At 65.5% G+C, this 57,671-nt stretch carries 46 protein-coding genes (2 of these 46 only partly in view); 11 read left to right on the top strand and 35 right to left on the bottom strand.

What is annotated here, in order from left to right; all coding sequences use genetic code 11:
* From ACXZ1M_RS25105 to ACXZ1M_RS25085, 5 genes are all read right to left on the bottom strand, one after another.
* Positions 1-602, bottom strand: the beginning of a protein-coding gene (locus ACXZ1M_RS25105) for a putative bifunctional diguanylate cyclase/phosphodiesterase (protein WP_459050317.1). Its footprint begins 958 nt before the window's first position; the window shows 602 of its 1,560 coding nt (coding positions 1-602); its start codon is at positions 600-602; its stop codon lies beyond the left edge, outside the window.
* Between the two features lie 4 nt (positions 603-606).
* Positions 607-1,005, bottom strand: a complete 399-nt coding sequence (locus tag ACXZ1M_RS25100; protein WP_459050316.1) for a response regulator transcription factor — start codon at positions 1,003-1,005, stop codon at positions 607-609.
* A gap of 109 nt (positions 1,006-1,114) precedes the next feature.
* Positions 1,115-1,738, bottom strand: a complete 624-nt coding sequence (locus ACXZ1M_RS25095) for a response regulator transcription factor (RefSeq protein WP_459050315.1) — start codon at positions 1,736-1,738, stop codon at positions 1,115-1,117.
* A complete protein-coding gene (locus ACXZ1M_RS25090; protein WP_459050314.1) occupies positions 1,725-3,158 on the bottom strand; it encodes a sensor histidine kinase in 1,434 nt (477 codons plus the stop codon). The genes ACXZ1M_RS25095 and ACXZ1M_RS25090 overlap by 14 nt, the downstream gene beginning before the upstream one ends.
* Before the next feature lie 64 nt (positions 3,159-3,222).
* Complete coding sequence (locus tag ACXZ1M_RS25085) at positions 3,223-7,008, bottom strand: ATP-binding protein (RefSeq protein ID WP_459050313.1); 3,786 nt, start codon at positions 7,006-7,008, stop codon at positions 3,223-3,225.
* 76 nt (positions 7,009-7,084) lie between these two features.
* Here ACXZ1M_RS25085 and ACXZ1M_RS25080 point away from each other — a divergent pair, with 76 nt between their 5' ends.
* Positions 7,085-11,623, top strand: a complete 4,539-nt coding sequence (locus ACXZ1M_RS25080) for an Lhr family helicase (RefSeq protein ID WP_459050312.1) — start codon at positions 7,085-7,087, stop codon at positions 11,621-11,623.
* A gap of 40 nt (positions 11,624-11,663) precedes the next feature.
* Positions 11,664-13,685 (top strand): AsmA family protein, encoded by a 2,022-nt coding sequence (locus ACXZ1M_RS25075; protein ID WP_459050311.1) that lies wholly within the window; start codon positions 11,664-11,666, stop codon positions 13,683-13,685.
* Here the strand turns inward: ACXZ1M_RS25075 and ACXZ1M_RS25070 are convergent.
* From ACXZ1M_RS25070 to ACXZ1M_RS25055, 4 genes are all read right to left on the bottom strand, one after another.
* A complete protein-coding gene (locus ACXZ1M_RS25070; RefSeq protein WP_459050310.1) occupies positions 13,672-16,080 on the bottom strand; it encodes a beta-L-arabinofuranosidase domain-containing protein in 2,409 nt (802 codons plus the stop codon). The two genes, ACXZ1M_RS25075 and ACXZ1M_RS25070, sit on opposite strands and share 14 nt — an antisense overlap.
* 101 nt (positions 16,081-16,181) lie before the next feature.
* Positions 16,182-17,105 (bottom strand): sulfurtransferase, encoded by a 924-nt coding sequence (locus ACXZ1M_RS25065; protein ID WP_459050309.1) that lies wholly within the window; start codon positions 17,103-17,105, stop codon positions 16,182-16,184.
* A gap of 1 nt (position 17,106) precedes the next feature.
* Positions 17,107-18,177 (bottom strand): SGNH/GDSL hydrolase family protein, encoded by a 1,071-nt coding sequence (locus ACXZ1M_RS25060; RefSeq protein WP_459050308.1) that lies wholly within the window; start codon positions 18,175-18,177, stop codon positions 17,107-17,109.
* A 13-nt stretch (positions 18,178-18,190) separates the two neighbouring features.
* Positions 18,191-19,120, bottom strand: a complete 930-nt coding sequence (locus ACXZ1M_RS25055) for a LysR family transcriptional regulator (protein ID WP_459050307.1) — start codon at positions 19,118-19,120, stop codon at positions 18,191-18,193.
* Between the two features lie 110 nt (positions 19,121-19,230).
* Here ACXZ1M_RS25055 and ACXZ1M_RS25050 point away from each other — a divergent pair, with 110 nt between their 5' ends.
* Entirely contained in the window at positions 19,231-19,974 is a 744-nt protein-coding gene (locus ACXZ1M_RS25050) for an SDR family oxidoreductase (RefSeq protein WP_459050306.1), read from the top strand.
* 87 nt (positions 19,975-20,061) lie between these two features.
* On the opposite strand, the gene ACXZ1M_RS25045 is transcribed toward ACXZ1M_RS25050, so the two are convergent.
* Positions 20,062-21,039 (bottom strand): ribonuclease T2 family protein, encoded by a 978-nt coding sequence (locus ACXZ1M_RS25045; RefSeq protein ID WP_459050305.1) that lies wholly within the window; start codon positions 21,037-21,039, stop codon positions 20,062-20,064.
* A 155-nt stretch (positions 21,040-21,194) separates the two neighbouring features.
* On the opposite strand from ACXZ1M_RS25045, the gene ACXZ1M_RS25040 reads away from it, so the two are divergent.
* On the top strand, positions 21,195-21,443 hold the full coding sequence (locus tag ACXZ1M_RS25040) for a hypothetical protein (RefSeq protein WP_459050304.1): 249 nt from the start codon (positions 21,195-21,197) through the stop codon (positions 21,441-21,443).
* Positions 21,444-21,498: 55 nt separating this feature from the next.
* On the opposite strand, the gene ACXZ1M_RS25035 is transcribed toward ACXZ1M_RS25040, so the two are convergent.
* Positions 21,499-22,371 carry a LysR family transcriptional regulator gene (locus ACXZ1M_RS25035; RefSeq protein ID WP_459050303.1) on the bottom strand — a complete coding sequence of 291 codons (873 nt, stop codon included), beginning with the start codon at positions 22,369-22,371 and terminating at the stop codon, positions 21,499-21,501.
* Between the two features lie 97 nt (positions 22,372-22,468).
* Here ACXZ1M_RS25035 and ACXZ1M_RS25030 point away from each other — a divergent pair, with 97 nt between their 5' ends.
* Entirely contained in the window at positions 22,469-23,863 is a 1,395-nt protein-coding gene (locus ACXZ1M_RS25030; protein WP_459050302.1) for an MFS transporter, read from the top strand.
* A gap of 23 nt (positions 23,864-23,886) precedes the next feature.
* A complete protein-coding gene (locus tag ACXZ1M_RS25025) occupies positions 23,887-24,108 on the top strand; it encodes a 2-hydroxymuconate tautomerase family protein (protein WP_373991755.1) in 222 nt (73 codons plus the stop codon).
* A 153-nt stretch (positions 24,109-24,261) separates the two neighbouring features.
* On the opposite strand, the gene ACXZ1M_RS25020 is transcribed toward ACXZ1M_RS25025, so the two are convergent.
* From ACXZ1M_RS25020 to ACXZ1M_RS25010, 3 genes are all read right to left on the bottom strand, one after another.
* Positions 24,262-25,356 carry a serine hydrolase domain-containing protein gene (locus ACXZ1M_RS25020; RefSeq protein ID WP_459050301.1) on the bottom strand — a complete coding sequence of 365 codons (1,095 nt, stop codon included), beginning with the start codon at positions 25,354-25,356 and terminating at the stop codon, positions 24,262-24,264.
* Between the two features lie 147 nt (positions 25,357-25,503).
* Complete coding sequence (locus ACXZ1M_RS25015; protein ID WP_459050300.1) at positions 25,504-26,124, bottom strand: DsbA family protein; 621 nt, start codon at positions 26,122-26,124, stop codon at positions 25,504-25,506.
* Positions 26,125-26,156: 32 nt separating this feature from the next.
* Complete coding sequence (locus ACXZ1M_RS25010) at positions 26,157-26,891, bottom strand: SDR family NAD(P)-dependent oxidoreductase (protein WP_459050299.1); 735 nt, start codon at positions 26,889-26,891, stop codon at positions 26,157-26,159.
* A 112-nt stretch (positions 26,892-27,003) separates the two neighbouring features.
* Between ACXZ1M_RS25010 and ACXZ1M_RS25005 the strand changes: the two genes are divergently transcribed.
* Together ACXZ1M_RS25005 and ACXZ1M_RS25000 are read left to right on the top strand one after the other, a co-directional pair.
* The gene (locus tag ACXZ1M_RS25005) at positions 27,004-27,906 is read left to right on the top strand and encodes a substrate binding domain-containing protein (protein ID WP_459050298.1); all 903 of its coding nucleotides are present in this window, start codon (positions 27,004-27,006) and stop codon (positions 27,904-27,906) included.
* Between the two features lie 121 nt (positions 27,907-28,027).
* Complete coding sequence (locus ACXZ1M_RS25000) at positions 28,028-29,329, top strand: sugar MFS transporter (protein ID WP_459050297.1); 1,302 nt, start codon at positions 28,028-28,030, stop codon at positions 29,327-29,329.
* Here the strand turns inward: ACXZ1M_RS25000 and ACXZ1M_RS24995 are convergent, their stop codons facing one another.
* Positions 29,330-31,846, bottom strand: a complete 2,517-nt coding sequence (locus ACXZ1M_RS24995; RefSeq protein ID WP_459050296.1) for an excinuclease ABC subunit UvrA — start codon at positions 31,844-31,846, stop codon at positions 29,330-29,332.
* A gap of 3 nt (positions 31,847-31,849) precedes the next feature.
* The gene (locus ACXZ1M_RS24990) at positions 31,850-32,119 is read right to left on the bottom strand and encodes a GlsB/YeaQ/YmgE family stress response membrane protein (RefSeq protein WP_459050295.1); all 270 of its coding nucleotides are present in this window, start codon (positions 32,117-32,119) and stop codon (positions 31,850-31,852) included.
* Positions 32,120-32,369: 250 nt separating this feature from the next.
* On the opposite strand from ACXZ1M_RS24990, the gene ACXZ1M_RS24985 reads away from it, so the two are divergent.
* The gene (locus ACXZ1M_RS24985) at positions 32,370-33,419 is read left to right on the top strand and encodes a glycoside hydrolase family 43 protein (RefSeq protein WP_459050294.1); all 1,050 of its coding nucleotides are present in this window, start codon (positions 32,370-32,372) and stop codon (positions 33,417-33,419) included.
* A gap of 68 nt (positions 33,420-33,487) precedes the next feature.
* Here ACXZ1M_RS24985 and ACXZ1M_RS24980 read toward each other — a convergent pair whose 3' ends face one another.
* The 7 genes from ACXZ1M_RS24980 to ACXZ1M_RS24950 form a co-directional block, all read right to left on the bottom strand.
* Complete coding sequence (locus ACXZ1M_RS24980) at positions 33,488-34,528, bottom strand: bifunctional UDP-4-keto-pentose/UDP-xylose synthase (RefSeq protein ID WP_459050293.1); 1,041 nt, start codon at positions 34,526-34,528, stop codon at positions 33,488-33,490.
* A gap of 73 nt (positions 34,529-34,601) precedes the next feature.
* A complete protein-coding gene (locus ACXZ1M_RS24975; protein ID WP_459050292.1) occupies positions 34,602-36,260 on the bottom strand; it encodes a glycosyltransferase family 39 protein in 1,659 nt (552 codons plus the stop codon).
* Between the two features lie 95 nt (positions 36,261-36,355).
* Entirely contained in the window at positions 36,356-37,657 is a 1,302-nt protein-coding gene (locus tag ACXZ1M_RS24970; protein WP_459050291.1) for an ATP-binding protein, read from the bottom strand.
* Between the two features lie 151 nt (positions 37,658-37,808).
* Positions 37,809-39,200 (bottom strand): UDP-glucose dehydrogenase family protein, encoded by a 1,392-nt coding sequence (locus tag ACXZ1M_RS24965; RefSeq protein ID WP_459050290.1) that lies wholly within the window; start codon positions 39,198-39,200, stop codon positions 37,809-37,811.
* A 110-nt stretch (positions 39,201-39,310) separates the two neighbouring features.
* Positions 39,311-39,952, bottom strand: a complete 642-nt coding sequence (locus ACXZ1M_RS24960; protein ID WP_459050289.1) for a VTT domain-containing protein — start codon at positions 39,950-39,952, stop codon at positions 39,311-39,313.
* Positions 39,953-39,999: 47 nt separating this feature from the next.
* A complete protein-coding gene (locus tag ACXZ1M_RS24955; RefSeq protein WP_459050288.1) occupies positions 40,000-41,592 on the bottom strand; it encodes a hybrid sensor histidine kinase/response regulator in 1,593 nt (530 codons plus the stop codon).
* Positions 41,593-41,595: 3 nt separating this feature from the next.
* Positions 41,596-42,396 (bottom strand): alpha/beta fold hydrolase, encoded by an 801-nt coding sequence (locus tag ACXZ1M_RS24950; RefSeq protein WP_459050287.1) that lies wholly within the window; start codon positions 42,394-42,396, stop codon positions 41,596-41,598.
* Between the two features lie 97 nt (positions 42,397-42,493).
* On the opposite strand from ACXZ1M_RS24950, the gene ACXZ1M_RS24945 reads away from it, so the two are divergent.
* Positions 42,494-42,739: a hypothetical protein gene (locus ACXZ1M_RS24945; protein ID WP_459050286.1), complete on the top strand. Its 246-nt coding sequence runs from the start codon at positions 42,494-42,496 to the stop codon at positions 42,737-42,739.
* Positions 42,740-42,818: 79 nt separating this feature from the next.
* The gene (locus tag ACXZ1M_RS24940; RefSeq protein ID WP_459050285.1) at positions 42,819-43,496 is read left to right on the top strand and encodes a Fe2+-dependent dioxygenase; all 678 of its coding nucleotides are present in this window, start codon (positions 42,819-42,821) and stop codon (positions 43,494-43,496) included.
* Positions 43,497-43,555: 59 nt separating this feature from the next.
* Here the strand turns inward: ACXZ1M_RS24940 and ACXZ1M_RS24935 are convergent, their stop codons facing one another.
* The 12 genes from ACXZ1M_RS24935 to ACXZ1M_RS24880 all read right to left on the bottom strand — a co-directional run.
* Entirely contained in the window at positions 43,556-45,874 is a 2,319-nt protein-coding gene (locus ACXZ1M_RS24935; protein ID WP_459050284.1) for a TonB-dependent receptor, read from the bottom strand.
* Positions 45,875-45,998: 124 nt separating this feature from the next.
* Positions 45,999-48,350 (bottom strand): TonB-dependent siderophore receptor, encoded by a 2,352-nt coding sequence (locus tag ACXZ1M_RS24930; protein WP_459050283.1) that lies wholly within the window; start codon positions 48,348-48,350, stop codon positions 45,999-46,001.
* A gap of 2 nt (positions 48,351-48,352) precedes the next feature.
* Positions 48,353-49,300 (bottom strand): FecR domain-containing protein, encoded by a 948-nt coding sequence (locus ACXZ1M_RS24925; RefSeq protein ID WP_459050282.1) that lies wholly within the window; start codon positions 49,298-49,300, stop codon positions 48,353-48,355.
* Positions 49,293-49,805, bottom strand: coding sequence for a sigma-70 family RNA polymerase sigma factor (locus ACXZ1M_RS24920; RefSeq protein WP_459050281.1), 513 nt, complete (start codon positions 49,803-49,805; stop codon positions 49,293-49,295). The genes ACXZ1M_RS24925 and ACXZ1M_RS24920 overlap by 8 nt, the downstream gene beginning before the upstream one ends.
* 85 nt (positions 49,806-49,890) lie before the next feature.
* Positions 49,891-50,379, bottom strand: a complete 489-nt coding sequence (locus tag ACXZ1M_RS24915; RefSeq protein ID WP_459050280.1) for a Fur family transcriptional regulator — start codon at positions 50,377-50,379, stop codon at positions 49,891-49,893.
* Positions 50,380-50,447: 68 nt separating this feature from the next.
* The gene (locus ACXZ1M_RS24910; RefSeq protein WP_459050279.1) at positions 50,448-50,828 is read right to left on the bottom strand and encodes a histidine kinase; all 381 of its coding nucleotides are present in this window, start codon (positions 50,826-50,828) and stop codon (positions 50,448-50,450) included.
* 12 nt (positions 50,829-50,840) lie between these two features.
* Positions 50,841-51,590 (bottom strand): COG4705 family protein, encoded by a 750-nt coding sequence (locus tag ACXZ1M_RS24905; RefSeq protein ID WP_459050278.1) that lies wholly within the window; start codon positions 51,588-51,590, stop codon positions 50,841-50,843.
* 96 nt (positions 51,591-51,686) lie between these two features.
* Positions 51,687-53,720: a TonB-dependent receptor domain-containing protein gene (locus ACXZ1M_RS24900; RefSeq protein ID WP_459050277.1), complete on the bottom strand. Its 2,034-nt coding sequence runs from the start codon at positions 53,718-53,720 to the stop codon at positions 51,687-51,689.
* Positions 53,721-53,858: 138 nt separating this feature from the next.
* On the bottom strand, positions 53,859-54,290 hold the full coding sequence (locus ACXZ1M_RS24895; RefSeq protein ID WP_459050276.1) for an EamA family transporter: 432 nt from the start codon (positions 54,288-54,290) through the stop codon (positions 53,859-53,861).
* A 9-nt stretch (positions 54,291-54,299) separates the two neighbouring features.
* Positions 54,300-55,310, bottom strand: coding sequence for a glycosyltransferase (locus tag ACXZ1M_RS24890; protein ID WP_459050275.1), 1,011 nt, complete (start codon positions 55,308-55,310; stop codon positions 54,300-54,302).
* A gap of 2 nt (positions 55,311-55,312) precedes the next feature.
* Positions 55,313-56,353 carry a bifunctional UDP-4-keto-pentose/UDP-xylose synthase gene (locus tag ACXZ1M_RS24885; RefSeq protein WP_459050274.1) on the bottom strand — a complete coding sequence of 347 codons (1,041 nt, stop codon included), beginning with the start codon at positions 56,351-56,353 and terminating at the stop codon, positions 55,313-55,315.
* A gap of 70 nt (positions 56,354-56,423) precedes the next feature.
* Positions 56,424-57,671, bottom strand: the 3' portion of a protein-coding gene (locus ACXZ1M_RS24880) for a glycosyltransferase family 39 protein (protein WP_459050273.1). The gene runs 417 nt beyond the window's last position; 1,248 of the gene's 1,665 nt are visible here — the last part of the coding sequence; its start codon lies beyond the right edge, outside the window; the stop codon is at positions 56,424-56,426.

Here is a 57,671-nt window from a genome sequence, read left to right as displayed (position 1 = left end):
TCGTAGGGGTTGCGCACCTCGTCGCGCAGGCCGGAGAGCGCCTCGGCGAAGGCCTCGTCGTCGCAACTGAGGCGGTACAGGATGGCGAAGTTGGCGCCGTCGAGGCGGAACACCTCGCCGCCGCTGCGTTCCGCCGCACCGCGCAAGCGCGCCGCCAGGCCGATCATGACGCGGTCGCCGAAGGCGTGGCCGAAACCGCCGATGATGCGCGAGAAGCGGTCGATGGTGCCCAGCACCACCACGTGCGGCACGTCCGGCAGCGCGGCCAGGCGCGCTTCGAAACTGCGGCGGTGCGCCAGGCCGGTCAGCGGATCGTGACGCGCCTGGTGGCTCAGTTCATTCTCCACCAGCACCCGCGCCCGCACGTGATACAGCATGAACAGGCCCGTCACCAGCGCCAGCACGTCGAACAGGTGCACCAGCCGCGTGATCAATGCGATGGCCGGGTAGGCCATCGCGTCCATTTCAAGACCGTCGACTAGACTGGAGCGCAACTGCCCGGCGGTGGTCTCCATCACAACGGACAGCGCGACGCTGGCGGCGATCACCAGCAGCAGCAAAAAATAGATCAATCGGCGCGAACTGCTGGTGGCGTGGTTCATGGCTTTATTCCTCGACGTGGATGGATGCGCCGCCGGCCTGCTTCAGGCAAAACAGCAGCTCGTTCGCTTCAAAGGGTTTGCTTAGAAAGCAGGAGGCGCCGCTGTTGAAGGCGCGCTTGCGCAACGCGGCTTCGGGAAATGCGGTCATCAGGATCACCGGCAACTGGTTGCCGTCGCGGCGCAGGCGCTCCAGCAGCTCGATGCCGCTCATGCCCGGCATTTGCAGGTCGGTGATCACGCAGTGGTAGTCGCCCAACACGCCCGCATCCAGCAGGGCCAGCGCGGAGTCGTAGGCGTTGGCGGCGTAGCCGTAGGAGCGTAACAGGCTGCGCAAACCGTCACGAACGGCCGCGTCGTCGTCGACGATGGCGATACTGGAAAATTGTGGATCCGGATAAGACACTGGCTACTCCCATGTTCGGACGGCGGCTCGCGGCCATCCAGCGCATGGGAGAACAATAGCGTTTACCGGCGTCCCGGAAAATCATACAAGCGTATAGGTGGCGCCAAATTCAGGCCAGGCCCAGCGCCTCGGCCATGCGCACCAGGTCCGCGAAGGTCTTCGCTTCCATCTTGCGCATGGCGTTCCCACGGTGGATCTTCACCGTGATTTCGCTGGTGCCGACTTCGCCGGCGATCTGCTTGTTCATCAGACCACGCGCGGCCAGCGCCATGATCTCACGCTCGCGCGGCGTCAGCGTGGCGTAGCGCGCGGTGATGCCGCTGCGGGCCTGGTCGCGCACACGCCGCTCGCCGTCGGCCGTCAGGGCGGCATGGATGGCGTCCAGCAGATCCTGGTCGCGGAACGGCTTGGCCAGGAAATCGACCGCGCCGGCCTTCATGGCGCGCACCGACATGGGGATGTCGCCATGGCCGGACATGAAGATGATGGGCAGCGCCACGCCATCGCGATTGAGCTCGGCCTGGAAATCGAGCCCGCTCACGCCGGGCATGCGCACGTCGAGCAGCAGGCAGCTGGTGGTCTCGCGCCGGGGCTGGGTCAGGAAATCCGCCACCGAGCCGAAACCGGCCACCTGCATGCCGACCGAGCGCAATAGACTGGAGATGGCGTCGCGCAGCGGCGCCTCGTCGTCGACGATGTAGACCAAGGCGTCGGCGTAATCAATCTGGTTCATGGAAAGGCAGTGTGAAAAGAATGGTGGCGCCGGCCACCGGGCTGTCCGGCGCGGCAGGTTTGGCCCAGATACGGCCGCCGTGGTTTTCGATGATGGAGCGGCAGATCGGCAGGCCCATGCCCATGCCGTCCTCCTTGGTGCTGTAGAAGGCTTCGAACAGGCGTGGCAAGGCGGCCGTCGGAATGCCGGGACCGGAATCGCTGACGCTGACCTGCAGCGTGCCTTCGGCATTGCGCTGGGTTTGCAGCGTCAGCACCGCCTGGCCGGGCTGGCAGGAGGCCATGGCTTGGATGGCGTTCATCAGCAGGTTGATGAACACCTGCTGAAGCTGCACGCGGTCGCCGCACACCGGCCGCAGGTCGGGCGTGAGGCCCAGCATCAGGGCCACGTGATGGTTGTTCAATTCGCGCCGGACCAGGTCTACGCTGTCCTCCACCACCGCTTTCAGGTCCAGCTCCGCGTACTGCGGATCGCTGCGGCGCGCCAGCGCGCGTATGCGCTTGATCACGCCGGTGGCGCGCGCGCTCGATGCCAGGATGCTGGCCACGGTGGCGCGCGCCTCGTCCAGCTCGGGCTGCGGGCGGTTCAGCCAGCGCAGGCAGGCCTCGCCGTTGGTGGAGATGGCGGCCAGCGGCTGATTGACTTCGTGGGCGATGGAGGCGGCCAGTTCGCCCAGCATGGTGACGCGGGTGGCGTGCGCCAGCTGCACCTGCGAGCGATGCAGCGCCTGTTCCGCCATCACCGCCGCCGTCACGTCGGTGAGCGCGCCAAGGTACTCGCATTCGCCATCCTTGTTTTGACGGGGATGCGACAGCACGTGCACGTATTTCAGTTCACCATCCGGCATCAGCAGCCGATGGCGCAGGTCCACCGTGCCGTCGCCGCGCAGCGACTGGTCGATGGCCGCCTGCACCACGTGGCGGTCCTCCGGCGCGGTGTGCGCCAGGATGCGCGCCATGGTCGGCTCCACGTCCAGCGGATAACCGTAGATGCGCGCCGCTTCGTCGGACCAGTACATGGCGCCGCTATGGGCCTTGAAACTGAAGCTGCCGGTCTTGCTGATGCGTTGGGTGCCGGCCAGGAAGGCTTCGCTGCGGCGCAAGGCGTCTTCACGCGCCAGCAGCTCATTGGTGGCGGCCTGGCCGCGCAGCACCAGCACCGAGGTGACGCCGATGGCCAGCAGCCCGACCAGCAAGCGGCCGACAGCGGCGGGCGAAAACACTTCGCTGTGGGTCAGCACATAGGACAACAGGGTCAGCGCCAGGCAGGCGCCGGTGGCCAGCAGCACGCCGCGCCTGGCCCAGATGCTGGCCGATAGCAGCACCACGACGACGTACATCACGGCGATGGCCATGTCCAGCGGCGAGAAGGTGTCGATCGCGAAGATCAACAGCATCAGGAAAATCAGCAGCGCAGACATGCCCGTCCTTGTGGGTGATAGTGGCAACCCTCCCGATTATAGTGGGGATTGCCTCCCTTGCAACCTATACTCGGGTATGGGTTGACACGGCGTGGGCGTCTTTTAACAACTGGTCGAGTCGTGTCAGGTCGATCGGCTTGGTCAGGTGTTGTTCGAAGCCCGCCGCCATGGCCTGCAGGCGGTCCGCCTCCTGGCCGTAGCCGGTGATGGCGATCAGGCGCATCGCCTCGCCGCAGCGCATGCCGCGCAGGCGCGTGGCCAGCTCGTAGCCGTCCATGCCGGGCAGGCCGATGTCGAGCAGCCCGACCTGCGGGCGGAACTCCGGCGCCAGCGCCAGCGCTTCCGGCGCCCCGAACACCACCTTGACCGTGTGGCCGAACAGCTCCAGCACCTCGCCCAGCGCGCGCGCGGCGTCCTCGTTGTCGTCGACCACCATGATGGTCAAGCCGCCCTGCGGCGTGCCACTCGCCGCCGCCGGACCGGCCGGCGCCGCGCCTACCTCCTGATGGACGGGCATGCGCGCCGTGAACAGGCTGCCGCAGCCAATGCCGCAGCTGTGCGCCGTCACGCTGCCGCCATGCAGTTCCATCATGCTGCGCGCGATGGCCAAGCCCAGCCCCAGGCCGCCCTGGGAACGGCTCAACGCCTGGCGCTCCTGGGTGAACCGCTCGAACACAAGCCCCAGCATATCGGCCGAGATGCCGATGCCGTTGTCCTCGACTTCGACCACCACGTCGTCGCCGTCGCGGCGGGCGCGCACCGCCAGCCGGCCGCCCGGCTCGGTGTATTTGGCGGCGTTATTGAGCAGGTTCGAAATCACCTGCGCGCAGCGCATCGGATCGGCCAGCACGGTCAAGCCGCGCGGTGGCACCGCCACCGTCAAGACATGCTGCCGCTGTTCGATCAGCGGGCTGGCGGTTTCGATGGCGCGGGTGATCACATCCGCCATCTCCACCGGCTTGCGCTGAAGTTGCACCTTGCCCTGGGCCACGCGCGAGACGTCGAGCAGGTCGTCCACCAGCGCCACCAAGTGGTTGGTCTGGCGCTCGATGACGGCGCGCTCCTTCACGGCGACGTCGCCGCCGCGCATGCGCATCAGTTGCAGCGCCGTGACGATCGGCGCCAGCGGGTTGCGCAGCTCGTGGCCCAGCATGGCGAGGAATTCATCCTTGGCGCGGTTGGCCGATTCGGCCGCGCGCTTGGCGGTGGCCAGTTCGGTGACGTCGAACGCCACCACCGCCACGCCGTAAGGCAGGCCGCCTTCATCGCTCAAGGGCTGATAGACGAAGTCGAACCAGCATTCGCTTGGCGGTTGATCCGGGATGCGCCGCATCCACAGCTGCACCGAGCGGCCGACATAGGGCTGGCCGCTGGCCAGCACGCCGTCCAGCAGTTCGTAGATGCCCTGCGTCGCCAGCTCGGGGAAGGCCTGGCGCACGGTCTGGCCCAGCAGCGCGCGTGGTCCCACCAGCTGCTGGTAATACTCGTTGGCCTGTTCGAATACATGTTCCGGCCCGTTCAGGATGGCGATGGCGACCGGCGCCTGGCTGAAGACGCTGCGCAGGCGCCGCGCGGCGACGCCCTCCACCACGCGCATGCGCTGGCGCAGGCGCAGCACTTCGATGCGCGCGGCCAGCTCGCGGCCGGAGAACGGTTTGACCAGGTAGTCGTCGGCGCCGGCATGCAGGCCTTCGAGCCGCGCTTCTTCGCCGGCGCGCGCCGACAGCAGCATGAACGGAATGTCGCGCGTGGAGGCCTGCTCGCGCAGCGCCGCCAGCAGGCCGAAGCCGTCGAGCTGCGGCATCATCACATCCGACAGGATCAGGTCCGGCGGACGGCGCGCCACGGCGGCCAAGGCTTCCAGCCCGTTGTTGCAGACCTCCACCTGCCATTGCCCCTGCAGCAGACGTTGCAGATAGTCGCGCATGTCGGCGTTGTCGTCGACCACCAGCAGGCGGCCGTGCGGCGTCGCCGGCGCAGCGGCAGCGGCCTCCGTCACGGCTTCGGCTTCGCCGGCACTATCGGCCAACGCTTGCGCGGCAGCGCCGGCGCCGGCGCGTGCAGGCGACCAGCCCTCTGCCTCCGCCACGTAGGCGGCAGCCGACGACGTCGCCCGCGCCGGCGGCGCATCCAGCTGCGCGGCCGGCAGGTGCGCGCGGCCCAGCGGGATGGCGACACTGAAGACGCTGCCGCGTCCGAGCGCGCTTTCAACGCCTATCTGGCCGCCGTGCAGCGCCACCAGATCGTGCACCAGCGCCAGGCCGATGCCCGATCCTTCATGGGTGCGCGAGCGCGCGCCCTCGACGCGGTGGAAGCGCTCGAACAAATGGGGCAGCTGGTCATGCGGGATGCCGGTGCCGGTATCGGCCACTTCCAGGCGCAGCTGGCGACCGACGACTCGCTGGCGCACGCGGATCTCGCCTTCGAAAGTGAACTTGAAAGCGTTCGACAGCAGGTTCAGGAGGATTTTTTCCCACATGGCCGGATCGACGTACACCGCTTCGTCGAGCGGCGCGCAATCGACCAGCAGCTGCATGCCCGCGCCCTCGATGGCGGAACGGAAGCTGCTGGCCAGATCGGCCGTCAGCGCCGCCAGGTCCACCGCGACGAAGCTGGCCTGCGCCCGCCCGGCCTGCACGCGCGAGAACTCCAGCAGCGAGTTGACCAGCTTTTGAAGGCGCAGCGCGTTGCGCTGCATGAGCTGAAGGCGCTCGCGCTGCACCGGCGGCAGCGGCGCGCTTTGGTCTTCCAGCGCATCGTGCACGGGTCCCAGCAACAAGGTGAGCGGCGTGCGGAATTCGTGACTGACGTTGCTGAAGAACTGCGTCTTGGCGCGATCCAGTTCCGTCAGCATGTCGGCCCGCAGGCGTTCATCCTCGGCGGCGCGCGCCTGCTGCATCGCATTGCTGGTCTGGGTGCTGATCAGTTCCAGGAAGTTGCGGTAGTCGGCGTCCAGGCGGCGCGCAGCGCTCACGCCCAGCACCATTACGCCCAGCGTCGAAGCGCCGCCATTGCCCTGCAACGGCAGCACCAGCGCCTGGCGCAAGGGCTGCTGCGCCAGGCCGTCCGGCAATCCAGACGGCGCCGGATCGGGCAATGTGATCACGCGCGCCGTGGCGTCGGCCAGCACGGCATCCACTTCGAACAGATCGCGGGCGCCGGCGATGTCGGCGTGGGTGGCCTGCAGTAGCTGCGCCGCAGCCGACGGCGTGTCGCCGGCCAGGTAGAGCTGCGCAAACGGCAGGTCGTCGGGATTGGCGCGGATCGCCGCCAGCGCCGTGGCGCAGGCGGCATGCACGGTGCGCTCCTGCAGCGTGCTGGTGCTGATGTCGAACACGGTGTGCAGACGGCGCGCGTTCAGTTGGCGGCTGGTGACATCGAGATTGGCGCAGAACAGGCCGGCCACGCTGCCCGATTCGTCGCGCACCGGGCTATACGAAAACGAGTAGAACCTCTCTTCCAGCAAATCGCCACGGCGCATGAACAGGCGCACTGTGTCGGCCATCGTGGTTTCGCCGTGCGCGAACACGCGGTCGGCCAGCGGGCCGCAGATATCCCAGATCTCCGCCCAGACTTCGTGCGCCGGCCGGCCCAGTGCCTGCGGGTGCTTGGCCATGCTGAGCACTTCGATGTAGGCGTCATTGTACAAAAACGTCACCTGCTCGCCCCAGCCCATCCACATCGGCTGCGGCGAATTGAGCATCAGGCTGATCACGGTTTTCAGGCTGTGCGGCCATGCGGCGATGGGGCCGAGCGGCGTACCGTCCCAATCGTGCGCCCAGATGCGCGCGCCCATTTCTCCGGGTGCGGTGAGAAAGCTCGGAATCAGGTGGGGCGCTAAGTTGGACATGGGGTGCGGCGGCTATTGATTTACAATATTCCAAGCTTATCATGCCCACAAACAACATCGCGCCTGATTGAGACGTATGACCGATGCCCTCCATGCCGCCGCCGTCCATCGCTTCCACCCCGCCGTGGACGCGTGGTTCGACGCGGCCTTTCCCGGCGCGACGGAGGCGCAGCGGCGCGCATGGCCGCTGATTCAAGCCAGGCGCACCACGCTGATCGCCGCGCCTACCGGCTCGGGCAAGACCTTGACCGCCTTCCTGGCCGCCATCGACGCGCTGGTGTGCGAAAGCCGCGCCGCGCCGCTGCCCGATGAAACGCGGGTGCTATACGTGTCGCCGCTGAAGGCGCTGTCCAACGATATCCGCCTCAACCTGCTAGCGCCATTGGAGGGCATAGGCCGCGAGCTGGAGGCCATGGGCCTGCCGCCGCACGGCATCCGCAGCGCCGTGCGCACCGGCGACACCACCCAGGCCGAGCGCAACGCCATGCGCCGCCGCGCGCCGCACATCCTGGTCTCGACGCCGGAGTCGCTGTACGTGCTGCTTGGCTCGGACAGCGGCCGCGCCATGCTGGCCGGCGTGCGCACCGTGATCGTCGACGAAATCCACGCGGTGGCAGGCAGCAAGCGTGGCAGCCATCTGGCGCTGAGCCTTGAACGGCTCGATGCGCTCTGCCCTCGGCCGCCGGTGCGGGTCGGCCTGTCGGCCACGCAGAAGCCGATATCGGCGGTGGCGCAGTACCTGGCCGGCAGCGGAAAACCATGCGCGGTGGTGGATGTGGGCCATGTGCGGGCGCGCGACTTGAATCTGGAACTGCCGCCGGTGCCACTGGAGGCTGTGATGCCGAACGACGTGTGGGACCGCGTCTACGACCGCCTGGCCGAACTGACGGTCATGCATCGCACCACGCTGGTGTTTGTGAATACGCGCCGCATGGCCGAGCGAATGGCGCGTCATCTGGCCGACCGGCTCGGGCCGGAGCACGTGGCCGCGCACCACGGCAGCCTGGCCAAGGAATACCGGCTGGAGGCCGAACAGCGCCTCAAGCGCGGCGAGCTGCGGGTGTTGATCGCCACCGCGTCGCTGGAGCTGGGCATCGACATCGGCGATGTGGATCTGGTGTGCCAGATCGGTTCTCCGCGCAGCATTGCCGCTTTCCTGCAGCGCGTGGGCCGTTCGGGCCACCATGTTGGCGGCCTGCCCAAGGGCCGGCTGTTCCCGACCTCGCGCGATGACCTGATCGAGTGCACGGCGCTGCTGGACTGCGTACGGCGCGACGAACTCGATGCGCTGCGCATTCCGCCGGCGCCGCTGGACGTGCTGGCGCAGCAGATCGTGGCGGAGGTGTCGTGCCGCGAATGGAGCGAAGATGGGCTGTACGATTTGATACGCGGCGCTTCGCCCTACGCGAAGCTGGAGCGCAAGCGTTACGACGAGGTGCTGCACATGCTCACCGACGGCTATACCAGCCGCCAGGGCGTGCGCGGTTCGTACCTGCATCGCGATACCGTAAGCGGCACCCTGCGCGGCCGGCGCGGCGGCAAGATGACGGCGGTGATGTCCGGCGGGACCATTCCAGACAACGCCGACTACACGGTGCTGCTGGAACCGCAGGGCCAGAACATCGGCACCGTGCATGAGGATTTTGCGGTGGAGAGTTTGGCCGGCGACGTTTTCCAGCTTGGGAATACCTCGTACCGCATCCAGCGCATCGAGGCCGGCAAGGTGCGCGTGGAGGATGCGCACGGCGCGGCGCCGAATATTCCGTTCTGGCTGGGCGAGGCGCCGGGCCGCACGGATGAATTGTCGGCCGGCGTGGCGCGGCTGCGCGGCGAGATCGACGCCCTGCTGGCGGCGGCGCCCGATGGCGAGGCGGGCATTGAGAGCGCGGTGGACTGGCTGATCGGGCATCTGGGTTTGCAGGAGGCGGCGGCGCGGCAGATCGTGGAGTACCTGGCGCGCTCGCGTGCCGCGCTGGGTGCGCTGCCAACCCGCGATACGCTGGTGATGGAGCGCTTCTTCGATGAGTCGGGCGGCATGCAGCTGGTGCTGCATTCGCCATTCGGCAGCCGCATCAACCGGGCCTGGGGGCTGGCGTTGCGCAAGCGTTTCTGCCGCACCTTCAATTTCGAGTTGCAGGCAGCGGCGACGGAGGATGCGATCGTGCTGTCGCTGTCGGACAGCCATAGTTTTCCACTGGATGAGGTGTGGCGCTACCTGCGATCGACCACGGCGGAGCATGTGCTGGTGCAGGCTTTGCTCGATGCGCCCTTGTTCAATGTGCGGTGGCGCTGGAACGCCACCACTGCGCTGGCCCTGCCGCGCTTTACCGGCGGGCGCAAGGTGGCGCCGCAGTTGCAGCGCATGAAGAGCGATGATCTGCTGGCGGCGGTGTTCCCCGATCAGGCGGCGTGCCTCGAGAATATCGTCGGTGAGCGGGAGTTGCCGAGCCATCCTCTGGTCGATCAGACCTTGGACGATTGTCTGCATGATGCGATGGATAGCGAGGGCTGGCTGGCGCTGTTGCGGCGCATGGAGGCGGGCGAGGTGCGCCTGCTGGCGCGCGATCTGCCGGCGCCGTCGCCGCTGGCGATGGAGATTCTGAATGCGCGGCCGTACGCGTTTCTGGACGATGCGCCACTGGAGGAGCGGCGCACGCAGGCGGTGATCAACCGGCGTTGGACCGATCCGGCGTCCACCGATGATATGGGGGCGCTGGATGTTGGCGCAATTGCGGCGGTGGCGGCTGAGGCTTGGCCGACGGTGCGCGGCAGCGATGAGATGCATGAGGCGCTGATGTCGCTGGCCTGCATCACGCCGGCGGAGATTGCGCGCGAGGCGGGCTGGCAGGAATGGATAGACAGCCTTGCCGCCGGCGGCCGCGCCATGCGCCTGCGCGACGCCGGCAGCGGCGCCGATCTCTGGGTCGCCCGCGAACGGCTGGCCTGCGCCCAAGCCGGCTGGCCCGCCGCGACGACATCGGACGACGCGGCGCACGACGGCGAGGCGTGGACGCGGGATGCGGCGTTGGTGGAGATTCTGCGGGCGCGGTTGAGCGGCTTCGGTCCGCAGACGGTGGCGGCGATTGCCGGCCCTCTGGCGCTGCCCGCCTCCACCATCGTCATCGCGCTGACGCAGCTGGAGAGCGAAGGCTACGTGATGCGCGGCCGCTTCACGCCGGGCGTGAGCGAGGAGGAATGGTGCGAGCGGCATCTGCTGGCGCGTATTCATCGCTATACCATCAAGAGCCTGCGGCGCGAGATCGAGCCGGTGGAGCGGCAGGACTTCATGCGCTTCCTGTTCGAATGGCAGCATCTGGCGCCGGACGCGCAACTGCAAGGCATCGACGCGCTGCCCGAAGCGCTGGCCCAGCTGGAAGGCTACGAAGCCGCCGCCGGCGCGTGGGAAAGCGAACTGCTGGCATTGCGCCTGCGCGACTACTCGGCCCTGTGGCTGGACGATTTGTGCCGCGCCGGCAAAATCGTCTGGACCCGCGTGGGTGCGCCGGCCAGCGCGGCCGGAGGTCCGGTGCGCAGCACGCCGTTGGTGCTGCTGCCGCGCCGCCAGCTCGGCGTCTGGCATGCGCTGCCGGCGGTGGCCGGTGAAGTCGAGGTGTCGCCACGCGCGGCCCGCGTGCTGGAAGCGCTGCGACGCGATGGCGCGATGTTCTTCGACGAATTGTCGCGCGATGCGCGGTTGCTGCCGGTGGAACTGGAGAACACGCTGGGCGAGCTGGTGGCCACAGGACTAGTCAACGCCGACAGCTACGCCGGCCTGCGCGCCATGCTGGTCCCGGCCAACAAACGCGCCAGCAACGACCGCCGCCGTCGCGGCGCCGGCCCCACCATGGAGGAAGCCGGCCGCTGGGCACTGGTGCGCCGTGGCGACGGCGTCACCATTACCGTACGCGCCATAGAAACCGCCCTGCCGCCCAGCCCCGCCCCGGCGCCCAAGATGGCGCCGGCAAGCGCTTCGCCGGATGCGCAGCTTAGCACGTCTGCCAACGCCAAGGCAGGCGCACACGCAGGCGCCGAGGGAAGCGTTCCGCCGAGCGCGCCGGCCGATGCGCGGGCAAGCGCGTTTGCCGCCGTCCCCGCGCGCGCTGCGCCGCCGGCGCGCAAGCCGCGCACGGATCCTGAAACGCTGGAGCACATCGCCATGACGCTGCTGCGCCGCTACGGAGTCATGTTCTGGCGGCTGCTGGAACGCGAAGCCGCCTGGATGCCCAGCTGGCGCGAGCTGCTGCCCGTCTATCACCGCCTGGAAGCGCGCGGCGAGATTCGCGGCGGCCGTTTCGTGGCCGGCCTCTCCGGCGAGCAGTTCGCCCTGCCGGAAGCCATCCCGCTGCTGCGCGAAATGCGCCGCCGGCCTCACGACGGCGGCTACGTCTGCATCTCCGCCGTCGACCCGCTCAACCTCTGCGGTACCCTGCTCACCGGCGACAAGATCCCGGCGCTGGCCGGCAACCGCGTGCTGTTCCGCGACGGCGTGCCGGTCGCCACGCTGGTCGCCGGCAAGTTCCACTACCCGCCCGGCACCGAAGACCGCGAAACCCTGCACGCCTACCTGGTCGGCAAGCCGCCGCTGCCCACGCACATTCCGGCTACTGTGGCATAGCGCACATAACACCGGCCGCGTGAGGCGTAGCATGGCTAGCATGAAAAAATCGCGCCCACTCAAAATCGTTCTTGGCCTGCTCGCCACGCTGCTGCTGGTGCTGACGGCGATCGTCATCTTCATCCTGACCTTCGACTGGAATCGCGCACGGCCCTGGATCAACCACCGCGTCTCCGAAACCATCGGCCGCGAGTTCGCCATCAACGGCGACCTGCGCGTGCGCTGGGAACAGGACAGCACGGAAGCCGGCTGGCGCCGCTACATACCGCACCCGCGCATCAACGCCGCCGACGTCAGCATCGCCAACCCGACGTGGACCACCAGCGGCCCGCGCCTGGCGAACGTCGGCAGCATCGAAGTCGCCCTGCACCCGCTGCCGCTGCTGCACAAGGAAGTGGCGATCACCGACCTCGCGGTCGACAAGCTCACCGTGGCCGCGCAGCGCCGCGCCGACGGCAGCAACACCTGGACCTTCAAGGACAACGGCCCGTCCGAATGGGAAGTCGACATCCAGCGCCTGACGCTCGGTGAAGGCGACCTGCGCTACCTCGACGACGCCATCAAACTCGATCTGCGCGCCAAGGCCACCGGCATCAACGAAGGCGCGGACGCGCAGAAGTACGGCCTGCGCTTCGACTTGAGCGGCAGCTACCGCAACGCCCCCGTCACCGGCGGCGGCAAGGTGGGCAAGGTGCTGGCCCTGCGCGACGAGCACACCACTTTCCCGGTGCAAGCCGCCGCCAACCTGGGCAAGAACAAGATCGCCATCGAAGGCACGCTGACCGATCCACGCTCGCCCGCCGGCCTCGATCTGAAACTGTCGCTGGGCGGCGCCAGCATGGCCGACCTGTATCCGCTGACCGGCGTGCTGCTGCCGGAAACGCCGCCCTACGCCACCACCGGCCGCCTGATCGGCAAGAAGACCGGCCCGGTGTGGAACTGGACCTACAAGAATTTCACCGGCACCGTCGGCGGCAGCGACCTGGAAGGCACGCTGGCCTACGCCCCGCGCAAACCGCGTCCGCTGCTGACCGGCGCCGTCACTTCGCGCCAGCTGCGGCTGGAAGATCTGGGTCCGACCATCGGCGCCGAGAGCAACGCCGACAAATCCAAACGCGGCAAGGCGCAGAACCAGCCGGCCGACAAGGCACTGCCGGTCGAACAGTTCAACACCGCCAAATGGGATGCGTTGGACGCCGACGTCAAATTCACCGGCAAGAAACTGGTCCGCACCCACGATATTCCGCTTACCGATATCGAAGCCCACATCAAGATGAACAACAAGGTGCTGACGCTGACGCCACTCAACTTCGGCATGGCCGGCGGCGACATCACCTCCAGCATCAAGCTCGATGGCCGTCAAAAGCAGATCGACGCGCAGATCCGCATGGCCGCGCGCCACCTGAAGATCCGCCAGCTGTTCCCCAAACTGGAATCGATGCAGGCCAGCGTGGGTGAAGTCAGCGCCGATGCGGCACTCGCCGGCAAGGGTAATTCCGTCTCCACCATGCTGGCCACGTCCAGCGGCGAACTCGGTGCGACGGTGAGCGAAGGCTCGGTCAGCAAATTCATTCTGGAAGCGGCAGGCCTGAATATCGCCAACCTGGTGTTCGTCAAACTGTTCGGCGACAAGCAGATTCAGTTGAACTGCCTGGCCGGCGACTTCGTGGTGGAGAACGGCAAGGCGCAGACGCGCCGCTTCGTGGTGGACACGCAGGAAGCCGTCATCAACGTCAGCGGCAATGTGGATCTGGCCAAGGAAACGCTGGACCTGGACGTGCGTCCGCAAACCAAGGGTGTGCGCATTATCTCGCTGCGCACGCCGCTGTACGCCAAGGGCACCTTCACCAATCCGGATGTCGGCCCACAGAAAGGCCCGCTGGCGCTCAAGGCCGGCGCCGCCGTGGCGTTGGCGACCATCGTCAATCCCCTGGCCGCGATTATCCCGCTGATCAATCCGGGCAAGGTGGAGCCGGTGGACTGCGCGGCCGCGCTGGCGCAAGCCAACGACACCCGCGCCGTAGCCAAAACCCAGTCGCAGTATCCCGCTAAGAAGAAGTGATGGTGGACGAGGCGCGCTGCGTGAACAGCCGCACGCCGAACACCGGCCCCGCCGTGTGGCCGGGCTCCGGATCGAAGCACACCACCACGCTGGCCTTGCCGCTGGTGAGGCGCTCCGGCACCGGGTACTCTCGGTCGATGAAGACGCCCGGATCGGCGCCGTCAAGCTTGACGCGGGCAATACGCTCGCCGTCAACGCTGATGTGGAAATCGCGGTTGCGCTCCTCGCCCCAATAGCTGGCCTGCAGCACCAGCGGGCCGTCGCCGCACTTCATGCGGAAGCTGAAGAAGCCGCCGGTGCGGGCATCGCGGCCGTTGCGGCCACGGTAGGAAACCGGATAGGAAATCTCCGATTGCAGGTCGTGGTCGCGCTCCGGCTGCATTTCACCCAGGTGCATCACGTCCACCGAGCGGTCGGCCAGATCCTTGAGCCGCGCTTCCTCCTTGCGGAAGGCCACTTCCGAGGCCGCCCATTCCGGTTCGCTGTAGGCGTTGAAGTACACCGCCGCGCGCCGCTCGTACTGAGAAAAAAACGGCGTGAACTTCATGTCGCCCGGCCGGCCGCTGCCCACGCTGCGGTACACCGCCTTGATCTTGTCCGACTCCTTGAATGAACCTAGAATATTCGCGCCGACCAGCGCCGGCGCCAGGCCGCTGAATGGTTTGTCGGCCGCGCCAAGGTCGGCGGCCAGCACCATCGGCCCGCGCAGCAGCGCCACCACGCGGTCATTGCCGGCGGCCGATTCCATGCGCAGGTCCAGCGGCAGCGACAGGCGCACTGTGTCGCCGGCCTTCCAGCGGCGGCGGATCAATGCGTAACCCTTGTCCCGGCTAGCCTTATGCGGCTTGCCGTTGACCAGCAGCTTGTGGCTGGCGGCCCATGCCGGGATGCGCAGCGCCAGCGTGTAGTCGCGCTGCCCGGCCAGGCGGCGCACCTTGAGGTCGATATCGCCTTCGAAGGGATAGCGCGTGTTCAGCTCCAGCTGCGCGCCGGTACCCTTCCATTCCACCGTCGATGGGATGTAGAGGTTGACGAACAGCATGTCGCCGTTTTCCCAATAAATCGAATCGCCATGCTTGGCGTGGCTCTCCATGCCGGACAGCACGCAGCACCAGAAGTCGTTCTCCTCGCTGGAGTATTCGCGCGCCACGCCGGACATCAGCGGCGTCATATAGGTAAACATGCCGGTGCGCGGATTCTGGTGCGCCAGGATGTGGTTGAGGTGCGTGCGCTCGTAGTAGTCGAAGTAGGCGGCGTCCGGCGCCCAACTATACAGGTGCCGCGTCATCTTCAGCATGTTGTAGCTGCAACAGGCTTCGCAGGTTTGCTCGGTGATGTGGGCGGCGATGGAGTCCGGCGCCGAGAAGTATTCACGGTCGCCGTTGCCGCCGATGACGTAGCTGTGGTGGCGCGTGACGCGCTTCCAGAAGAAGTCCACCGCGTCGGCGTCGCTGCGGCGGCCGGTCAGCTCGTGCAGGCGCGCGAGGCCGATCAGCTTGGGGATCTGCGTGTTGGAGTGCAGGTTGGCCAGTTCGTCGCGGCCTTGCGTCAGCGGCGCCATCACCTTGGTGTGGTAAAGACGCTGCGCCAGCGCCAGCCAGCGCTTGTCCTGCGTGCGCGCATACAGTTCGGCGAAGCTTTCGTTGATGCCGCCATGCTCGCAGTTGAGCACCTGCTGCACCTGTTCGTCGTTGAGGGCGGCGAATACCTTGTCGATGTAGCCGGCCAGGCCCAGCGCCACTTGCAGCGCCTGCTCGTTGCCGGCGTAGGTTTGGGCGTCGAACAGGCCGGCGAATACTTTGTGCCAGTTGTAGAGCGGCACCCAGCAGCCATTCAGGTCGAAGCCGGCCGAGCGGATTTCGCCGCGCATGATTTCGGGGAAGATCTCCTTGCCGTCGACGATTTTGCCGTCTTTGCGCTTGCGCATGAAGCCGGCGATGTAGCCGTCGCCCTGCGCCTGCTGCACGCGCGCCAGTTCGGCCACGATGTAGTCGATGCGCGGTTTCAGCGCGGCGTTACCGGTTTGCGCGTGCATCAGCGCCAGCGCGGACAGGTAGTGGCCAAGTGCTTCGCCGGCGATGGTGTCGGATTCCCAGCCGCCGTAGATTGCGCCCTTGACCGGCAGGCCAGCGAAGCGATGGTAGTTGTGCAGGAAGCGGTCGGGACTCAGGCGCAGCAGGTAGGCTTGGTTGGCTTGCAGCGCGTCGGCGTAGACGGAAGGCAGCAGGCGCACCGAGGACATGGGCAGTGGGCGCGCTGTGGCAGGGACGCCGTTGATGGCGCTGGTGGCGCCGACCGCCGTGGCGGCCGAGCCGGCGGTGCTGGTGGCGTTGGCGCTCCAGCCGGAAACCAGTCCCAGGCTGGCGGCGCCCTGCAATATCAATCGGCGTTGCATACATCCCCTCACGGTGAGTGACCAGGCAATAATGTACGTCCGAAGGGCGGCCTTCGTCTTGCTTGCGGGCCGCTAAAAGCGTGACGAAATCAGCATAATCGCTATGCCTCGCCGCCTGCTGCCCATTCGCACCAGCCGCCGTCGTAGACGCTGATGCGCGGCCAACCCATGAGGTAGGCGTAGAAAAAGGCCATAGAGGCACGCCAGCCGGTGCCGCAGTAGAACGCCACCTGCCGCTCGCGCGTGATGCCGGCGTTTTGCCACAGCTGTTCGATTTCTTCGGCCGGCTTCATCGTGCCGTCCGGCAGTTGGTAGGCGCTCATGCTGTTGATGTCGCCGTCTTCGCCGGCAGCCACCCAGCGCGCGCCGGCGATGTCGCCGCGCTGAGAGATGTAGCTGTAACCGGAGATTTTGCCGAGGTGTTCGGCTTCGCTGCGGATGCTGGCCAGCGCGCCATCGGCCTGCACCAGAAACGCGCGGGCTTGCGCGGTGTCGATGATGTACTCAGGATGCGCGGGCACGGCACGGCCGAAATCGGCCGCCGGCGCCGGCATTGGCGCGGGCGTCGGCGCACGACTGGCGCCGGATGCGTCGGAGGTGCCCGGCACGCTGGAAACGCCGGACACACGGGATGCGCAAGCATGGCCGGCGCGCAGCCAGGCGTCGAAGCCGCCGTCGAGCAGGCGTACGTCCTCCACGCCCATGTACAGCATGAGCTGCGCCGCGCGCGCGGCGGCCAGGTTGTTGCGGCCATAGAGAATGACGGTGGTGTCGTGGCGGATGCCGTGGGACAGCAGCACCGCCAGCAGTTCGTGGTCCGGCGCCTTGAGCCAGCGCGGCGCGTGCTCGATGTCGTCGGTGTCGAGGTAGGCGGCGCCGGGTATGTGCGCCTGTTCGAATTGCGCGCGCAGGCCGTAGCCCGCCTCCAGCAGGCACACGCCGGCCGGCATACCGCCGGCGCACAGCGTGGCCAATTGTGCCGCCAACTGATCCGCCGTCATCAGCTGTCGCGCGCGGGGCAGCACTTTACCAGCCTGTCTTCTGACGAATGAAAGCCGTCAGCAGCGCCGCATTGGCCTGGTGCTGCTTGACGCGTGGGTGGCCGCCGAAGCCGTTCCACGGGAAGATGATGGTGTCGATGCGCTGGTCGCCGCCGTTGCGCATCTGGTCCACCGCCGTGCGCACGTAGCCCGGCCACTTGGAGCCCTGGCGCACCGCATCCATGCTGCCCAAGGCGCAAACGATGTAGGCGCGCGGGTACAGGGCGCGGATCTTCTGCACCAGTGTGCGATAGGCCTGCACACGTTGCGCATCATCCGGCATCGGCGACAGGCGCTTTTCGCGGTCGATCAGCCAGCTGTCGTTCTGGAACAGGTTCACCACCACCACGTCCGGTGTCCACGACGTGAAGTCCCACTGGCTGTTGTTGTTGCCGACGGCGCTCAACTGGTCGTAGAAATCCGGCATGGTGAAGGGGAACCAGCTGATCATCACGCCGATGCCGCTCTGCGAGGTGATATGCGCCTCCGCATCCAAGGCGCGCGCCGTGATCGGGGCGTAGGACATGAAGTTGTTCTTTTCCTTGAGCAGATGGTCCGGGCCAGCGTCCGGCGCCTCGTTACCCATGCCGCTGGTGATGGAGTCGCCGAAGAATTCGATGCGGCGCTGCTTGCGCGGCGGTGGCGGCAGCAGCTTGCCGCCGTCGTCCAGCTCCAGGCCCTGGAACACGGTGCCGCCCTCCTCGCCCTCGGTGCGCTTGGTGATGAGGAAGCGGTGCGCACCCGGCTTCAGGCCGTCGGCCACCGCATAGGTTTTGCTGCCTTGGACCGCTTCGATGATCACCGGCCTGGCCAGGTCGCCGTCGATAAAGACGTTGAAGAAGTTTTTGCCGCGCTGGTCCTCCAGTTTGACAGCCAGGCTGGCGCCGCTGAAGTTCCCTTCGATGCTGGTACCCGGCCATGACAGCACCGGCCGCGCGCGGTCGGCGAAGTCTATCCTTCCCGTGTACTGCAACTGCGCGTTGTCGGGATTGATCGCCACGCCGGCAAACGCCTGGCCGGCCAGCAGCAGCGCTGCAAGTCCTGCTTTGAACTTCATCGAACCATCTCCTTTAATGTTGGCGGAAGCGCGCGGCGTGGCCGCTGGCGCGGAACTGCTCTACCATGTAGTCAACAAATACCCGCACCTTGGCCGGCACCAGCTTGCGGCTGGAATAATATATCGAAAGCGGCCGCGTCTCCGCATGCCAGTCCGGCAGCACGCGCACCAGCTCTCCGCTGTCGAGCAGCGGCAAGGCGTGCGGCAGCGGCAGCATGGCGATGCCCATGCCGCAGGCGGCCGCGCGGGCGATGGCTTCCGGGTCGTCCAGCACCGCCACCGGACGCACGCTGGCCACCACTTCCTTGCCGGAGCGGTGCTTCAAGGTCCACGGCACCAGCCGCCCACTGCTCAGGGAGCGGCGCAGCAGGCCGCGATGGCGCGTCAGGTCCGCCGGCGATTCCGGCACGGCATGCGCTTTCAGGTAGGCCGGCGACGCCGCCAGCACGATGTCGACCCGCGCCAGTTCGCGCGCGATCAGGGCGTCGGTCAGCTCGATGCCGCCGCCGATGCCGACGTCGAAGCCGTCCGCGATCAGGTCCACCTGGCGATTATCGAAATACAGGTCGGGCACCACGTCCGGATAGCGGCGCGAGAATTCCTCCAGCAGCGGCACGAAATACTGGCGGCCCACGGTGTAGGCCAGCGACACCTTCAGCGTGCCGGCCGGCTTGCCGGCGCCCTGGCTCAGGTCCGTCAGCGCGTCGCCGATCTCGCTCCACGGCAGCCGCACCTGGCCGTACAGGCGTTCGCCGTCGGTGGTCAGCGCCAGGCTGCGGGTGCTGCGCTGGAACAGGCGCACGCCCAGCCGCACTTCCAGCCGGTTGACGCTTTTGCTGACGGCGGCCGGCGTCAGCCCCAGGCGGCGGGCGGCCGCAGAGAAGCTGCCCTCGTCGGCGGCGGCGATGAAGGCGTCGAGATAGCTGCTGAGTTCGGTGAGCATAGCGCTATCTTATACCAATGGTTGAAACTGTTCACGCATTTTCATGACTACCGCGATCAAGTTGGCGAGACCATACTGTGTTCATCAACCAACCCGAAAGGAAACAAATCATGAACACGAAACTCAACGGTCAAGTCGCTTTCATCAACGGTGGTTCGCGCGGCATCGGCGCTGCAACGGCTCGCCGCCTGGCCAGCGAAGGCGCCAAAGTCGCCATCGGCTACGCCGCCTCGGCCATCGCGGCTGAAGCGCTGGTGGAAGAAATCAAAGCCGCCGGTGGCGAAGCGATCGCCCTGAAGGCCGACGCCACCGACGCCGCAGCCCTGACCAAAGCCATCGACAGCGTGGCTGAACGCTTCGGCCGCCTGGACATCCTGGTCAACAGCGCCGGCGTGCTGCTGCTCGGTCCAACCGACAGCTTCTCGCTGGAAGACTTCGACAAAACCGTGGCCGTCAACGTGCGCGCCGTGTTCGTGGCCTCGCAGGCAGCAGCCAAGCACATGAAGGACGGCGGCCGCATCATCAACATCGGCAGCACCAACGCGCAGCGCATGCCGTTCGAAGGCGGCGCCGCCTACGCGATGAGCAAATCGGCCCTGACCGGCCTGGTGAAAGGCATGGCGCGCGATCTGGGCAGCCGCAAGATCACCGTCAATAACGTGGCGCCTGGCCCGGTCGATACCGACATGAACCCGGCCGACAGCGATTTCGCCACCGGTCTGCATGGCTTGATGGCGCTGAAACGCCACGGCAAAGCCGAAGAAATCGCGGCGATGGTGGCCTACCTGGCCGGTCCGGAAGCGGCCTTCGTCACCGGCGCCGACCTGGTGATCGACGGCGGCTTCGCAGCGTAAGCGTCATTCCCGCGCAGGCGGGCATCCATAGGCCGCGTGCTTGCCGGCGCGGCATGGGTTCCCGCTTGCGCGGGAACGACGGGTTGCTTAATCCTTGCCGGCTGCCTCGACGTACACTTCGTCGGCGCAGCCGATGGCGCGTGTCCCCGCCGGGCGCGCGTTGCTGACCATCTGCGGCAGGTCGCGCTCGGTGCTGAAGTCCAGCGCCAGCGACACGCGGATCTCCTGCAAATATTTGCGCTGGATGCACACCAGCGTGATGGCGTTGGCGGCCTTCTCGCCATGGCGCGCTGCGACGCGCTCGAAGAAATCGTTCACCTTGAAGCTCTTGCCGGCATTGCCCAGCACGATCTTGCCCACTTCCGAATCGTTCACCACCTTCACCGCCGAAACGGCCTTGATGAAATACTCATCCGGCGGCAAGGCCTGGCACTTGCCGTGCTTGTTCCATTCATAGGCGCCGAAGGTGCGCTCGAAGAAGAAATTCGGCATCCACGGCGCCACCTTGTCGATGGTCTCCTTGCTCAGCGCGAAGGGCTTGCCGCTGCAGCTGCCGTATTGCGTGCCGCATTCTTTTTTGTTCGGCCACAGGCCGTGCAGGCTCAGGTTTTTCGCCTCCAGCGCGCCGCTGTTCATGGCGTCGCATTCCGGCTTTTTGCCGTTGTATTTGGCGTGCTCGCAAAAGCCCGGCTGCCAGGTGATGGCCAGCACGTAGCTGTCCTGTTGATTGGGTGCGCTGCAGACTGCGCCGCTGACGCCTTCGTCCGGGCGGCTGGCCTGCTTGTCGTCGAGCGCCGGCGTGCCGCACTCGCGCTGTACCCAGCGTAGCGACGGCTGGGCGCCGGGCACTTCCACGCGCACCCAGTCGTAATCGGTCTTGTTGATTTCGCGCACCGTGTAGGCCGTGCCGGCAACAATCTTGGCCTCGCCCGGATTGGTGCGCTTGGCGAAGGAGGAAAACGCCTCGCAGCTTTTGGTGGCGGTGAAACTGCCGGTGGCGGATTCACTGGCACTGCAGTCCAGCACGGTAAAAGCCAGCAGCACTGCTGCGATGTAACGATGCATGAAACCCTCCGAATCAAATCAAAGCTGCCATTCTACCTGCCTACTGTTGCGTTTCGACGGGCAGTAGTCCTACAAACGCACTGCAAGCTCGCCGATACGGCACCGCTGAGGGAATGGCTACGATGGGATTCGTCCACTTCTCAGGAGGATCCACCATGAAATCGTTACATCTGACGGGTAAGCTCGGTATTGCTTTGATCGCCACGGTTGCCGTTATCAGCGGCTGCCAGAAGAAAAACGCGGACACCCCGCCGCCAGTGCCTGAAGCCGCGCCTGCGCCTGCGACCACTCCGGCGCCTATGCCAGCTCCAGCCACGACGCCGCCGACCGATCCGAACGCGCCGGCCCCGGCGACTACGCCGCCAAACAACACTGAAACGCCACCACCACCAACCACCCGCTAATCCGCCAAGCCACCGCCGCATCCATCAGGTTGCGGCGGTTGGCCTTGGCCTGACGCTACGGCGCCTGCAGCGCGCCAAATGTGGCGGCAAAGGCATCGCGCGCCGCGTGCTGCACGATGTCCCGACGCCACACCAGCATGGTTTGCACGTGCGCGACCGCGGGCGCCAGCGCGTGCACGCGGACCGTCTTGGCCAGCGACCGCTGTTTCAGTACTTCCCTCGGCATCATCGCCACCCCCATTCCCGCCGCCACGCAGCCGATAATCGCTTCGAACGTACCGAATTCGGCGACGCGCGCCGGCGACACGCCGCCTTCGGCGAACCAGCGCTCCAGCCGGCGCCGGTAGGAGCAACCGCTGCGAAAGCCCAGCAACGTTCGGCTCGCCACGTCGGCCGGCGACTTCACCGGGCCGTGCAGGCTATCGGTCAGCAGCACCAGCTCCTCGTCAAACACCGGTAGTTGCATCAGCTCGGGCCGCTCGATGGGCGCGGCCACCAGCGCCATGTCGACCCGGTGGTTGAGCACGGCCTGCACCAGGTAATCGGTGGGGCCGGTGTCGAGGATGAGGTCGACCTGCGGATACTGGCGGTGGAACTGCCCCAGCACCTGCGGCAGGCGCGCGGCGGCGGTGGTTTCCATGGAACCGATCCTGAGCTGGCCGGACGGCTGGCGGTCGCCGCGCATGGCTTCCTGCGCTTCATCGGCCAGTTGCAGCAAGCGCTCGGTGTAGGCCAGCAGGCGCGCGCCCTCCTCGGTGATCAGCAGGCGCCGGCCGGAGCGGTGGAACAACGCCACGCCGAGCGACTCCTCCAGCTGGGTCAGCCGGGCGGAGACGTTGGATTGCACGCGGTTGAGCCGCGCGGCGGCCTGCGTCACGCCGCCCTCCTCGGCCACGGTTTTGAAGATGCGCAGCGATGAGAGTTCCATGTCGATTCTCAATTAAAGAATTATGCATTCAGTATAATTCATTTTTAATGATGCGTTAGACGGCCTATAGTGGCAATATCGATACACGGAGCGCATCATGAAATCCTCGCCTTCCCTTGCGATTTTGCTCGCTTGCAGCTTCGCCTTCATCATCGTCCAGCTGGACGTCACCATCGTCAACGTCGCGTTGCCGGAAATCGGCCGCGAACTGCAGGCCGGCGTCAGCCAGCTGCAATGGGTGGTGGATGCCTACACGCTGGGCTTTGCCGTGTTCCTGCTCTCGGCCGGGGCCATGGGTGACCGTTTCGGTTCGCGCAGCGTGTTCCTCGGCGGCTTTGCGCTGTTTACGCTGGCGTCGCTGGCCTGCGCGGTGGCGCCCGATGCGCTGGCGCTCAACCTGGCGCGCGCGGCGCAAGGCATCGGCGCGGCGCTGCTGGTGCCGAGTTCTCTGTCCATCCTCAACGCCGTTTATGCACACGACCGCACGATGCTGGCCAAGGCCATCGCCTGGTGGACTGCGGCGGGCGGCGTCTCGATCGCGGCCGGGCCGGTGCTGGGCGGCTTGCTGATGTCGGTGTTCGGCTGGCGCAGCATCTTCTGGGTCAACATCCCGATCTGCGTGCTCGGCTTCTGGCTGACCTTGCGCGTGGTGCCGGCGCTGCGCCACAGCGGCCCGACGCGCAGCTTCGACCTGCCGGGGCAACTGCTGGCCGTGGTCGCGCTGACCGCCTTCATCGGCGCGGTGATTGAAACCCATGCGCTGGGACTGACGCATCCTGCAGTGATCGTTGCGCTGGTGGTGGCGGTGATGGCTGGCGTGCAATTCATCCGTGTCGAGCAACGCAGCGCCGCGCCGATGCTGCCGTTGCAGCTGTTCAAGCTAGCGGGATTCACGCCGGCGGTGCTGTTCGGCGTGTTCGTCAACTTCGCCTACTACGGCGTGATCTTCGTGCTGAGCTTCTACCTGCAAAAAGTGCGCGGCTTTTCGGTGCTGCACGCCGGACTGATCTTCCTGCCGCTGACCGGAACCTTTTTGTTCGCCAACATCGCCAGCGGCTGGCTGCAGGCGCAGGTTGGCTCGCGCAAGCCGATGATCATCGGCGGCGTGATCGGCGGCGTCGGCTACGCGCTGCTGGGCATCTTCGGCATTTCCGAGACGGCCAGCTTCTGGGCCATGCTGCCGGGCCTGGCGCTGATCCCGGCCGGCATGGGCCTGGCCGTGCCGGCCATGACCACCGCCATCCTGGCCTCGGTGAACAAGCAGCAGGCCGGCACTGCGTCGGCGGTATTGAATACAGCGCGCCAGGTCGGCGGCGCCATGGGCGTGGCGGTGTATGGCGCACTGGTGGCAACACCGGCCACAGCTGCTATCCTTGCGGGCATCGAAGCGGCGATGGTCATCTCGACCGTGTTGCTGCTGGCCGGCGCGCTGCTGGCGGTGTACGGAATCGCCGCGCACGGTACGCCGGCCGCAATGAAAACCGCAAACTGATTTTTTAACCAAGGAGTAGAGCTATGCCATTCGTCAACATCCGTATCACCAATGAAGGCGCCACCGCCGAGCAGAAGCAGGAACTGATTCAGGGCGTGACCGACCTGCTGCAAAAAGTGCTGAACAAAAACCCGGCCACCACCTTCGTCATCATCGACGAAGTGGAGACCGACAACTGGGGCGTGGCCGGCACGGCAGTCACCACGCTGCGCAAGCGCGCGGCGGAGGCGAAGGCGGGTTCATAAGCGGCGAGCCCCCAACTGGATCCCGCTTCTGTTTTTCTGCTGAGTTCGCGGGAATCGCAAAACCCGCACTGCGGCGAACAGGGGTCGTACCCCGTACGGGGTACGACCCCGCCATCTTGGGGTGCTGCGTCGCTCAATCCAAGACCACGGATGCTATGGAACCGCGATACTCGCGTTATCCAGATTTTGAGCGATAGCATTTGCAAGGACACGCAGTCGTCCCAGCGTTTGCCTATCCAGTTCATTCGACAGCAGGACAACGGCCGTCCCGGCTTCCGGCTGCAGCACGAACAGGCTGGCGAAGCCTGGAATCGCGCCGTCTTGCCAGATCACCCGCCGTCCGCTCTCCGTCAACATTTGCCAATTCAAGCCCACTGAATAATTGTCGCTGACATAGGTTGGTTGATGGGACAAGCGCACCGCCGCGTCTTTTTCATCCAGCTGCAACTGAGCATAGGCCAGCAAGTCGTCCAACGTCGCTTTGAGCGCGCCGGCCGCTTGAGCGTGGTCCGTCGCGAGAGGCTGAGGGATGCCGCTCTCGTCGTATCCAACCACCAGGCGAGTTTGCTGGTCAGAGGAAAGCGTAATCGCCAGGTCGCGCAGGCCGAGAGGAACGGCAATGCGTGCCCTGAGCAGGGACTCGAAGCTCTGGCCATAGGCATTTTCCAGAATGTATCCCGTCAATTGCGCCGCCGCGTTTGAATATTGGAAGCGTGTTCCCGGAGCGTTGGTCAACTTCACATTGCGCAACTGCGCGTAGAACTCGTCTTTGGAATTCTGCGATCCGGTTAACAGCGCGAAAGGCAAGCCCGAGCGATGGTTCAGCAAGTGGTAGAGCCGCACCGGCTCGCCGTCATAGCTCAAGTTGTCGTAGCCGGCGCCTAGGTAATTGCGCACGTCATCATCAAGCGCAAGTTTCTTGTCAACTGCGGCCTGCGCCAACAGCAATCCGGCAAACGTTTTTGTCAGCGAAGCGATCGGATAGATGGTTTGGTCGTTCGGCTTGTCTGCGAAATCTTTGCTCACCCGCCCAACGTGGTGGCGATACACCTTGGCGTTGTGGATGACGCCTATCGATAATCCGACAGTCTGAGGCGCCTGCATGTAGGCATCGGCCTCTTTGCTGATCAGCTTATCGACATCGAGCGCAGGCTCAGCCGCCCATGCGATATTCATTGCGGCCAGGCCCGACAGGGACAGCGCCCATATCAGCCGCGCAACGCGAAATCCTGTTCTCTTCATACGCATAGTCCTCTTCTTCGAGCTGATTGAACCGAAGGGCAAGTGTAGAAGGCCAGGAGAAGCGTGTCATATTTTTAAGACGAAATGCTGCTTTGGAGGAATGGAAGGTCGGGAAGAAGGATCGGCCGCCAATGGCGGCCTTTCCACAACGAATCAGCGCGCCATTGCGTTCTGCAATTGATGTTCCAGCTGCGCCACATGCGCATAGCCGCCGCTGACTTCCACGATGCCCTTGTCGGTATCGAGCAGCAAGGCCGGGAAGCTGCGCACGCCCAGGCTGCGGGAGCGGGCGAAGTCGGCCTTGGTTTCGGCCACGGTCGCGTTGTCTTCCCAGACGCGCAACACGGCATCCACATCCAGCCGCAACTGCGCGCCCACCACACCGGCCAGCACGCGGCCAGTCGTGGTGTCGAGCCCATCGACGTAAAACGCATGCTGCAGCGCGCGGAACACGGCCAGCAGATCGGCCTGCGGCGCCAGCCTGCGCGCCGTGACCACGGCGCGGCACACCGGCTCCGTATCGTAGACAAAGTGCTCGCGCGCCATCAGCGCTTCGCGGTTGATCGACAGGCCGCTGTTGGCCTCCACCCGTGCCCAGTGCCCAAGACGGAATTCCTTGCCCGCCTGGTCCAGCACATCGGTAGCGCCGGCGCGCACGCCGCCGACGATGATCTCCAGTTCCAGCTCAGGGTGCATGGCCATCAGCTCGGTCATTTCCTTGCCGAAGCCATAGCACCACGAGCACATGGGATCGCCCACGTACAGCAGCTTCATTTTGTGGCCACCGACCGCGCGCGTGGCGACACTCACCAGGTGCCGGCGCTGCCGCCGCCATCGACCGGCAGAATGGTGCCGGTGGTGAAGTTGGATTCGGTCAGGTACAGCACAGCGTTGACCACGTCGTCGGTCACGCCGCTGGTGCCGGTCGGCGCCAGGGTGCGGAAGAACGATTGCGTGGCTTCGTCTTCGCTGTGCATCGGCGTGGCGATGATGCCGGGCGCCACCGCGTTGACCTTGACGTTGGACGCGGCCAGTTCAATGGCCAGCGCACGCGTGGCGTTGTTCAAGCCGCCCTTGATCAGCACCGGCAGCAAGGCCGGCACCTTGACGTTCGGCTGCATCGCAATCGCCGCCGTGATGTTGACGATGTGGCCCGACTTGTTGGCGCCCATATGCGCGGCCGCTTGCTGCGTCGGGAAGAACACGCCTTTCAGGTTGGTGTTGAGCAGCTCGTCCAGATCCTGCTCGGTGTAATCGGTGACCGGCTTGGCGATGAAGATGCCGGCGTTGTTAATCAGGATATCCACCTTGCCGAACGCTTCAAGCGCGCGGTCGAACAGCGCCTTGGCGGTGGCGGCCTGGGAGATATCGCCCGGCACCAGCAGGAAGTTGGCCGGGTTGCCCAGCTTGTCCGACGCCACTTTCAGGCGCTCGATGGTGCGGGCGTTGCCGACCACGTTGTAACCGCGTTTCAGGTAAGCCTCGGCGATGGCAAAGCCGATGCCGCTCGATGCGCCGGTAACAATAACAGTCTTGTTCATGATGTTTCCTTTCAAGGTTTGGGTAAGTGAAGCCACTATACTTATGCTTTAAACCTTGATAAACAGCCTGAAAAACAAGACAATTGATACACCATGTAATTCATAGGGCGCCATGAAACGCCAATTCGATGATGTTCTGCTGGGCAGCATAGAGCTGTTCTGCCTGGCGGCCGAGCTGTCCAGCTTTACCGCCGCCGCTGCCGCCGCCGGGGTGACGCCGGCCGCCGTCAGCCGTTCCGTGGCACGGCTGGAGGAGCGGCTGGGCGTGCGCCTGTTCGTGCGCACCACGCGCCAGATCCGCCTGACCGACGGCGGCCGCGTCTACTTCGAGCAATGCCGCCAGGCGCTGTCCCAGCTGACCGAGGCGGAACGCCAGGTCACCGGCGCGCAGGTCCAGCCCTCCGGCCCGCTGCGCATCAGCGCGCCCACGCCGTACGCCCACTACCGATTGCTGCCGCTGCTGGGGGAGTTCCGCCGCAAGTATCCGGAGGTCACCATCGACATCCACGTCAGCAACCGCAACATCGACTTTGCCGACGAAGGTTACGACCTGGCGATACGCGGCCGCGCGCCGGCCGACTCCAACCTCATCGCCCGCAAGCTGGAAGACTCCGAACTGGTGCTCGTCGCCGCCCCCGCCTACCTGAAGCGCGCCGGCACGCCGCAAACGCTGGACGACCTGGCCAGGCACGAGTGCATCCAGTTCGACCTGCCCAGCACCGGCAAGCGCATTCCCTGGCCGTTCATGCAGGACGGCGCGGTGATTGATCTGGCGACCCAAGGCGGCTTAAGCTGCTCCGAAGACGTGCTGGGCGTCGTCACGCTGGCGCGCGCCGGCGCCGGCCTGGTGCAGACCTACCGTTTCATCGTGGAACAGGATCTGGCCAGCGGCGCACTGGTCGAACTGCTGCCGCAGCACGGCGGCACCACGCGGCCATTTTTCCTGCTGTACCCGCATGCGCGCCATCTATCGCAGCGGGTACGCACCTTCGTGGATTTCCTGATGGCAAGGTGACGCCGACGGCAATTTGGCCCAGCTATGCGCAAATGTTATTGATTCCTGTGTTTTTGGCATTGGAGATCATACAACCGCTGGGATAGGATACCGGGTTAAGAAAACTTCTAGAGACACCCCCATGCCAGCTCCACTTTCCACCGCTTCCAGTTCCACACTGTCGCAGCCGAGCGCCGCCAGTTCCCGCGCCGTTCTGTCGCTGCTCACCAGCCTGTTCTTCACCTGGGGCTTCATCACCGTTATCAACAATACACTGCTGCCGCACCTGCGCAGCGTGTTCGACCTGAACTACACCCAGACCACGCTGATCGAATCGGTGTGGTTTATTGCCTACTTCTTCGCCTCGATTCCGTCCGCCCGCCTGATCGAACGCATCGGCTACCAGAAATCGATGGTGTTCGGCCTCGGCATGATGGCGGTCGGCGCCCTCTTGATGATTCCGGCCGCGCGCCTGCCGTCCTACGGCGTCACGCTGTGCGCGCTGTTCGTCATCGCCTGCGGCATCACGCTGCTGCAGGTCTCGGCCAATCCGTATGTCGCGGTACTCGGCTCACCGGAAACCGCGTCCTCGCGCCTGAACCTGGTGCAGGCCTTCAACTCGCTGGGCGCAACGCTGGCACCGCTGTTCGGCGCCTACCTGATCCTGGGCCGTTCGGCCTCCGGCACCGCCGAAGCGGGCCACGTGCTGACCCAGGCCGAGAAACTGGCCGACGCCCAGGCCGTGCAGCTACCCTACCTGATCGTGGCCGGCGTGCTGGTGATCCTGGCGCTGGTCATCTCCCGCTTCCCGATGCCGAAGATGCACCACGGCGCCACCACCCGCGTCTCGGACGCCGAGCGCCAGAAGCTGTCGCTGTGGAAGCACCGCAACCTGGTGTTCGGCATTCCTGCCATCTTCATCTACCTGATCGCTGAAATCGGCGTAGCCAACCTGTTCATCAACTTCACCGCGCAACCGGAAATCGGTGGCCTCAGCCACGAGCAAGGCGCGCACTACCTGTTCCTGCTGTGGGGCGGCATGCTGGTCGGCCGCTTCATCGGCGCCTGGGCCATGAACAAGACCACCGCCGAACGCGTGCTGGCCTTCTGCGCCATCGGCGCGTTCGTGGTGATGTTGGTCGCGGCGCTGGGCACCGGCAGCGTGGCCATGTGGGCGCTGATCTCGGTCGGCCTGTTCCACTCGGTGATGTTCCCGACCATCTTCACGCTGGGCATCAAGGGCCTGGGCCCGATGACCGAAGAAGGCGCCGGCCTGCTGATCATGGCGATCGCCGGCGGCGCGCTGGTGGTGGTGCAAGGCTGGCTGGCCGATACCATCGGCCTGCAACTGTCCTTCCTGCTGACGGCAGCCTGCGAACTGTATGTGCTGTTCTACGCGCTGTGGGGCTCGAAAGCCACCAACGCCTTCGTCGAAACCAAGTAATTACGCTGCCAGCACCGCGCGCAGGTAAGGCGCGGTGCGGCTGGCCGGCTGCTCCGCCACTTCCGCTGGCGGACCGCTGGCGACAATACGGCCACCCTCCTCGCCCGCTCCTGGGCCGACATCCATCATCCAATCGCTGTCCGCCAGCACCTGCACGTTGTGTTCGACCACGATCACCGTATTGCCGGCATCGACCAGCGTGTGCAGCTGAAGCAGCAGCAAATCGATATCGGACGGATGCAGGCCGGTGGTCGGCTCATCGAGCACGTACAGCGTGTCGCCCTTGCTGGCGCGTTGCAGCTCGGTCGCCAGCTTGATGCGCTGCGCCTCGCCGCCGGACAACTCGGTGGCCGGCTGGCCAAGCCGCAGATAACCTAGGCCCACCGCGCGCAGCACGTCCAGCGCATGGCGCAGCGGCGGCACATCTTCGAAGAACTCCCACGCCGCATCCACCGTCAAGGCCAGCACCTGCGCGATATTGTGCTCGCGGTAGCGGATGGCCAGCGTTTGCGGGTTGTAGCGCGCGCCCTCGCATTCCGGGCACGGCGCGTACACGCTGGGCAGGAACAACAATTCCACCATCACGAAGCCTTCGCCCGAACAATGCGGGCAGCGGCCCTTGGCGACGTTGAACGAGAACCGTCCGGCGTCGAAATGCCGCGCCTTGGCAGCGCGCGTGGCGGCGAACAATTTGCGCACATGGTCGAACAGGCCGGTGTAGGTGGCGAGGTTGGAGCGCGGTGTGCGGCCTATCGGCTTCTGGTCCACCTGCACCAGCCGCCGAAAACCGTCCATGCCGCTGACGATGTGGCCTTGCAGTTCGCTGTTGTCGTCCTGCTCCAGCAATTCTTCAGTACTGTCGGCCGGTTCCGTTGCGACGGTTTGCCCAAGCTGCGCCTGCACCAGTTGGATCAGCGCCTGACTCACCAGGCTGGACTTGCCCGAGCCGGACACGCCGCTCACGCTGGTCAGCACGCCTAGCGGAAAATCGGCGTCCAGCTTGTGCAGATTATTGCGCACCACGCCACGCAACTTGAGCCAGCCCTGCGGCGTGCGTGGCGTTCGCGCCGCCCTCTGTGCCGCGCCGAACAGGTAATGCGCGGTGCGCGATTCGGCGACGGCCTGCAAGCCTTGCGGCACGCCGCTGTACAGCACCTGGCCGCCATGCTGGCCGGCTTTCGGACCGACATCGACGATCCAGTCGGCATGGCGGATCACATCCAGCGCATGCTCGACCACGAACAGAGAATTGCCGGCCGCCTTCAAGCGATCCAGCGCGCGCAGCAACGCTTCGGTATCGGCCGGATGCAGGCCGGCCGACGGTTCATCGAGCACATACACCACGCCGAACAGGCTGGAACGCACCTGCGTCGCCAGCCGCAGGCGCTGCAACTCGCCCGGCGACAAGGTCGGCGTGCCGCGCTCCAAATTAAGGTAGCCCAAGCCGAGATCCAGCAGCACGCCGAGCCGCGCCAGCAGGTCGGCGCAGATGCGTTGGGTGACCATCAGCTTTTCCGGATGCGCCTTGCCGCGCTTGCGGCCCGGCGCTTTGCCTTGCGCATACGGCTCCATCAACTCTGCCAGTTGGCGCAGCGACAGGCGGCTGATCCCGGTGATGTCATGACCGGCGAAAGTAATCGACAACGCTTCCCTGCGCAGGCGCTTGCCTTCGCACAGCGGGCAAGCCATGCTGACCAGATACTGCGCCACGCGCTTCTTCATCAACTGGCTTTCGGTGCCGGCGAAGGTTTGCAGCACGTATTTGCGCGCACCGGTGAAAGTGCCCTGATAGCTCGGCGTCTCCTTGCGCTTGAGCGCGCGGCGCGTTTCGGCCGGCGTCAGGCCGGCGTAGACCGGCACGGTGGGCTGTTCGTCGGTGAACAGAATCCAGTCGCGGGTTTTCTTCGGCAGGTCGCGCCACGGCGTATCGACGTCGTAGCCCAGCGTGACCAGGATGTCGCGCAGGTTCTGGCCGTGCCAGGCGGTGGGCCAGGCGGCGACGGCGCGCTCGCGGATGGTGAGACTGTCGTCGGGCACCATCGAGCGTTCGGTGGCCTCGTACACTCGGCCCAGGCCATGACATTGCGGACAGGCGCCTTGCGGCGTATTCGGTGAAAACGATTCTGCGTATAGCAACTCCTGGCCGTCGGGATAATCGCCGGCGCGCGAGTACAGCATGCGCAAAGAGTTGGACAAGGTACTGACGCTGCCGACCGAGGAGCGCGTGGTCGGCGTGCCGCGTTGCTGCTGCAACGCCACTGCCGGCGGCAGGCCGTCGATGGAATCGACCTCCGGCACCGGCATCTGATGAAACAGCCGGCGCGCATAGGGCGACACCGACTCAAGGTAGCGCCGCTGCGCCTCGGCGTACAGCGTACCGAACGCCAACGACGACTTGCCCGAACCCGAAACGCCCGTGAAGACTACCAGCGCGTTGCGCGGCAGATCGACATCGATGTTTTTCAGATTGTGTTCGCGCGCACCGCGCACGCGGACATAGCCGTCGAAGGCGCTCACGCCTTAACGCGCGCGACCGCGGAATACGAGATTGACGATCGCCAGCAGCACGATGGCGCCGACAAACGACACGCCCAGCGAAGCCACGCCGTAATCGCCATCGTTGATGGTGCCGCTGCCGATCATCGGCGCCAGAATCAGGCCGCCCAGCACTGCGCCGATAATCCCCACCACCACGTTCAGGAACAGGCCTTGCTGCCCGTCGGTGCGCATCACGATGCTCGCCAGCCAGCCCAGGACACCGCCAATAATCAACCAGATAATGAAGCCCATATAACCCCCTTGGATATTTTTAATAAAAACTTCGATGGAGACCCATGGTAAAGAGTTGCCAAGTCGGCCTGTGTGCGCGCGCTCACACAGAACGCTAGATTTGCGCGGGGCACGTGCTGCCTGAAAGTAAGAATAAACTTGCGGCGACGGCGTCGATCGCAACAAAAGTATCGTTCGGCGATAAAAAGTTATTGGCTAGGTGGATGATTTGATCTCATCATGGTCCAAAAATATATTTGGGAGACTATCGATGAATATTGCTCGCCACTTGGCTGGGGCGTTTGCCGCTGTGCTGTTGATGGCCGATGTGACGGCCGCGCCGGCGTTTCACAATCCTTTGCTCATGCAGCGCGCCGATCCGCAGGTCGTGCTGCATGCGGACGGCTATTACTATTTCACCGCCACCGTGCCGGAATACGACCGCATCGAGCTGCGCCGCGTGAAGGACTTGAACGATCTGGCGACGGCGGAAGCGAAGACCGTGTGGCGCAAGCACGCCAGCGGTGTGATGAGCCGTAACATCTGGGCGCCCGAGATCCACCACATCGACGGCAAGTGGTATCTATACTTCACCGCCGGCCGCGCGGACGCGCCGTTCGATATCCGCCTGTATGTGCTGGAAAACGCCTCGCCCAATCCGCTGGAAGGCGACTGGATCGAGCGCGGACAATTGAAGACCGGCTGGGAGTCGTTCGCGCTGGACGCCACCACGTTCACGGTCGGCGCGCAGCGCTATCTGGCCTGGACGCAGCGCCCGGCGACCGCCGCCAAACACCTGACCGCGATCTACCTGGCCAAGATGGACGGTCCGCTCGCCATCAGCAGCCCGGCGGCCCTGCTGAGCAAGCCGGAATTCGCCTGGGAGAAAATCGGTTTCGACGTCAATGAAGCGCCGGCGGCGCTGGTGAAGAATGGCCGCGTGTTCCTGACCTACTCGGCCAGCGCCACCGACGCCAACTACGCCATCGGCATGCTGACCGCCGACGCCGGCGCCAACCTGCTCGATCCGCAGGCATGGAAAAAATCGCCGCTGCCGGTGTTCGCCAGCAGCGCGCGCGACGGGCAGTATGGACCGGGCCACAACTCCTTCACCACCACGCCGGACGGCAAGCAGGATGTGCTGGTCTACCACGCGCGCAACTACGAGAAAATCAGCGGCGACCCGCTGCACGACCCCAACCGCCACACGCGCGCGCAGCTGATTCAATGGCGCGAGGACGGCACGCCCGATTTCGGCACGCCGACTCCAGACGCCGCCCCCAGCCCCACCCGTCATTCCCGCGAACGCGGGAATCCATAGAACATTTGCTCCGCAGACGCCGTATGGATTCCCGCTTTCGCGGGAATGACGATATCGGCGGACCCGGCCTACTCCATCAGCGCCTGCGCCGCAGCGACTTGGCCACGGTAGGCGTCGAAGATTTTCTTCAGCGCCGCAGCCATACTGGTGGACGGTTTCCAATCCAGCTCTTCGCAGGTATTGGTGATTTTCGGCACGCGGTTCTGCACGTCCTGGTAGCCGGCGCCGTAGTAGGCGCCGGCGGTGGTCTCGACGATCTTGACCTGGGCCGCGCCGGCCGCGTATTCAGGATAGTCGTGCGCCAGTTCCAGCATCATGCCGGCCAGTTCGCGGATCGAATAATTGTTGACCGGGTTGCCGATGTTGTAGATCTTGCCGCTTGCCGCGCCGTCCTTGTTGGCGATGATCTTCATCAGCGCGTCGATGCCGTCGTCGATGTCGGTGAAGGCGCGCTTCTGTGAGCCGCCGTCCACCAGCGAGATGTTCTCGCCGCGCACGATGTGGCCGAAGAACTGCGTCACCACGCGCGAGGAACCTTCCTTCGGCGTGTGGATCGAATCGAGGCCGGCGCCGATCCAGTTGAATGGACGGAACAGCGTGAAGTTCAAACCTTCCATGCCGTAGCCCCAGATCACGCGGTCCATCAGCTGCTTGGCGTTCGAATAGATCCAGCGCGGCTTGTTGATCGGGCCGCAGATCAGTTCCGAATTCTCCGGATCGAATTCCTCGTCATGGCACATGCCATACACTTCCGAGGTCGACGGGAACACCAGGTGCTTGCCGTATTTGGCGGCCGAACGCACGATCGGCAGGTTGGCCTCGAAGTCCAGCTCGAACACGCGCAGCGGCGCGGTCACGTAGGTCGACGGCGTCGCAATCGCCACCAGCGGCAGAATCACGTCGCACTTCTTGACGTGGTACTCCACCCATTCCTTGTTGATGGTGATGTCGCCTTCGAAGAAGTGCATGCGCGGGTGGGCGAGCAGGTCCGGGATGCGGTCGGTGCTCATGTCCATGCCGTACACGTGCCAGTCGGTGGTCTCCAGGATGCGCTTCGACAGGTGGTGGCCGATGAAGCCGTTGACGCCGAGAATAAGGACTTTCTTCATGAATGCACCGCTCATACGATATTAAGAGACGCTTATTTTGCGCCATCCATCATGAACGGCGCATGAACAAGACTTACGGCAATGAGGACACCAGCACCACCTCGTCGCCACGGCCGCGCAGCGTCATCGGCAACCCTTGCCGCTGCAGCTCCGGATACAGATCCTCGCGCACGATCGCATACTGCTTCCGGCCGCTCGCCGCGCCTTGCTTCCAGCGCGCATAAAACTCCTCCAGCGTATCGATGCCGCGCTGCGGCTCCTGCTCCAGGCCGAATTCCAGCTCGTCCTTGTAGTGCACCGGAATCACGGTATGGCCCATGTAGAACGTCATCGACTGCCGATACGTGCCCACCGAATACACCGGCGCTTCCGCGCTGAGCTCCGGGCGAATCGACATCGCCAGGTCCGCCAGCGCCCGCTGTCGGCCGATCGGCTCGTGCCCCGCCATGATCAGTTGCGTCAGCAACCAGCCGCCCAGCGCCACCGCCAGCAGCGCGGCATCGCGCTGCCCGCGCCAGGCGCTCCAGCAGGCCACGGCGCCGGCCAGCAGCGCCGCCGCGAAGGCAGCCCCCAGCAACGGCCGCGTCGCCTCGAACAGCGCGACATCGACGGCCGAATTGGCCAGCCCGCCAACAAACGGCGTCAACGCCAGGCCCACCCCGCCAACCAGCGCCAGCAACGCCGCCACCACCAGCAAGGCCGTGCGCGACGCCCGCTCCAGATACACGCCGGCCAGCAGCGCCAGCGCCGGGAAGATCGGCACCATATAGCCCGGCAGCTTGGAGCTGGAATAGCTGAAGAAGAACAGGATGAACACCACCCACACCAGCAGCAAGCGGCCCGGCTGGAAACGCCCCGCCACGCGCTTGCCCGCCAGCGCCAGGCTGGCCGGCAACGCCGGCAGCCACGGCAGCGCCGCCGGGACCAGCAGCACCAGGAAGTAATACCACGGCCCTTCGCGGTGGTGCGTCTTCAACATGAAACGCTCCCAGTGCTCGTGGATGAAAAAGAAATGCGGCTGCTCCGGATTGCGCGCCGCCACCAGCAGGAACCACGGCAAGGCCAGCGCCAGCAACAGCAACAGGCCGCGCACCGGATGCAGGCGCAGCCAGATCGCGCGGTCGCCGCTCAGCAAGGCATACAGGAACAGCACGCCGCCGGGCAGCACGATGCCGATCAGGCCCTTGGCCAGCAGCGACAAGGCCATGCCGGCCCAGCACACCATCATCCAGCGCAAGCGCTCGGCCGCGCCGGCCTCGTCGCGCTGGGCGATCAGCAAGGCGCACAGCGACAGCGCCATGGTGGCCGCCACGCCCAGGTCGAGCGAATTGAATTGCGAGGTCGCCGCCCAGAACAGCGTGGAGCCCAGCACCAGCGCGGCGTACACGCCGGCGCGGCCGCCGAACACGCGCTGGCCGGCATAGCCGGTCAGGAACACCGTCAGCACGCCGCACAGGCCGTTCCACAGGCGCGCCTGCCAGTCGCCGATGCCGAACAGCGCGAACGAGGCCGCGCTCATCCAGGTGTGCAGCGGCGGCTTCTCGAAATACTTGATGCCGTTCAGGCGCGTGGTGATCCAGTCGCCGCTGAGGAGCATCTCGCGCGCCATCTCGGCGTAGCGGCCCTCGTCGGGCTGCAGCAAGGTGCGCACATCCAGCACAAAAAGGGAGGCAAGGACAAAGACGGCGGCCAGCACGAGCAGTGCCGCCTTGGAACGCAGGAAATCAGACATGGCGCGAAACGAATCAGGAAAAGTGCGCCACTATAGGACAGCGATTATGAACCGCGCATTAAGGCCGCCGTCAGGAATGCCGCATGAATAAGCGCTCAGGGAAACAGCACGGTGACGCTCAGTCCCCGCCCTTGCTCGCCATCGTCCAGGCGGATCTCGGCGCGGTGATGGTCGGCAATATTGCGGACGATGGACAGGCCCAGGCCGCAGCCCCACACCTCGTTGCCGTCCGGACGGAAGAAGCGGTCGAACAGGCGGCTGCGGTGCTCGGGCGCGACGCCCGGGCCGTTGTCGCGCACGCGCAGGAAGGGCTTGCCCTCGGCCACGCCGGCCAGCAGGTCGACCCGGCCGCCGCGCTGCGTGTAGCGCAAGGCGTTGTCCACCAGATTGTTGAGCAGCACCAGCAAGCCCTCCTTCTCGGCCTGCAGCACCACCGCCGCGGAAGTTTCCATGCCGAGATCGATATCGCGGCTGTCGGCCAGCGCGGAATGGTCGGCCACCACGCTGGCGAGCAGCGCATTCAAATCCACCGGCCGCAGCTGCGTCCGGCTCAGGCCCGACTCGTGACGCGCCAGGCTCAGCAACTGCTGCACCAGATGGCTGCCGCGGTCCAGCCGCTCGTGCATCTTGACCAGCGCCTGTGCGCGCGCCGCATCGTTCTCGGCCCGCTCCACCAGTTGCAGCTGCAGCTTGAGCGCGGTCAGCGGCGAACGCAACTCATGCGCGGCGTCGTCCACGAAGGTACGCTGCGCCGCCAGCGCCTCTTCGAACTTGCCCATCAGGCCGTTGAGCGCGCCAACCACCGGCCGCAGGTCCGGCGCCATGGCGTGCGGATCGAGCGGCTGCAGCGCCGTCGGCGACTGCCCCACCACCGCGCTGGCCAGCCGGTCCAGCGGGCGCAGCGCGCGCGCCACCACCGCCAGCACCAGCGCCGAAAACACCAGGGCCATCGCCAGCAGCGGCGCGCCGGCGCGCAAGGCCATGCCCAGCGCCAGCTCGTCGCGCACCGCCTGCGGCTGGCCGACCTGGACATAGCGGCCCGGCTCGCTGTGGCCGAAGATGCGCCATGCCGCCCCGTTCAGCTCCACGTCGGCATAGCCTTCCACCGCGTAGCGCGGCAACGACGCCAGCGCCGGCGCGGCCGCCACGTGGATCAGCGCGCCGTCGCTGGCCCAGGCCTGCAGCACGAACTCCTCTTCGGGATCATGGCGGCCGGCGTGGTGCGCACCGCCGTGCAGGTCGTTCGGCAGCGCCGCCGCCAGCTGCCGCAATTGCAGGTCGGCCAGCTCGTTGGTCTCGGCCAGCAGCGAAATGTACAGCATGGTGCCGGCGCCCAGCACGCAGGCCAGGGTCGCCCACAACAGGCCGATCTGCAATTGTTGTCGGATGGTCTTCATGAGGCGGGCGCGCCCCGGCGCTCGCCATGCAAGCCGTTTGCAATACCTTTACCGATCATCGGATCGTCTTCCACCAGCAACAGGCGCACCGGATCATCTCCCTATTGGTCAAAACAGGGATATCTTACGCGCCCGGCGCCGATGTGACCAGTTACGCAGTCGGCGCTGGCTGATCTTGCCTGCTGGTCAACACGGAACGGCCGATGCCGTGGTATTCAAAACCCGCCTCGGACATGGCCAGCGGCTCGAACAGATTGCGGCCGTCGAAGATCACGGCCTGCTTGAGTGCAGCCTTGATCTGGTCGAAATCCGGGCTGCGGAAGGCCTTCCATTCGGTGACGATGACCAACGCCTCGGCGCCGGCCAGCGCATCCATCGGGCTGTCAGCGAAGCGCACCCGCGCCAGTTCGGCGGCGCTCAGGTCGAGCGCCAGCACGCGCCTGGCTTCGGCCATGGCCACCGGGTCATGCACCGCCAGCGTGGCGCCGGCGTCGATCAATTGGCGCACCAGCATCCGCGCCGGCGCTTCGCGCATATCGTCGGTATTCGGCTTGAAGGCCAGGCCCCAGATGGCGAAGTGCTTGCCGGCCAGGTCGGCGCCGAAGCGCGACAGCACCTTGCGGCCCAACACCAGCTTCTGCTTGTCGTTGACGGCCTCCACCGCGCGCAGGATCAGCAAGTCCTGCGTGTAGTGGCGCGCGGTGCGCTCCAGCGCCTGCACGTCCTTGGGAAAGCAGGAGCCGCCGTAGCCGGCGCCGGCGTACAGGAAGCTGTGGCCGATGCGCGGATCGGAACCGACGCCGCGCCGCACGGCCTCGATGTCGACGCCGACGTGGTCGGCCAGGTTGGCCAGTTCGTTCATGAACGAGATGCGGGTGGCCAGCATGGCGTTGGCCGCGTACTTGGTGAACTCCGCCGAGCGCACGTCCATCCAGAAGGTGCGCTCGTGGTTACGGTTGAACGGCGCGTACAGCAGCTTCATGGTGGCGGCGGCCTTGAGGCCGGCCGCCGTGGCGTCATGGCCGATGACGATGCGGTCGGGGCGCATGAAGTCCTCCACCGCCGCGCCTTCTTTCAGGAATTCGGGATTCGACACCACCGAGAAATCCTGCCGCACGCCGCGCGTTTGCAGTTCTTCGCGCAGCGCCGCCGCGACGCGCTCGCCGGTGCCGACCGGCACGGTCGACTTGTCGACGATGACCTTAAAACCGCTCATGTGGCGGCCGATGTTGCGGGCGGCGGCCAGCACATAGCGCAGGTCGGCCGAGCCATCCTCGTCAGGCGGCGTGCCGACCGCGATGAACTGCACGTCGCCGTGCGCCACCGAGGCCGCGACGTCGGTCGAGAAGCGCAGGCGGCCAGCGGCACGGTTGCGCGCCACCACCTGATCCAGGCCCGGCTCGTGGATCGGGATGCCGCCCTGGTTCAACAGGTCGATCTTGGCCTGGTCGAGGTCGAGGCAAAACACATCATTGCCCAGCTCCGCCAGGCAGGCGCCGGTCACCAGGCCAACGTAGCCGGTGCCGATAATGGTAATTTTCATAAGTTAAGACGCTTCTCGGGATGGTGCACGAATAAAGCGAATGATAGCAAACCGAGTGTGAACGCAGCGTTAAAGATTGCCGCGCAGTCAGGCCTCGCCTTGACCCGGCCTTACGCCACGCGGCGCGCGCGCAGCCATCCGGCCACCGCCGGCAGGATCGACAGCACCACGATGCCCATCACCACCGCCGTCAGGTTGCTGCTGACCCAGGGGATATTGCCAAACAAGTAACCCGCCGCCACCAGGCTGCCGATCCACAGGAAGGCGCCGGTAACGTTATACGCCAGGAACACGCGGCGCGGCATGGCGCCCAGTGCGGCGACAAACGGCGCAAAGGTGCGCACGATCGGTACAAATCGCGCCAGGATGATGGTCTTGCCGCCGTGTTTTTCGAAGAAGTTATGGGTATGCAGCAAGTGCTCGGCTTTCACGAACGGTATTTTGCTGGTGTCGAGCGCCCTGCTCTTGAACCATGCACCGATGCTGAAATTCAGCGCGTCGCCGGCCACGGCCGCGACGAACAGCAGCCCGCACAAGGTCAGCGGGTCCAGCAAGCCCCTGGCCGCCAGCGCGCCGGCGATGAACAGCAGCGAGTCGCCCGGCAGGAAAGGCATGACAATCACGCCGGTTTCGATGAAAATCACCAGGAATAAAATCAGATAAACCCAGTTGCCGTGCAACTCGATCAACTCGACCAAATGCACATCCAGGTGGAGAAACCACGCTACGAAAGTGGCCAGCAACTGTTCCATCTCGAACTCCAATAGTAAAAATAGCAATAATTATAAGAGTTTTATACTTAAGGCAGAATTAAGTTTGATGGCAATACGGCGCGCAATTGCCGGTCGAGATCGATAAAATCGAGCGGCTTGGTGAAATGCAGGTCGAAGCCGGCATCCCTGGCGGCCTGCTTGTCGGACTCCTGCCCCCAGCCGGTGGCCGCGACCAGCACGATGTCCGCGCCCCACGGCGCGCTGCGGATTTTCTTCGCCAGTTCATAGCCGTTGATATCGGGCAGCCCGATATCGAGCACGGCGGCGCGCGGCGGCGACGCCGCCATCGTCCGGAAAGCGTCGAGCGCACTGTGGGCCACGCTGATCCGGTAACCGAGCAGCTCCATCACCGCGCCCAGGGTCTCGGCGGCATCGACATTGTCGTCGACGATCACCACGGCCACCGCATCGTCCACCCGTACCACAGGCGCCGCGGCCGGTGCCGCCTGCTGCGCCGGCGGCGCGATCAGCGGCAGGCGCACCGTAAACCGGCTGCCCTTGCCCGCGCCTTCGCTATACGCCTCGACCGTGCCGCCGTGCAGCCCGACCAGACCCTTCACCAACGCCAGCCCTATCCCCAGCCCGCCCTGCGAGCGTTCCAGCGCCGGCGTCAGCTGGGAAAACATGCTGAAAATTTTCGTCAGCTGGTCGGGCGGGATGCCGATGCCGGTGTCGCTGACCTCGATCACGGCCTCGCCGTCGCACGCCGTGGCGCGCAGCCCGATGCGCGCGCCGGGCAAGCTGTACTTGACGGAATTGTTCAGCAGGTTGGCGACGATCTGCGTCAGCCGCGCCCGGTCGACGCTGGCCCACAGCGGCGCGGCGGGCAACTCGGTCGCCAGACTCAGGCCGGCCGTCTGCACGGCGGCCGCGGCCTCCTCGGCGACGAATTTCAGCAGCTGCACCAGATCGGCCGACTCCAGCCGCAAGTCGATGCGTCCCAGGCTGATGCGCGACACATTCATCAGGTCGTCGACCAGCCGCGCCATCTGCGCTACCTGCCGCGACAGCACCTGCAGCTCGCGTTCGGACAGCTGGGCCGCGCCGCCGCGCAGCTTGATCGTCTCCACCACATTCGACAGCGGCGCCAGCGGATTGCGCAGCTCGTGGGCCAGGGTCGCCAGGAATTCATCCTTGCGCAGGTGCTCGGCCGACAGCGCCTCGTTGGCCTGGCGCAGCTTGAACTGCGCCAGTTCCAGGTCGATGGCCGCCGCCTCCGCCTTGGCGCGCGCAGCCAGCAGCTCGCGTTCATACAGCTTGCGGTCGGCGGCGACCAGCACGGCGATCTCGTCCTGCAGACGGCCGTCGCGCTCGCGCCGTATCGCGCTCAGCATCATCGGCACGCGGTGGCCGTCCTTGTGCAGCAGGTCCAGCTGCACCTCGGACACGGAACCCTGGATCTGCAGCAGCGGCGTCCAATGGGTCTGCAGGAACACCCGCGCGCCCATCGGCATCAGCTCCGGGAAGCGCTTGACGCCGACCAGCTCCGCCAGCTCGTAGCCCAGCCAGCGGCACAAGGTGGCATTCACGCGCAGGACGGCGCCATCGGCGGCGGCGATCAGCAGGCCGCAGGGCGCTTGCTCCCACAGGTCCGGGCCGGCCGCTTGCCAGTCGTCCATCGCTTACGGCAGCCCGGCCAGGAACGCGCGCATGGCGGCGATGCTGGCGTCGGGCGCGCTCAGGTGCGGGCAATGGCCGGTGTTGTCGATCACCACCAGCTCGCTGCCGGCGATCGCGCGGTGGATGAACTCGCCCACCGCCCTCGGTGCGATCAGGTCGTCGCTGCACTGCATGACCAGGGTCGGAATGGTGCACGCGGCCAGGTCGGCACGGTGATCGGACAGGAAGGTGACGCGCGCGAAATGCTTGGCGATATCGGGATCGGTGCGGCAAAAACTGTTGGTCAGCTCCACGCCCAGTTCGGGCTTGTCGGGCGCCCCCATGATGGCCGGCGCCATGTTGCTGGACCAGCCGAGGTAGTTGCCGGCCATGGTGTCGAGCAGATCGTCGATATCCTCGCGCGAGAAGCCGCCGCGATAGTCCTCGTCGTCGATATAGCAGGCCGACGGCCCGACCATGATCTGCGCCGCGAAGCGCTGTGGCGCCACGTTGGCGGCCAGCAGCCCGATCATGGCGCTCACCGAATGCCCCACCAGCACCACCGGGCCGTCGGCGTACTCCTCCAGGATCTCCAGCAGGTCCGTCGAGTAGCCGTGCAGCGTGGCGTACCTGGCCTTGTCGTAGGCCGTCAGGTCCGAAGCGCCGCTGCCGACCAGGTCGAACAGGACGATGCGGTGTGTCGCCTCGAACGCCGGCACCATATGTCGCCACATGCTCTGGTCGCAGCCGAAGCCGTGGACCAGCACCAGCGTGGTCTTGCCGGCCCCATGGAGATTGATGTTGTTACGGTGCTGCAAGGTCATCGTGGATCGCAATCAGTGTTGGGGCCACACGGCGTGACCGACGCGCGATCTTATCACCGATCTGCTGTACGATACGCGCCAGGACAAGGAGGACGCCATGCCGACCAAATATGTGGACGACTTCGAAATTGAATTCACTGCAGAGCAATTGCCGGGAACCAATAAATGGGGAGCGTATGTCACCATCCACACCCAATCGGCCAACCCGATGCACCTGGCGACGGTCTATCCCAAGCACCGGGTAGCGGCGGACCAGAGTTTTACCAGCGAAGCGGCGGCCGAAGCCGAGGCCGAGAAGGCCGGCACCCTCACCCTGGCACAGCTGCGCTCAAGCAAGCCATAAAAGGCGGCGCTCACCGTGGCAAAAGGCGGCATATTCCATTATGCTAGGCGCCAGCCTTTTCACTCAACAGAATCCCACCATGATGCTGCATATCCCCGGAGTCCTCTCTCCCGCGCAAGTCACCCTGATCCGCCAACGCCTCGACCAGGCCGACTGGGTCGACGGCCGCGCCACCGTTGGATCGCAAGGCGCACAGGTCAAGCAAAACCGCCAGTTGCCGGAATCGTCGGCGCTATCGCGCGAGCTGGGCCAGATCGTGCTCGACGCCCTCGCCGCCAGCCCGCTGTTCTTTTCTGCGGCGCTGCCGTTGCGCACCTGCCCACCGCTGTTCAACAGCTACGCCGGCGGCGAGCATTACGGCAACCACATCGACGGCGCCATGCGCCGCACCGCCGGCAACCAGTGGATGCGCACCGACGTCTCCTCCACCCTGTTCCTGTGCGAGCCGGAAGAGTACGACGGCGGCGAATTGATCGTCGAAGACGCCTACGGCGTGCACGAAGTCAAACTGCCCGCCGGCGACCTGATTTTGTACCCGTCGACCAGCGTACACCGGGTGGAACCGGTCACGCGCGGCGCCCGCGTCTGCTCCTTCTTCTGGACCCAGAGCATGGTGCGCGACGACGGCCGCCGCGCCATGCTGCTGGAGCTGGACCGCAACATCCAGTCACTGCGCACGCGCCTTGGCGACAGCGAGGAAATGGTCGGCCTCACCGGCCACTACCACAACCTGCTGCGCCAATGGAGCGAGGTCTAGGCGCTCCGGCTGCACGAAAAAAAGCCCGCTTGAAGCGGGCTTTTTAACATCAGTACTTATCAGTACTTGAAGTTGGCGGTCAGCGATGCGCTGCGGCCTGGTCCCACGCCGGCGTAGTGCGGCGACGAGACTTTGTCGAAGTACACCTTGTCGGTCAGGTTCTGGATATTCAACTGCAACGCGATGTGCTTGTTGAGGTCATAGCTGGCCATGGCGTCGAAGCGGCTGTAGCCCGGCGCGTACTTGGTGTTGTTGATGTTGGCGTACACCTTGGCGACGTAGTTGACGCCACCGCCCACCACCACACCCGGCAGCACCGCGTACGAGGTCCACAGCGAAGCGCTGTTCTTCGGCGTGGTCGGGAACACATTGCCGTTGTACGGCGACGGCGTGTAGACCGGCTTGGCGGTGGTGCCGGTGTTGACGAAGCCGTTGTCCGCCACGCGGCCATCCAGATAGGTGTAGCCGCCGAACACCTGCCATTCCTTGGTCAGGTTGCCGCTCACGCCCAGCTCCACACCCTTCATGGTTTTCTTGCCGACGTTTTGCGTGGTGCCGTCCGGCGACGTGACGCGCGCGTTGTTCATCTCGCTGCGGAAGACCGCCGCGCTGATCGACAGGCGGCCGCCCGGCAGCACTTCCCACTTGGTGCCCAGCTCGTAGTTCTTGCTGTCCTGTGGCGCCAGGCTCTGCACTGCGGTGGTCAGCGCATCCAGGCCGTCGCCGGCGTCATTGCCCGGCGGCGTAGACGAAGTGCCGTACGAGGTGTAGATGCTGCTGTTGGCCGATGGCTTGAACACCAGGCCGGCCTGGTAGTTGGCGAAGTTGGCTTTCACTTCCGCGTGGGCGGCGGCGGTGGTCACACCGTTCAAGGTGTAGGTCGGCACATCCAGCACGCTGCGGTAATCGTCCCAGCGCACGCCCACGTTCAGCAGCCACTGCGGCGTGAATTCCACCGTGTCGAACACATAGGCCGAACGGGTGTTGGTGACGATGTTGTTGCGCGCCGGCGAGATGCTGGTGGTGTACACCCACGGATCGTTCGGATTCGGATTGATGGTGGTGGTGCAGTTGTACAGCGTGGCGGCGCCGGACGTTGGGCAGGTGGTGGTACCGGTCAGCGGATTGTTGGTGCCCGGCGTGAACAGGTAGCTGCTGCGGTCCGTGTCTTCGCGGCTGATTTCCACGCCGCCGGTGTAGCTGTGCTTGATGCCTGCGGCGACAAAGCTGCCGCTCAGGCTGCTGGCGTTGGCCAGCGAATCGGTCGACACCACGCGGGTGTTGGCGCGGCGCCATACGGTGCCGTACAACATGGTGTTGCCCTTGGAATCATCCGGCTGGGTCCAGACGTAGTCCTGGCTGGTTTTGCCGTAGCGCGTGACGTTGCGGAACGAGGTGCCGCCGGCAAATTCATGGCGCACGTCGATGGTGCCGATGTCGGTCTGGGTGTCGCGGAAGTCGCGGTTCACCAGGCCGTAGAAGGTTTCGCGCGGCACATCGATCGGCGTGCCGTTGCCGTTCTTGGCGACGTTGACGCCGGTGGTGAACGGGTTGTTGAACGGGATGCCGGTGTCCGGCAGTTCGTCCGCCTGCATGTGGTAGTAACTCAGGTTGACCTTGGTGGCCGAACTCATGCCGAAGGCGACGCTCGGCGCGATGCCCCAGCGGTTGCCGTAGACTTCATCGCGGCCAGCCACGTGGGCGTCGTGCGCCATCACGTTCAGGCGCACCGCCACGTCGTCGCTGACGATGCGGTTGATATCGACCGTGCCGCGACGGTACTGCGCCGAGCCCAGGCCCAGGCTGCCGTTGACGAAGTTTTCCGCTTTCGGTGTCTTGCTGATCAGGTTGATGCCGCCGCCTGCCGAGGAACGGCCGCCGTAGGCCGAGTTAGGACCCTTGACCACTTCGATCTGCTCCAGCGAGAAGATTTCGCGCGACTGCGAACCGCTGTCGCGGATGCCGTCGATGTAGGTGTCGGTCTGGGCGTTGTAGCCACGGATGAACAGGTTGTCGCCGACCGGATTGCCGCCCTCGGCCGCGCCAATGGTAATGCCGGGCACGGTGCGCAGCGCATCGGCCAGCGACACGGCGCCGGTTTGCGAAATGACTTCGGAGGTGATGACAGTCACCGACTTCGGCGTATCCAGCAGCGGCGCGGTGAATTTCTCGCTAGCCGACTTGGTTACCTGGAATTCGCTGGTGCGGGCGCCGCCCACCACCACTTCCGGCAGCTTTTGCGGCTGTTCCGGCACGGTTTCCGCGTGCAGCGCCAGCGGCATGGCCAGCGTGGCCAGGGCGGCCATGTGCAGACGATTCAGTTTTGGCGTGGCATGCTTGCGGCTGGTGATGCCGGCGCTATTTTTTGTCAATTTCATAATTTTCCGTGAGTCATTGAATAATTGGCTGGCTATATTGATCGGTTGCAACAAGCCTCTATCTGCCTTGCCAAACGAGTTTTCAAAAAGTGAACCAGAATGAGAACTATTTTTATTACCCTTCTCAAAAACGGCGATGCAGGGCGATGCGGAGCGCGCGCGGCGAGCCCGGCGAGATGTTGTTGTCGTTGTATGAAGACGCGTAGTAGCGCCGGTCGAACAGGTTTTCCACGCTCAGTTGCACGCGTTGGCCGGGCGTGACCTGGTAGTACAAGCTGGCGTCCAGCCGCGCGTAACCGGGCAACTGCACCAGGTTGCTGGTGGAACTGAACATGCTGCTGCGCGCGATCACGCCGAACGACACCTCCAGTTGCGGCGTCAGCGTGTGGCGGCTCCACAGCGACAGCGACTGGCGCGGCACGTACGGCATCTGCGCGCCCGCCACCAGGGTCGCCGACTGGGTGGCCGTCAGGCGCGAACGTTGCCAGGCATAGCCGGCGCTGAGTTTCCAGCCGCTGCTCACGCGGCCGGCCAGTTCCAGCTCCAGGCCCAGCCCGCGCTGCCCTTCCGCCAGGCGATTTTCGCCGGCGTTGACCGCATCGACCACCAGCACGTTGGCGCGTCGCAGCTGATATACGGCCAGGCTGCCGGACAGCCGCTCGCCGTCGTCCCAGCGCGCGCCGATTTCACGGTTGCGCACGACTTCGGGCGCCAGGTCCTGGTTGGTGGTGGTCAGCGACGCCATCTGCTCGCCCACGCGCAGCGCGTAGGACTGGCTGTAGCTGGCGTACAGCGACAGCTGCTCCAGCGGACGATAAATCACCCCCAGCCGGGGCGACAGCGGCCGGTCGTGGCTAGACAGTTGCAGGTCGCTGCGCAGGTCGCGCAGGTCGACGTCGAGCGTTTCCGCGCGCAATCCGGCCACCACCTGCCATCGCGGCGACAGCGTCACTTGATCTTGCAGGTACAGCGCGGCGTTGCCGGCTTTGCTGGCGTTGGCCATGTCGGTCGGCGAGGCGCGGAAGCTGACCGGCAAATCGAAGGTCGGCTGCGCCAACGGCACCGTCACGAAGCGCACATCGGTCCCCAGCGTGTCGAAGTAGCCGGTGGTGCGGGCATTATCGGCGCGCTGGCGCCCCAGCTCCAGGCCGGCGCTGAGGCGATGGCGCAACGCGCCCGTCTCCACCGTGGCGTCCAGGCCGGCCGTGTAGAACAGGTTGCTGCGATGGGTGCGAGTGCCGTAGCCCAGCATGCGCACGTGGGTGCTGTCTTCCATGCCGCCGGGGAACACGTTCTGGTAATACTTGTCGTACACCGCATAATGCAGCTGGCTGCTGAACCGCAGCGCCGGCGACACTTGATGCTCCACGCGCAGCGTCAGGCTGTCGATATCGACGCCGTTGTGGCTGTGGTCAGGGTCGCCGAAAAAGGTCGATGGGTCGCTGTCCACCGGCCGCGCGCCCAGCGACGGCACGCCGCGATCGGTGCTGCGGCGGTCGCGGAAATGCTCCAGGCTCGCCTGCACCAGCGTCGTCGTGCCGTCGCGCCAGGCCAGCGCGGGACTGACGCCGTAGCGCCGCAGCCAGGCGCCGTGGCGGAAGGAGCCGGAATCCTCATCAACGGCGTTCAGCCGCCACGCCCACTGCGGATCGAACGCTGCGCCGACGTCGACGCTGGCGCGCCGCTTGCGCCAAGAACCCAACAGCAGGTCGGCGTCGCCGATCTGGCGCCACTGCGCCTGCTTGCCGACCCGGTTGACGGCGCCGCCCGAGCCGCCGCGCCCCAGCGCCATGGCGTTCGGGCCCTTGAGCACTTCGACCGCCTCGATGTTGTAGAAGTCGCGGAAGTACTGGATGTCGTCGCGCATGCCGTTCAGGTAAAAGTCGGCGCTGGTGTTATAGCCACGGAATACGGCGTTGTCGCGGTTGCCCTCGCCCAAGCTGGGCTGCACGCCCGGCACGTAGGCCAGCAACTCATCCATGCTGAGCAGGCCGCGATCGCGGATCTGGTCGGCCTCGACGATGGTCAGCGCCTGCGGCGTGTCGCGCAGCGCCGCGCCGCCCTTGACCGCAAACCGGCTGACCGTGTCCAGCGGCGACTCCGCCTGCGCCCGCGCGACCACCTCGGGCAGCCGGGTCAAGGCCTGCAACTCAGCCTCAGTGGCCGGCGGCGCGAGCGCTGCGGAGGTGGGAGCGACGGCGGCGGCGCGCAACAGATAGCTGCCGTCGGGCTGGCGCACGGCCTCCAGGCCGGTGCCGGCCAGCATGCGCGCCAGGTCGCGCTCCGGCGACGACAACTCGGCCAGGCCGGGACTGTCGACGCCCCGCGTCAGGCGGCCGTCGGCGCTCAGCAAGGCGCCGACGGCCAGCGACCAGGCGCGCAAGACCTGGTCCAGCGAGCCGGGCGCGATGACCGGGGCCGCCATGGCCAGCGACGGCAGCCATGACAGCAGCAACGACAGGGGCAGCTTTTTCATGATCAGCGCGGGGTGACGCTCACCCACCACGGCAGCGTGCGCTTGACGCGCACCGGCAGTGCGGCCTGCAGCATGTCCAGCGCCTGGTCGGTGTCGCCCAGGGGATAGCTGCCCACAAGTCGCAATCCGGCCAGCGCGGGATCGCAGGCCAGATGGCCGTGGCGGTAGCGCGCCAGCTCGGCCAGGAAATCATCGAGCCGCATCTGGGTGGCGATCAGCAGCCGACGCGACCATGCGCTGCCGTCTTCATGCACGGACGTCATGGCGCCGGGCCGGCCGTCGACGATATCGACCTGCGCGCCGGCGGGCACCACGACGCCGCCGGCTTCCACCGCGCCGTCGTACACGGCCAGGCGCGTGCCCTGCTCCATCAGGCGCACGGAAAAACGGGTTCCCAGCGCGCGCAGGCGTACACCGCGCGCCTCCACCAGCAGCGGCCGCGCCGGCAGATGCGCGTCGGCGCCGCTGTGCAACAGGACTTCTCCACGCTGCAGCAAGATCAGGCGCTGGCGGTCGTCATAGGCCAGGTCGGCGGCGCTGTCGGTATTCAGCCATGCCTGCGTGCTGTCGGGCAGCGCCAGCGTGGCGACCTGCCCCACCGCCGTGCGCTGTCCCGCGCCAAGCGCGGCCAGGTATTCACGCGTTTCCTCGCGGCGCGCCAGCACCGCGCCGAGACCGGTGGTGGCGCCGAGCAGCAACAGGGTTTTCAGCGTGCGACGGCGCTTGGGCACGGTCGTCAACGCCAGCCGCGCCGCCGTGCCGGGCAAGGCCTGCAGCTGCTGGTTGACCTGCTCCACCTGCTGCCAAGCGCACTGGTGCTCCGGCGACGCCGCCAGCCATTGCCGCCAGGCCTCGGTCTGGCTCGCACTGACGGCGGTCTCGCCCAGCACGGCGAACCATTCGGCGGCCTGCTCCAGCACGGCATATCCAGGTTTCAGCGACTCAGTCATCCGCAGAGGCGATCATCAGGCATTGCAGCATGGCCTGCGCCATGTACTTTTTGACCATGCGTTCCGACACCTCCAGATGCGTCGCGATCGCGGCGTAGGTCCAGCCGTCCAGCTGCGACAGCAGAAACGCTTCCCTGGCCTTGGCGGACAAGGAGTTGAGCATGGTGTCGACCTGCAGCAGCGCTTCGATCGCCAGCGCGCGCTCTTCCGGAGACGGCGTGCACGCCATGCCGTGCACAGCCAGCGCATCGGTATAGGCCCGCTCCAGCGCCAGCCGGCGCCAGTGGTTCACCAGCAGGCCGTTGGCGATGGTGCTGAGATAAGCACGCGGCTCGCGCAAGGCTTCCTGCGGACGCGCGCTGAGCAGGCGCAGGAAAGTGTCGTGCGCCAGGTCGGCCGCCCCGTCACGACAGCCAAGCTTGCGCCAGAACCATTGATACAGCCAGCCGTGATGGCTGGTGTACAACGTTTCGACAACGTCAGCTTGAGCAGGGAGAGTGGACATGACCGCAATAATAATGAGAATCGTTCCCATTATTCCATAGATCATGACGGCTGCCAACAACGGCGATGCGCTGCCTTGCTCCGGTTCAGCCTGCCGCAACCTCCCGGCAGGCTGCGCAGCGCCCCACCACCACCAGCTCGGCGGACGGCTGATAGCCTTCATGCGTCAGGGCATTCACCAGTTGATCGACCAGCGACGGCGCGGACAGCCGGTGCCGGTGTCCGCACAGGTCGCATTGGAGGTAGCAGTCCCGCTGTTGCGGCGTCTCCAGCTGGATGGCGTAAAACGAGCGGCTGCCCAGCGCGTCGACGTGCATGTCGCGCCGCACCAGCCCGGAGTTTTCCAGTTCTTTCAAGACGCGGTAGGTCGTCGCCAGGCTGATCGCGCACTCCTGTTCGCTCAGCAGACGATGGACCATCTCCGCCGACAGCGGATCGGCAGCGCCCTCCAGCACGCGCACCACCGACAGCCGCATGACCGTCAGGCGCAACGGCGTTTTGCGCATCCACTGCGCCACGCGCTGCGTGGCGGGCGGCAGAAGCAGGTCGGAAAAGTTATAACTGGGTTGCGGCATCGAGATCCTCTACTGTTCCATTCCCTTGCCAACCGAGACCGGAAAAGGGGAACAACGCCAAGTGATTGCTACTTGCCATATTGATCGAAGGCGGCCAGCAAATCAGCCATGGCCTTCTTGCAGGCGGCGGCATCGGGACGGCTGGCGCGCAAGGCCTGCAGGCTCTGGTCGATGGCCTTGTCCACCACATGCCAGTCGGCCGCCGCGCGCGGTTTCAGGCCGGCCTCGGCCTGGTCCCAAGTGGTTTCCAGATCCTTGATGCGGGCCTTGGCGCCGGCCAGGTCTCCCTTGTTGGTCAAGGCCGCCGTGTCGGCGGCAATCATGCGAAACTTGCTGAGATCACCCAGCTTGTTTTGCGCCGCCTGCGCGCTGGCCAGCAAAGGCGTATCGGTGACGGCCAACAGCAGCGTGCTGGCGGCAGCGGCCAGGAGAATGTGTGCGAATTTCATTTTTCGTCCTTTCTAGGTGGGGGAGGAAGTTTGCGCCGAAGCGCGGCTGATGTAGGCCACCAGCGCGGCGATCAGCAACAGGAAAGCGATGCTGGTATTCACCGTGCCCCACCCCACGCCGCCATATTCAGGCGACTGAGACAGCAGGTCGCCGAGCGCGGCGCCCAGCGGGCGCGTCAGGATGTAGGCCAGCCAGAATGTCAGCACCGGGTTGGCGCCGAAACGGTAAGCTGCGTAGATGAGGGCAATCAGGACGCCGAACACCAGCACGCCGATGCGGAAGCCCAGGCCCAGCGCTTCGGTGGCCAGGTCGCCGGCGGCCGTACCCAGCGCGAAGGTGAAAAGAATCGCCGCCCAATAGAACAGCTCGCGGCGGCGGCCGGTGATGCTGTGGATCGACAGCGTGCGCTCGCTTTGATACCAGCGCAGGAACACCAGGGCCAGCACGATGCAGAAGGTGGCTGTGCTGGCGTACAGGCTGACGCCCATGCCGTCGGTCAGCGCATCGGTAATCTGCGTGCCGACCACGCTTAGCAGCACCACGCAAAGCCAGTACACCCAAGGCACATAGCGCGGCGTACGCAACTGGTAGACCAGCACGGCCAGCAGCAGCACCGCGCTGAGCGCATCGGTGACGAGTGTGCCGAGGCCGATGTTGACGGCCAGGTAGTCGGCGCCGGTTTCGCCCACCGTGGTGGACAGCAGCTTGATCAGCCAGAAGGTCAGCGTGACCTCCGGCACTTTGTTGCGATTGCTAAGCATGGACATCTCCTTGTGCAGTGATGTCCATTAAAACCGAGCGCAAATTAAACCCGCATTAAGCTCCGCGCTTACTCATGAAAGCCGGCATCGCCTGCGCTACTCGAAGTTGAATTCGGCGTCCTTGGCCTTGCGTGTGCCGCCGAAATTGTATGACAGCCCCAGGTACGCGACCTGCCCCATCTGCTGGCGGCGATAGGTGCCGGCAAAGGTCGGCGTCTCATACACCCGACGCATGCGCTGGCCGTTGAAAACATCCGACAGCGTGGCCACCAGCGTGCATTGCTCGTCCAGCTGGTGGCGGTAACCGAGATTGACGACGGTGAATGGCAGCACATGGCCCTGCGGCGTCAGGCGCTTGCCGCGATAATTGGCGCCCACCTGGATGCGGTCGCGCGCACCGAGCTGATAATCGAGCGTACCCTTGCCATTGAAACCGATGCCGGAACGGTCGCTGCCGCCGCCCAGGCCCTGCGCCTTGATCTGGTTGTAGAAGCCATTGCCGCTGATGTTGTAGCTCAAACCGGGCAGCAGCTTGCCGGTGGCGCTGAACTCCAGGCCGCCCGCCTGGCTGACAGGCAGGTTGGCCTTGGTGACCAGCACCACGTCGTTCTCCAGCGGCGTCAGGATTTCGGTATCGCCATCGCGGCTGCGGCGGTAGTAGGCGGTCAGGCCGTAGGCCGCGCCGCCGGCCTCGTGGCGGTAGCCCAGCTCCAGCGCATCGGTCACCTGCGGTCGCAAGGCCGGATTGCCCTGGCGCAGATTCTTCGGGTCGGCTGCGTTGATGTAGGGGTTGAGGTCTTCCGGGTCGACCTTCTTTAAGCGCTTGCTATAGCCCAGCGACAGCCCATCGTTGTCGTTCAGCGTGTACAGCAGGTTCAGCGTCGGATACAGCTTGCGGTAGTGCTGGGTGCTGGCGTCGCCCGAGATCCGCTGCAAGCTGCGGATGTCGGTCTGCTCGGCACGCAGGCCCGCCAGCGTTTCCAGCGCCCCGCGCTTGAAGGCGTAGGTGCCGAACACCGCGTTGACCGCCTGCCGGTAGCGGAAGCGGTTATCGGCGGCGGGATCGGGCGTGAGCGGCTCGGCGGCGCCGGTGCCACGCCAGTTGTTGAACGCGTTGTGCAGGTATTCGACGTCATAGCCCGTCTTGAACGTCGCGCCCTCGCCGTCCGGCCGCACGTAGGATGCGCTCAACTTCGATACATCGAACACTTGCTGGCCGAAGTCGCGCTGCAGGGCCGGCTCGACCGGCCAGGCGCGGTAGTCGTACAGATTGGTCTCGATCGAGTGGCTGCGCTGCAGGTAGAGCGACAAAGCCTCGCCTGGATGCTGCAGTTTCTGATCGTAGCTCAGCGACGCGGCGGTATCGGTACGCGGACCGCCGCCGTTGCCGAAGCGCTGGTAGCCAGCACCGTCGCCAGGCCTGGTCGCCTGTTCGGAGACGCGGCGCTCGGTGCGGCTGGCGTAGTCCAGCGTCGCCGCCAGGGTCTGGCGCTCGTTGGGCGTGTATTTGAGCGCGCCTTTGCCATACCAGCGTTCATTGCGCTCATCCAGCACCTGGTGGGAACTGGTCGGTGTGCTGTCGCGCGGCCCGCTCAGATTGTCGGTCACGCGCCGGCGGCGGTCGGTGCGGTTGCCGAGGGTGCCGCTCAGATCCAGCACGCCGCTGTTGTAACTGCCGCCGACGCTGCCGTTGTGCCGGCCGCTGTCGCCCAGGTTGGCCAGCAACTGCCCGGTGGCGCCGCGCTTGCGGTTCTTTTTGGTCACGATATTGATGATGCCGCCGGCGCCGTCCGGCTTGAACTCGGCCGACGGCGAGGTGATGACCTCGATCTGCTCGATATCGGCCGCCGAAAAGCCCATCAGCGCACCACCGCGCGCCGCGCCCTGCATCTGGCTGGACGGCTTGCCGTCGATGAGCACCGTCACGCTGGTATCGCCGCGCAAGCTGAGGTTGCCGTCGATGTCGACGTCTACCGCCGGAATGTTATTCAGCAGGTCGGCAGCGCTGCCGGTGCTGGCCTGGATATCGGCGTCGGCGCGATAGACTTTACGGTCGATCTTGTGGACGACATCGGCGCGCTTGCCGGTCACCATCACCGTTGAAGGCGTATCGCTCTGTGCCTGAACCAAAGGGGAGGACAACGCCAGCACAGCCGGCAAACAAAGACGAGATGGGTGCATGCGAAAAGAACTTCCAGGGTTGAACGAAGGCCGCCATTAAAGCGCGGCCATCGTTAACACCGTATTAAGTCAACTTTGCAGCATCAACTAGAACACCATGATGACCACACTGCCGGCGACGATCAGCAAGCCGCCCAGCGCGATCGGCCAGGTCAGCGTTTCACCCACAAACAGCACACCGAACAGAATGGCGAGCGCCACGCTCAGCTTGTCCACCGGGGCCACCTTCGACACCGGCCCAAGCTGAAGCGCACGGTAGTAGCACAGCCAGGACAAGCCTGTGGCAACGCCGGACAGCACCAGGTAAACCCAGCTCGATACGCTGATGCCGCCGGGCTTTTGCCACTCGCCGCGCCAGCTGATAATCGCCGCCGTAACCACAAGGATGACCAGCGTACGGATCAGCGTGGCGAGATTGGAGTTCAGTCCGGCGACCCCGAACTTTCCCAGCACGGCGGTCAGGGCCGCGAAGAACGCCGACCCCAGCGCAAACACCAGCCAGTTCGATTGCAGATTCATCGGACTTCCCTACTCGGTTTGGCGGTTGATGCCCCGTTTTTCATTCCCGGCGGCGAGCTCGTCCAGCTCGGCCGACTGTTGTTGCAGCACCGTCTGCACCACATAGCGCGGACGGGCACGCACCTGCTGATAGATACGCCCGACGTACTCGCCCAGCAAGCCTATGCCGAACAAAATCATGCCCATGAAGAAGAAGGACAGCGCGAACAGGGTGAACAGGCCTTCGGCCTCGGCGCCGAGGAACAAACGGCGTCCCAGCAGCACCAGCACCAGCACCGCCGACGCGAACGACATCACCATGCCCAGCATCGAAAAGAACTGCAGCGGCACCAGCGAAAACCCGGTGACCAGGTCGAAGTTCAGGCGGATCAGGCTGTACAGCGAATACTTCGATTCGCCGGCCGCGCGCTCCTCGTGCTCGACCACGATCTCGGTCGGCTTGCGGGCAAAGCGATACGCCAGCGCCGGCACGAAGGTATTGACTTCGGCGCACTGGTTCATCAGGTCGACAACGTTGCGGCTGTAGGCGCGCAGCATATTGCCCTGATCGGTGATCTTGATGTTGGTGATGCTTTCGCGCAGCCGGTTCATGGCCTTGGACGCATAGGTGCGCCACGCGCTGTCCTGCCGCCGGCGCCGGATCGAGCCGACGTAGTCGTAGCCTTCACGCATCTTGTCCACCAGCTTGCCGATTTCTTCCGGCGGATTTTGCAGGTCGGCGTCGAGCGTGACCATGATCTCGCCGCGCGCCGCCTCGAAGCCGGCCAGGATCGCCATGTGCTGGCCGTAGTTGCCGTTGAAAAGCACCACGCGCGTGACCTCCGGCCGGCGACGAAACTGCGCGGCCAGCACAGCGACCGACTGGTCGCGGCTGCCATCGTTGACGAACACGATTTCGTAGCTGATGCCCAGCTGGTCCAGCGCGCCATACAGCCGGGCGAACAGGCGCGGAAGGCCTGCTTCCTCGTTATAGACCGGAATGACGACGGACAGCTCCGGCCGGTTTGGATCGCGCTGCATGGTCACTCCATCAGGGCTTGGGCGGCGGCGACCTGGCCACGGTAGGCGTCGAAGATTTTCTTCAGCGCGTCGGCCATGGTGGTCGATGGCTTCCAATCCAGCTCTTCGCAGGTGTTGGTGATTTTCGGCACGCGATTCTGCACGTCCTGATAGCCGGCGCCGTAGTAGGCGCCGGCGGTGGTCTCGACGATCTTGACTTGCGCCGCGCCGGCCGCGTATTCAGGATAGTCGTGCGCCAGTTCCAGCATCATGCCGGCCAGTTCGCGGATCGAATAGTTGTTGACCGGGTTGCCGATGTTGTAGATCTTGCCGCTGGCCGCGCCGTCCTTGTTGGCGATGATCTTCATCAGCGCATCGATGCCGTCGTCGATGTCGGTGAAGGCGCGCTTCTGTGAGCCGCCGTCCACCAGCGAGATGTTCTCGCCGCGCACAATGTGGCCGAAGAACTGCGTCACCACGCGCGAGGAACCTTCCTTCGGCGTGTGGATCGAATCGAGGCCGGCGCCGATCCAGTTGAATGGACGGAACAGCGTGAAGTTCAAACCTTCCATGCCGTAGCCCCAGATCACGCGGTCCATCAGCTGCTTGGCGTTCGAATAGATCCAGCGTGGCTTGTTGATCGGGCCGCAGATCAGTTCCGAATTCTCCGGATCGAATTCCTCGTCATGGCACATGCCATACACTTCCGAAGTCGATGGGAACACCAGATGCTTGCCGTACTTGGCGGCCGAACGCACGATCGGCAGGTTGGCTTCGAAGTCCAGCTCGAACACGCGCAGCGGCGCGGTTACATAGGTGGACGGCGTCGCGATGGCGACCAGCGGCAGAATCACGTCGCACTTCTTGACGTGGTACTCCACCCATTCCTTGTTGATGGTGATGTCGCCTTCGAAGAAGTGCATGCGCGGGTGGTCGAGCAGGTCCGGAATGCGGTCGGTGCTCATGTCCATGCCGTACACATGCCAGTCGGTGGTCTCCAGGATGCGCTTCGACAGGTGGTGGCCGATAAAACCGTTAACACCCAGGATAAGAACTTTTTTCATTGAAGACCCCGCTCATACGATAGTAAAGCCCGATTCTGCACGGGCAATCATGAACAGCGTATTAAAACTCTCAGGAAACAGGCAATGTTGCGATCAGCACCATGTCATCGCCGGTTCCGCGCAGCGTCATCGGCAGGCCACGTTCCACCAGGGTGCGGTAGACATTGGCGCTGACGATGGCATATTGGCGCTCGCCGCGCCTCACCGCACGCTCCCAGCGCGCCTGGAATTCCTCCAGTGTGGCGATGCCGCGCTCGGGTTCCTGAAGCAAGCCAAAACCCAGTTCGTCCGTATAGTGCACCGGGATCACCGTGTGCCCCATGTAAAAGGTCATCGATTGCCGGTAAGTGCCCACCGAGTAGACCGGCGTCGCTTCGCTCAGTTCGGCGCGGATCGACAGGGCCAGGTCGGCCCCGGAGCGCTGCCGGCCGAAGGGTTCGTGCGCCGCCAGCGTGCACTGGGCCAGCAGCCAGCCGCCCAGCGCCACCGCCAGCACCATGGCGTCGCGCCGCCCGCGCCATTCGGCCCGGATCGCGGCGCCACCGGCCAGCAGCGCCGCCAGGAAACCGGCACCCAACACCAAGCGCGTACTTTCAAACAGCGCAACATCGATCGGGTTGTGCCCCAGCTTGCCGACGAAGGGCGCGGCCACCAGGCCGGCGGCGCCGATCAGCGCCAGTAGCGCCGCCACCAGCAAGGCCGCAGTGCGCCCGGCGCGCTCCAGATAAACGCCGGTCAGCAGCGCGATCGCCGGAAACACCGGCACCACGTAGCCGGGCAGCTTGGAACTGGAATAGCTGAAGAAGGCCAGAATGAAGACCAGCCACACCAGCAGCAAACGCACCGGCTGAAAGCGCCCCGCCGCCCGCTGACGCGCTTGCGCCAGACTGCCCGGCAGCAATGGCAGCCATGGCAGGCTGGCCGGCAGCATCAGCACCAGGAAGTAGTACCACGGCCCTTCGCGCCGGTGCGTCTTCAGGAAGAAACGGTCCCAATGCTCGTGGATAAAGAAGAAGTACGGCTGCTCGGGATTGCGCGCCGCCACCAGCAGGAACCACGGCAGCGACAGGATCAGGAAGACCGCGAGGCCGCCCACCGGATGCAAGCGACGCCAGATGGCGCGGTCGCCGCTCGTCAGCGCATACACCAGCAGCACGCCGCCCGGCAACACGATGCCGATCAGCCCTTTGGTCAACAGCGACAACGCCATGCCGGCCCAGCAGACCAGCATCCAGCGGCGGCGCTGCGTCGCATCCGCATCGTCTCGCTGGGCCAGCAGCAATGCGCACAACGATAGCGCCATGGTCGCCGCCACCGC

The organism is Duganella paludis, from assembly GCF_054461335.1.
This window is presented reverse-complemented; position numbering and strand designations above follow the sequence as displayed.

Excerpts from the sequence above, each read along its gene's own strand:
- ACXZ1M_RS25095 (WP_459050315.1), bottom strand. The coding sequence starts at position 1,738 with ATGAACCAGATTGATTACGCCGACGCCTTGGTCTACATCGTCGACGAC.
- ACXZ1M_RS25090 (WP_459050314.1), bottom strand. The coding sequence starts at position 3,158 with ATGTCTGCGCTGCTGATTTTCCTGATGCTGTTGATCTTCGCGATCGAC.
- ACXZ1M_RS25085 (WP_459050313.1), bottom strand. The coding sequence starts at position 7,008 with ATGTCCAACTTAGCGCCCCACCTGATTCCGAGCTTTCTCACCGCACCC.
- ACXZ1M_RS25080 (WP_459050312.1), top strand. The coding sequence starts at position 7,085 with ATGACCGATGCCCTCCATGCCGCCGCCGTCCATCGCTTCCACCCCGCC.
- ACXZ1M_RS25075 (WP_459050311.1), top strand. The coding sequence starts at position 11,664 with ATGAAAAAATCGCGCCCACTCAAAATCGTTCTTGGCCTGCTCGCCACG.
- ACXZ1M_RS25070 (WP_459050310.1), bottom strand. The coding sequence starts at position 16,080 with ATGCAACGCCGATTGATATTGCAGGGCGCCGCCAGCCTGGGACTGGTT.
- ACXZ1M_RS25060 (WP_459050308.1), bottom strand. The coding sequence starts at position 18,177 with ATGAAGTTCAAAGCAGGACTTGCAGCGCTGCTGCTGGCCGGCCAGGCG.
- ACXZ1M_RS25055 (WP_459050307.1), bottom strand. The coding sequence starts at position 19,120 with ATGCTCACCGAACTCAGCAGCTATCTCGACGCCTTCATCGCCGCCGCC.
- ACXZ1M_RS25050 (WP_459050306.1), top strand. The coding sequence starts at position 19,231 with ATGAACACGAAACTCAACGGTCAAGTCGCTTTCATCAACGGTGGTTCG.
- ACXZ1M_RS25045 (WP_459050305.1), bottom strand. The coding sequence starts at position 21,039 with ATGCATCGTTACATCGCAGCAGTGCTGCTGGCTTTTACCGTGCTGGAC.
- ACXZ1M_RS25040 (WP_459050304.1), top strand. The coding sequence starts at position 21,195 with ATGAAATCGTTACATCTGACGGGTAAGCTCGGTATTGCTTTGATCGCC.
- ACXZ1M_RS25035 (WP_459050303.1), bottom strand. The coding sequence starts at position 22,371 with ATGGAACTCTCATCGCTGCGCATCTTCAAAACCGTGGCCGAGGAGGGC.
- ACXZ1M_RS25030 (WP_459050302.1), top strand. The coding sequence starts at position 22,469 with ATGAAATCCTCGCCTTCCCTTGCGATTTTGCTCGCTTGCAGCTTCGCC.
- ACXZ1M_RS25025 (WP_373991755.1), top strand. The coding sequence starts at position 23,887 with ATGCCATTCGTCAACATCCGTATCACCAATGAAGGCGCCACCGCCGAG.
- ACXZ1M_RS25020 (WP_459050301.1), bottom strand. The coding sequence starts at position 25,356 with ATGCGTATGAAGAGAACAGGATTTCGCGTTGCGCGGCTGATATGGGCG.
- ACXZ1M_RS25015 (WP_459050300.1), bottom strand. The coding sequence starts at position 26,124 with ATGAAGCTGCTGTACGTGGGCGATCCCATGTGCTCGTGGTGCTATGGC.
- ACXZ1M_RS25010 (WP_459050299.1), bottom strand. The coding sequence starts at position 26,891 with ATGAACAAGACTGTTATTGTTACCGGCGCATCGAGCGGCATCGGCTTT.
- ACXZ1M_RS25005 (WP_459050298.1), top strand. The coding sequence starts at position 27,004 with ATGAAACGCCAATTCGATGATGTTCTGCTGGGCAGCATAGAGCTGTTC.
- ACXZ1M_RS25000 (WP_459050297.1), top strand. The coding sequence starts at position 28,028 with ATGCCAGCTCCACTTTCCACCGCTTCCAGTTCCACACTGTCGCAGCCG.
- ACXZ1M_RS24990 (WP_459050295.1), bottom strand. The coding sequence starts at position 32,119 with ATGGGCTTCATTATCTGGTTGATTATTGGCGGTGTCCTGGGCTGGCTG.
- ACXZ1M_RS24985 (WP_459050294.1), top strand. The coding sequence starts at position 32,370 with ATGAATATTGCTCGCCACTTGGCTGGGGCGTTTGCCGCTGTGCTGTTG.
- ACXZ1M_RS24980 (WP_459050293.1), bottom strand. The coding sequence starts at position 34,528 with ATGAAGAAAGTCCTTATTCTCGGCGTCAACGGCTTCATCGGCCACCAC.
- ACXZ1M_RS24975 (WP_459050292.1), bottom strand. The coding sequence starts at position 36,260 with ATGTCTGATTTCCTGCGTTCCAAGGCGGCACTGCTCGTGCTGGCCGCC.
- ACXZ1M_RS24970 (WP_459050291.1), bottom strand. The coding sequence starts at position 37,657 with ATGAAGACCATCCGACAACAATTGCAGATCGGCCTGTTGTGGGCGACC.
- ACXZ1M_RS24965 (WP_459050290.1), bottom strand. The coding sequence starts at position 39,200 with ATGAAAATTACCATTATCGGCACCGGCTACGTTGGCCTGGTGACCGGC.
- ACXZ1M_RS24960 (WP_459050289.1), bottom strand. The coding sequence starts at position 39,952 with ATGGAACAGTTGCTGGCCACTTTCGTAGCGTGGTTTCTCCACCTGGAT.
- ACXZ1M_RS24955 (WP_459050288.1), bottom strand. The coding sequence starts at position 41,592 with ATGGACGACTGGCAAGCGGCCGGCCCGGACCTGTGGGAGCAAGCGCCC.
- ACXZ1M_RS24950 (WP_459050287.1), bottom strand. The coding sequence starts at position 42,396 with ATGACCTTGCAGCACCGTAACAACATCAATCTCCATGGGGCCGGCAAG.
- ACXZ1M_RS24945 (WP_459050286.1), top strand. The coding sequence starts at position 42,494 with ATGCCGACCAAATATGTGGACGACTTCGAAATTGAATTCACTGCAGAG.
- ACXZ1M_RS24940 (WP_459050285.1), top strand. The coding sequence starts at position 42,819 with ATGATGCTGCATATCCCCGGAGTCCTCTCTCCCGCGCAAGTCACCCTG.
- ACXZ1M_RS24935 (WP_459050284.1), bottom strand. The coding sequence starts at position 45,874 with ATGAAATTGACAAAAAATAGCGCCGGCATCACCAGCCGCAAGCATGCC.
- ACXZ1M_RS24930 (WP_459050283.1), bottom strand. The coding sequence starts at position 48,350 with ATGAAAAAGCTGCCCCTGTCGTTGCTGCTGTCATGGCTGCCGTCGCTG.
- ACXZ1M_RS24925 (WP_459050282.1), bottom strand. The coding sequence starts at position 49,300 with ATGACTGAGTCGCTGAAACCTGGATATGCCGTGCTGGAGCAGGCCGCC.
- ACXZ1M_RS24920 (WP_459050281.1), bottom strand. The coding sequence starts at position 49,805 with ATGTCCACTCTCCCTGCTCAAGCTGACGTTGTCGAAACGTTGTACACC.
- ACXZ1M_RS24915 (WP_459050280.1), bottom strand. The coding sequence starts at position 50,379 with ATGCCGCAACCCAGTTATAACTTTTCCGACCTGCTTCTGCCGCCCGCC.
- ACXZ1M_RS24910 (WP_459050279.1), bottom strand. The coding sequence starts at position 50,828 with ATGAAATTCGCACACATTCTCCTGGCCGCTGCCGCCAGCACGCTGCTG.
- ACXZ1M_RS24905 (WP_459050278.1), bottom strand. The coding sequence starts at position 51,590 with ATGCTTAGCAATCGCAACAAAGTGCCGGAGGTCACGCTGACCTTCTGG.
- ACXZ1M_RS24895 (WP_459050276.1), bottom strand. The coding sequence starts at position 54,290 with ATGAATCTGCAATCGAACTGGCTGGTGTTTGCGCTGGGGTCGGCGTTC.
- ACXZ1M_RS24890 (WP_459050275.1), bottom strand. The coding sequence starts at position 55,310 with ATGCAGCGCGATCCAAACCGGCCGGAGCTGTCCGTCGTCATTCCGGTC.
- ACXZ1M_RS24885 (WP_459050274.1), bottom strand. The coding sequence starts at position 56,353 with ATGAAAAAAGTTCTTATCCTGGGTGTTAACGGTTTTATCGGCCACCAC.